This is a genomic window from Leptolyngbya sp. FACHB-541 (genome assembly GCF_014695875.1).
Taxonomy (GTDB): Bacteria; Cyanobacteriota; Cyanobacteriia; order Elainellales; family Elainellaceae; genus JAAUTN01.
This window is the reverse complement of sequence record NZ_JACJPC010000082.1, coordinates 1-57,671: the sequence shown is the minus strand read 5'-3', so window position 1 is coordinate 57,671 and position 57,671 is coordinate 1. Positions and strand designations below refer to the sequence as shown.

At 49.7% G+C, this 57,671-nt stretch carries 52 protein-coding genes, 2 tRNA genes and 1 riboswitch; of the genes, 25 read left to right on the top strand and 29 right to left on the bottom strand.

Annotated features, from left to right (window positions below):
• The first annotated feature begins 64 nt into the window (after positions 1-64).
• Both murI and sds read left to right on the top strand, forming a co-directional pair.
• Positions 65-898 (top strand): glutamate racemase, encoded by an 834-nt coding sequence (gene murI / locus H6G00_RS17775; RefSeq protein WP_190797775.1) that lies wholly within the window; start codon positions 65-67, stop codon positions 896-898.
• A gap of 1,149 nt (positions 899-2,047) precedes the next feature.
• On the top strand, positions 2,048-3,019 hold the full coding sequence (gene sds / locus H6G00_RS17770) for a solanesyl diphosphate synthase (RefSeq protein WP_190797766.1): 972 nt from the start codon (positions 2,048-2,050) through the stop codon (positions 3,017-3,019).
• Between the two features lie 41 nt (positions 3,020-3,060).
• Here the strand turns inward: sds and H6G00_RS17765 are convergent, their stop codons facing one another.
• A complete protein-coding gene (locus tag H6G00_RS17765) occupies positions 3,061-3,609 on the bottom strand; it encodes a GAF domain-containing protein (RefSeq protein WP_190797765.1) in 549 nt (182 codons plus the stop codon).
• Positions 3,610-3,736: 127 nt separating this feature from the next.
• Between H6G00_RS17765 and H6G00_RS17760 the strand changes: the two genes are divergently transcribed.
• The 3 genes from H6G00_RS17760 (at position 3,737) to H6G00_RS17750 (ending at position 7,305) form a co-directional block, all read left to right on the top strand.
• Complete coding sequence (locus H6G00_RS17760; protein WP_190641380.1) at positions 3,737-3,928, top strand: hypothetical protein; 192 nt, start codon at positions 3,737-3,739, stop codon at positions 3,926-3,928.
• Positions 3,928-6,015: a M23 family metallopeptidase gene (locus H6G00_RS35495; protein WP_242042326.1), complete on the top strand. Its 2,088-nt coding sequence runs from the start codon at positions 3,928-3,930 to the stop codon at positions 6,013-6,015. Before H6G00_RS17760 ends, H6G00_RS35495 begins: the two co-directional genes overlap by 1 nt.
• A 108-nt stretch (positions 6,016-6,123) precedes the next feature.
• On the top strand, positions 6,124-7,305 hold the full coding sequence (locus H6G00_RS17750; RefSeq protein WP_190797764.1) for a GNAT family N-acetyltransferase: 1,182 nt from the start codon (positions 6,124-6,126) through the stop codon (positions 7,303-7,305).
• 53 nt (positions 7,306-7,358) lie between these two features.
• On the opposite strand, the gene H6G00_RS17745 is transcribed toward H6G00_RS17750, so the two are convergent.
• The 3 genes from H6G00_RS17745 to H6G00_RS17735 form a co-directional block, all read right to left on the bottom strand.
• Positions 7,359-7,432: transfer RNA gene (locus H6G00_RS17745), tRNA-Pro, on the bottom strand.
• Positions 7,433-7,489: 57 nt separating this feature from the next.
• The gene (locus tag H6G00_RS17740; protein WP_190687689.1) at positions 7,490-7,855 is read right to left on the bottom strand and encodes a DUF1818 family protein; all 366 of its coding nucleotides are present in this window, start codon (positions 7,853-7,855) and stop codon (positions 7,490-7,492) included.
• Between the two features lie 40 nt (positions 7,856-7,895).
• On the bottom strand, positions 7,896-8,561 hold the full coding sequence (locus H6G00_RS17735) for a hypothetical protein (protein ID WP_199318557.1): 666 nt from the start codon (positions 8,559-8,561) through the stop codon (positions 7,896-7,898).
• 412 nt (positions 8,562-8,973) lie between these two features.
• Between H6G00_RS17735 and H6G00_RS17730 the strand changes: the two genes are divergently transcribed.
• Complete coding sequence (locus H6G00_RS17730) at positions 8,974-9,369, top strand: response regulator (RefSeq protein ID WP_190641377.1); 396 nt, start codon at positions 8,974-8,976, stop codon at positions 9,367-9,369.
• 17 nt (positions 9,370-9,386) lie between these two features.
• Here the strand turns inward: H6G00_RS17730 and H6G00_RS17725 are convergent, their stop codons facing one another.
• From H6G00_RS17725 to hetZ, 3 genes are all read right to left on the bottom strand, one after another.
• On the bottom strand, positions 9,387-11,693 hold the full coding sequence (locus tag H6G00_RS17725; protein ID WP_190797763.1) for a DUF3488 and DUF4129 domain-containing transglutaminase family protein: 2,307 nt from the start codon (positions 11,691-11,693) through the stop codon (positions 9,387-9,389).
• Between the two features lie 87 nt (positions 11,694-11,780).
• Complete coding sequence (locus tag H6G00_RS17720) at positions 11,781-12,563, bottom strand: hypothetical protein (protein WP_199318556.1); 783 nt, start codon at positions 12,561-12,563, stop codon at positions 11,781-11,783.
• Between the two features lie 268 nt (positions 12,564-12,831).
• The gene (gene hetZ / locus H6G00_RS17715) at positions 12,832-13,974 is read right to left on the bottom strand and encodes a heterocyst differentiation protein HetZ (RefSeq protein WP_190797761.1); all 1,143 of its coding nucleotides are present in this window, start codon (positions 13,972-13,974) and stop codon (positions 12,832-12,834) included.
• Positions 13,975-14,291: 317 nt separating this feature from the next.
• Here hetZ and H6G00_RS17710 point away from each other — a divergent pair, with 317 nt between their 5' ends.
• Both H6G00_RS17710 and H6G00_RS17705 read left to right on the top strand, forming a co-directional pair.
• Complete coding sequence (locus H6G00_RS17710) at positions 14,292-14,765, top strand: hypothetical protein (protein WP_190641373.1); 474 nt, start codon at positions 14,292-14,294, stop codon at positions 14,763-14,765.
• A 24-nt stretch (positions 14,766-14,789) separates the two neighbouring features.
• A complete protein-coding gene (locus H6G00_RS17705; RefSeq protein ID WP_190687702.1) occupies positions 14,790-15,209 on the top strand; it encodes a VOC family protein in 420 nt (139 codons plus the stop codon).
• Between the two features lie 201 nt (positions 15,210-15,410).
• Here H6G00_RS17705 and recG read toward each other — a convergent pair whose 3' ends face one another.
• The 4 genes from recG to rpsB all read right to left on the bottom strand — a co-directional run bounded on the left by recG (position 15,411) and on the right by rpsB (position 20,746).
• Entirely contained in the window at positions 15,411-17,927 is a 2,517-nt protein-coding gene (gene recG, locus H6G00_RS17700) for an ATP-dependent DNA helicase RecG (RefSeq protein WP_190797760.1), read from the bottom strand.
• A gap of 25 nt (positions 17,928-17,952) precedes the next feature.
• Positions 17,953-19,059 (bottom strand): primosomal protein, encoded by a 1,107-nt coding sequence (locus H6G00_RS17695; protein WP_190797759.1) that lies wholly within the window; start codon positions 19,057-19,059, stop codon positions 17,953-17,955.
• 131 nt (positions 19,060-19,190) lie between these two features.
• The gene (tsf, locus tag H6G00_RS17690; protein ID WP_190641369.1) at positions 19,191-19,850 is read right to left on the bottom strand and encodes a translation elongation factor Ts; all 660 of its coding nucleotides are present in this window, start codon (positions 19,848-19,850) and stop codon (positions 19,191-19,193) included.
• Between the two features lie 104 nt (positions 19,851-19,954).
• Positions 19,955-20,746, bottom strand: a complete 792-nt coding sequence (gene rpsB, locus H6G00_RS17685; protein WP_190641368.1) for a 30S ribosomal protein S2 — start codon at positions 20,744-20,746, stop codon at positions 19,955-19,957.
• Positions 20,747-20,920: 174 nt separating this feature from the next.
• Between rpsB and H6G00_RS17680 the strand changes: the two genes are divergently transcribed.
• On the top strand, positions 20,921-22,744 hold the full coding sequence (locus tag H6G00_RS17680) for an ABC transporter ATP-binding protein (protein ID WP_190797758.1): 1,824 nt from the start codon (positions 20,921-20,923) through the stop codon (positions 22,742-22,744).
• A gap of 68 nt (positions 22,745-22,812) precedes the next feature.
• Here the strand turns inward: H6G00_RS17680 and H6G00_RS17675 are convergent, their stop codons facing one another.
• Entirely contained in the window at positions 22,813-23,745 is a 933-nt protein-coding gene (locus H6G00_RS17675; protein ID WP_190797757.1) for a vitamin K epoxide reductase family protein, read from the bottom strand.
• A 125-nt stretch (positions 23,746-23,870) separates the two neighbouring features.
• Complete coding sequence (gene btpA / locus H6G00_RS17670; RefSeq protein ID WP_190797756.1) at positions 23,871-24,728, bottom strand: photosystem I biogenesis protein BtpA; 858 nt, start codon at positions 24,726-24,728, stop codon at positions 23,871-23,873.
• A gap of 472 nt (positions 24,729-25,200) precedes the next feature.
• Here btpA and rimO point away from each other — a divergent pair, with 472 nt between their 5' ends.
• From rimO to H6G00_RS17655, 3 genes are all read left to right on the top strand, one after another.
• On the top strand, positions 25,201-26,568 hold the full coding sequence (gene rimO, locus H6G00_RS17665) for a 30S ribosomal protein S12 methylthiotransferase RimO (protein WP_190797755.1): 1,368 nt from the start codon (positions 25,201-25,203) through the stop codon (positions 26,566-26,568).
• A 9-nt stretch (positions 26,569-26,577) separates the two neighbouring features.
• Positions 26,578-28,038, top strand: a complete 1,461-nt coding sequence (locus H6G00_RS17660) for a DEAD/DEAH box helicase (RefSeq protein WP_190687724.1) — start codon at positions 26,578-26,580, stop codon at positions 28,036-28,038.
• Positions 28,039-28,177: 139 nt separating this feature from the next.
• Positions 28,178-28,966, top strand: a complete 789-nt coding sequence (locus H6G00_RS17655) for an exonuclease domain-containing protein (protein WP_190797754.1) — start codon at positions 28,178-28,180, stop codon at positions 28,964-28,966.
• A gap of 6 nt (positions 28,967-28,972) precedes the next feature.
• Here the strand turns inward: H6G00_RS17655 and H6G00_RS35490 are convergent, their stop codons facing one another.
• Complete coding sequence (locus tag H6G00_RS35490; protein WP_242042325.1) at positions 28,973-29,152, bottom strand: hypothetical protein; 180 nt, start codon at positions 29,150-29,152, stop codon at positions 28,973-28,975.
• 27 nt (positions 29,153-29,179) lie between these two features.
• Positions 29,180-29,602 carry an FAD-binding domain-containing protein gene (locus tag H6G00_RS17650; RefSeq protein WP_242042324.1) on the bottom strand — a complete coding sequence of 141 codons (423 nt, stop codon included), beginning with the start codon at positions 29,600-29,602 and terminating at the stop codon, positions 29,180-29,182.
• A gap of 58 nt (positions 29,603-29,660) precedes the next feature.
• Here H6G00_RS17650 and H6G00_RS17645 point away from each other — a divergent pair, with 58 nt between their 5' ends.
• The 3 genes from H6G00_RS17645 to smpB are packed head-to-tail and all read left to right on the top strand — an operon-like array spanning position 29,661 to position 31,058.
• The gene (locus H6G00_RS17645; protein ID WP_190797753.1) at positions 29,661-30,254 is read left to right on the top strand and encodes an HD domain-containing protein; all 594 of its coding nucleotides are present in this window, start codon (positions 29,661-29,663) and stop codon (positions 30,252-30,254) included.
• Between the two features lie 45 nt (positions 30,255-30,299).
• The gene (locus tag H6G00_RS17640; RefSeq protein WP_190687735.1) at positions 30,300-30,566 is read left to right on the top strand and encodes a YciI family protein; all 267 of its coding nucleotides are present in this window, start codon (positions 30,300-30,302) and stop codon (positions 30,564-30,566) included.
• 24 nt (positions 30,567-30,590) lie between these two features.
• The gene (smpB, locus tag H6G00_RS17635; protein ID WP_190641358.1) at positions 30,591-31,058 is read left to right on the top strand and encodes an SsrA-binding protein SmpB; all 468 of its coding nucleotides are present in this window, start codon (positions 30,591-30,593) and stop codon (positions 31,056-31,058) included.
• Positions 31,059-31,061: 3 nt separating this feature from the next.
• On the opposite strand, the gene H6G00_RS17630 is transcribed toward smpB, so the two are convergent.
• Together H6G00_RS17630 and murF are read right to left on the bottom strand one after the other, a co-directional pair.
• Positions 31,062-32,462 carry an IctB family putative bicarbonate transporter gene (locus H6G00_RS17630; RefSeq protein WP_190797752.1) on the bottom strand — a complete coding sequence of 467 codons (1,401 nt, stop codon included), beginning with the start codon at positions 32,460-32,462 and terminating at the stop codon, positions 31,062-31,064.
• 323 nt (positions 32,463-32,785) lie between these two features.
• Complete coding sequence (gene murF / locus H6G00_RS17625; RefSeq protein ID WP_190797751.1) at positions 32,786-34,168, bottom strand: UDP-N-acetylmuramoyl-tripeptide--D-alanyl-D-alanine ligase; 1,383 nt, start codon at positions 34,166-34,168, stop codon at positions 32,786-32,788.
• Positions 34,169-34,406: 238 nt separating this feature from the next.
• Between murF and gmk the strand changes: the two genes are divergently transcribed.
• Positions 34,407-34,970: a guanylate kinase gene (gene gmk, locus H6G00_RS17620; protein ID WP_190641355.1), complete on the top strand. Its 564-nt coding sequence runs from the start codon at positions 34,407-34,409 to the stop codon at positions 34,968-34,970.
• A 64-nt stretch (positions 34,971-35,034) separates the two neighbouring features.
• On the opposite strand, the gene H6G00_RS17615 is transcribed toward gmk, so the two are convergent.
• Both H6G00_RS17615 and H6G00_RS17610 read right to left on the bottom strand, forming a co-directional pair.
• Positions 35,035-35,553 carry an NYN domain-containing protein gene (locus H6G00_RS17615; RefSeq protein ID WP_190641354.1) on the bottom strand — a complete coding sequence of 173 codons (519 nt, stop codon included), beginning with the start codon at positions 35,551-35,553 and terminating at the stop codon, positions 35,035-35,037.
• Between the two features lie 657 nt (positions 35,554-36,210).
• Entirely contained in the window at positions 36,211-37,089 is an 879-nt protein-coding gene (locus H6G00_RS17610) for a sulfurtransferase (protein WP_190797750.1), read from the bottom strand.
• 68 nt (positions 37,090-37,157) lie between these two features.
• Between H6G00_RS17610 and H6G00_RS17605 the strand changes: the two genes are divergently transcribed.
• The 3 genes from H6G00_RS17605 to H6G00_RS17595 all read left to right on the top strand — a co-directional run bounded on the left by H6G00_RS17605 (position 37,158) and on the right by H6G00_RS17595 (position 39,275).
• Complete coding sequence (locus H6G00_RS17605) at positions 37,158-38,021, top strand: MnmC family methyltransferase (RefSeq protein ID WP_190797749.1); 864 nt, start codon at positions 37,158-37,160, stop codon at positions 38,019-38,021.
• A 39-nt stretch (positions 38,022-38,060) separates the two neighbouring features.
• Entirely contained in the window at positions 38,061-38,615 is a 555-nt protein-coding gene (locus H6G00_RS17600; protein WP_190797748.1) for a 2'-5' RNA ligase family protein, read from the top strand.
• 69 nt (positions 38,616-38,684) lie between these two features.
• Positions 38,685-38,764, top strand: a riboswitch (Glutamine riboswitch).
• Between the two features lie 31 nt (positions 38,765-38,795).
• Positions 38,796-39,275, top strand: coding sequence for a DUF4278 domain-containing protein (locus H6G00_RS17595; RefSeq protein WP_190797747.1), 480 nt, complete (start codon positions 38,796-38,798; stop codon positions 39,273-39,275).
• Between the two features lie 60 nt (positions 39,276-39,335).
• Here the strand turns inward: H6G00_RS17595 and lnt are convergent, their stop codons facing one another.
• Together lnt and gyrA are read right to left on the bottom strand one after the other, a co-directional pair.
• A complete protein-coding gene (gene lnt, locus H6G00_RS17590) occupies positions 39,336-40,973 on the bottom strand; it encodes an apolipoprotein N-acyltransferase (protein ID WP_347278195.1) in 1,638 nt (545 codons plus the stop codon).
• Between the two features lie 38 nt (positions 40,974-41,011).
• Positions 41,012-43,603 (bottom strand): DNA gyrase subunit A, encoded by a 2,592-nt coding sequence (gyrA, locus tag H6G00_RS17585; protein ID WP_190641349.1) that lies wholly within the window; start codon positions 43,601-43,603, stop codon positions 41,012-41,014.
• A 356-nt stretch (positions 43,604-43,959) separates the two neighbouring features.
• Between gyrA and H6G00_RS17580 the strand changes: the two genes are divergently transcribed.
• Complete coding sequence (locus H6G00_RS17580; protein ID WP_190641348.1) at positions 43,960-44,724, top strand: YdcF family protein; 765 nt, start codon at positions 43,960-43,962, stop codon at positions 44,722-44,724.
• A 15-nt stretch (positions 44,725-44,739) separates the two neighbouring features.
• Here H6G00_RS17580 and H6G00_RS17575 read toward each other — a convergent pair whose 3' ends face one another.
• Genes H6G00_RS17575 through H6G00_RS17565 form a run of 3 tightly spaced genes read right to left on the bottom strand, consistent with a single transcriptional unit; the run spans position 44,740 to position 45,994 of the window.
• The gene (locus H6G00_RS17575; RefSeq protein ID WP_190641347.1) at positions 44,740-45,129 is read right to left on the bottom strand and encodes a RidA family protein; all 390 of its coding nucleotides are present in this window, start codon (positions 45,127-45,129) and stop codon (positions 44,740-44,742) included.
• A 41-nt stretch (positions 45,130-45,170) separates the two neighbouring features.
• Positions 45,171-45,611, bottom strand: a complete 441-nt coding sequence (locus H6G00_RS17570) for an NUDIX domain-containing protein (RefSeq protein ID WP_190641346.1) — start codon at positions 45,609-45,611, stop codon at positions 45,171-45,173.
• A gap of 11 nt (positions 45,612-45,622) precedes the next feature.
• Positions 45,623-45,994, bottom strand: coding sequence for a response regulator (locus tag H6G00_RS17565; protein WP_190641345.1), 372 nt, complete (start codon positions 45,992-45,994; stop codon positions 45,623-45,625).
• 81 nt (positions 45,995-46,075) lie between these two features.
• Here H6G00_RS17565 and H6G00_RS17560 point away from each other — a divergent pair, with 81 nt between their 5' ends.
• Complete coding sequence (locus H6G00_RS17560) at positions 46,076-46,273, top strand: hypothetical protein (RefSeq protein WP_190797746.1); 198 nt, start codon at positions 46,076-46,078, stop codon at positions 46,271-46,273.
• 65 nt (positions 46,274-46,338) lie between these two features.
• Here the strand turns inward: H6G00_RS17560 and H6G00_RS17555 are convergent.
• The 3 genes from H6G00_RS17555 to H6G00_RS17545 form a co-directional block, all read right to left on the bottom strand.
• A tRNA-Glu gene (locus tag H6G00_RS17555) sits at positions 46,339-46,411 on the bottom strand.
• 128 nt (positions 46,412-46,539) lie between these two features.
• On the bottom strand, positions 46,540-47,049 hold the full coding sequence (locus H6G00_RS17550) for a DUF3291 domain-containing protein (protein WP_190797745.1): 510 nt from the start codon (positions 47,047-47,049) through the stop codon (positions 46,540-46,542).
• Between the two features lie 35 nt (positions 47,050-47,084).
• Positions 47,085-47,951 carry an AraC family transcriptional regulator gene (locus tag H6G00_RS17545; RefSeq protein WP_190797744.1) on the bottom strand — a complete coding sequence of 289 codons (867 nt, stop codon included), beginning with the start codon at positions 47,949-47,951 and terminating at the stop codon, positions 47,085-47,087.
• A 229-nt stretch (positions 47,952-48,180) separates the two neighbouring features.
• Between H6G00_RS17545 and H6G00_RS17540 the strand changes: the two genes are divergently transcribed.
• From H6G00_RS17540 to H6G00_RS17525, 4 genes are all read left to right on the top strand, one after another.
• Positions 48,181-48,801 carry a hypothetical protein gene (locus H6G00_RS17540; RefSeq protein WP_190797743.1) on the top strand — a complete coding sequence of 207 codons (621 nt, stop codon included), beginning with the start codon at positions 48,181-48,183 and terminating at the stop codon, positions 48,799-48,801.
• Positions 48,802-49,173: 372 nt separating this feature from the next.
• Positions 49,174-51,657: a serine/threonine-protein kinase gene (locus H6G00_RS17535; protein WP_190797742.1), complete on the top strand. Its 2,484-nt coding sequence runs from the start codon at positions 49,174-49,176 to the stop codon at positions 51,655-51,657.
• A 370-nt stretch (positions 51,658-52,027) separates the two neighbouring features.
• Positions 52,028-53,722 carry a FecR domain-containing protein gene (locus H6G00_RS17530; RefSeq protein WP_190797741.1) on the top strand — a complete coding sequence of 565 codons (1,695 nt, stop codon included), beginning with the start codon at positions 52,028-52,030 and terminating at the stop codon, positions 53,720-53,722.
• Between the two features lie 153 nt (positions 53,723-53,875).
• Positions 53,876-55,225 carry an outer membrane beta-barrel protein gene (locus H6G00_RS17525; RefSeq protein ID WP_190797740.1) on the top strand — a complete coding sequence of 450 codons (1,350 nt, stop codon included), beginning with the start codon at positions 53,876-53,878 and terminating at the stop codon, positions 55,223-55,225.
• Between the two features lie 73 nt (positions 55,226-55,298).
• On the opposite strand, the gene H6G00_RS17520 is transcribed toward H6G00_RS17525, so the two are convergent.
• Together H6G00_RS17520 and H6G00_RS17515 are read right to left on the bottom strand one after the other, a co-directional pair.
• A complete protein-coding gene (locus H6G00_RS17520) occupies positions 55,299-56,444 on the bottom strand; it encodes a PAS domain S-box protein (protein WP_190797739.1) in 1,146 nt (381 codons plus the stop codon).
• A complete protein-coding gene (locus H6G00_RS17515) occupies positions 56,395-57,450 on the bottom strand; it encodes a glycerate kinase (protein ID WP_199318555.1) in 1,056 nt (351 codons plus the stop codon). Before H6G00_RS17515 ends, H6G00_RS17520 begins: the two co-directional genes overlap by 50 nt.
• Positions 57,451-57,671: the final 221 nt, after the last annotated feature.

The following is a 57,671-nucleotide window of genomic DNA, read 5'->3' as shown; positions in this document are numbered from 1 at the left end:
TTGCTCTGAAGCAACAGACTCCCAACTCGGCATTCACTCTCTGGCTGGTTCCAAGCGCTCTCCAATCGACCCTCTAGCAAATCTGGGAACCAATTCTCAACGCGCCAGAATTGGTGTATTTGACAGTGGGGTAGGGGGGCTGACTGTCCTGAGAGAAATGTATCGCCAGTTGCCCAACGAGTCGATTTTGTATGTGGGCGACACTGCAAGAGTGCCCTACGGCAATCGCTCTGCGGCAGAAATTCTCCAGTTTGCCCGAGAAATTCTGACCTGGCTGTGTCAGCAAGGTGTGAAAATGATCGTCGTCGCTTGCAACACCAGCGATGCGATCGCGATTGATCAGCTCTGTGGTGAAATCGAAGTGCCAATTCTGCGCCTAATTTTGTCAGGGGCACGGGCTGCCGTTCAGCAAGGCAAGCGCGTTGGCGTAATTGCGACACCTGCAACCACAGCCAGTAATGCCTACCGTCTGGCAATTTTAGAAGCAGACAGCACGGTTCAAGTCTGGCAAGTAGGTTGTCCAGAGTTTGTGCCGCTGATTGAGCAAAACCAGATTCACACTCCCTACACTAGAGCGATCGCACTGGAATATCTCACGCCCCTACTAGAGCAAAACATCGACACGCTCGTGTACGGCTGTACCCACTATCCTCATCTCTCGCCAATCTTAAGAACTCTTCTGCCGCCCTCCGTTCAGCTCGTTGATCCGGCTGTGCATGTGGTGGCTGCTGCCGCTCAAGAGCTAGACCTGCTAGGGCTAAAGAGCACTCGTCCACCTTTGCCAACTCGCTTTTGTGTCAGTGGCAACCCCGATCATTTCAGGCAGGTTTCAGTTCAGTGGTTAGGCTGTACGCCTCTTGTTGAGCAAGTGAACCTGACTGAGACAGTCGGGGTCTAACGCAGGTCAGCATGATGCCGAAGCAACGCTATCGTACATCTGTACGAAGAGAATGAATTGGTGTATAATCTGTCTCCAGATAGTTGCGATAAATGTCCAGTCTTAAGAGAAGTGACGGCGATTGCTCCGCCTCCTGAACACACGGCACAACCCTTACTCAGCGCAGTGCTGAGATGAGCAGAGTACTCAAGCCTGTAAGCGTTGTACAAGCATCAGCAGCAGATAAACCGCTAGAAGGTAGCCTGCTGCCAAGACTGGGATGATGAATGGAATACCGTTGTACGTCATAATTAGCAGCCTAGTAAAGTCAGAGTTCAAACTAAACAAAATTAAGCCAAAGCCTAAGCTCTGCGCTTTCAATTAGATATTTTGTCTCCGTCCTCCCAAAGCCATGCCATGCAGGATGCAACCTAAAGGACACATCCAACAGGAGACTCGTTCCGAGAGAACAGCCATTTCAGACTGCCAGCGGCAATCCAAATCTGGATAATTGATGAACTAACCTGGCTAGCTTTAATTTGAAAGTAGATAGGCACAGCAAGAGGAGCGCAAAATTAGAACTCCTTATACCCTTGCCGCTACTTCAGAATTGCCGTAGCCCTATTCGCGTTAAGTTCGAAAACTTTTAAATCTCTATAAAAATCCTAGCACAGGATTTTGGTTTTCAATAGGGCATTCTTTCATAGACTTAATAAATCTACATGAGGCTGGAATAGGCTTTTTCACAAGGTTAGACAATCAAAACTGGACTGAGACAGCCGGGTTCCTAAGAACATTTTTGCTAGGTACTTCTGCTTATTAAAATACTGCTTTGGGGAGTTGTAAAACATCTGTCGAACATCAACTCCAATCCGAAATAAAAGACGCAATCGAACTAGGACAAAACAAACTGCCTATAACGAGCACTTATATAAAGCTCACTGCTAACTCAGATGTGATTAAATCCGAGCAAGGGAACTAGTAACACTCTAATTAGCCTGATTAGCCGTTTGCGGGTAGACTCTTACTGCTATCAATATTCTGAAATCCCCTCCAGGAGATAGAAAACTCTAGAACCCAGACTTTGTTCTTTCAGATGCAGAAGGCTTGCCTTAGAATAGATCTAAGATATGTAAAATTTTGTAATCTAACGCCTGAAGCGGCTCATTCATGACCTCAGCGACCTCTCTCTTTTCACCAGTTGAAGCGGATCTGCGCCTGCTCACAGAAAATTTGAAAAACTTGGTTGGTGAACGTCATCCTATTTTGTATGCTGCCGCAGAACACCTGTTTGGGGCAGGAGGAAAGCGCCTCAGACCCGCCATCGTTCTGCTGATTTCTCGCGCTACGATGCCCGAACAAGATATTTCTCCTAAGCATCGTCGGTTGGCTGAAATTACCGAGATGATTCACACTGCCAGTCTAGTACATGATGATGTGGTAGATGAGTCTGATGTAAGGCGCGGTGTGCCGACGGTTCACAGTAGTTTTGGCAACCGAGTTGCGGTACTTGCAGGAGATTTTCTGTTTGCTCAGTCTTCCTGGTATCTGGCAAATTTGGATAATTTGGCAGTTGTGAAACTGCTGTCTGAAGTAATCATGGACTTGGCAGAGGGTGAGATTCTCCAAGGCTTGAGTTGCTTTGAAGCAAACCTATCGATTGAGGCGTATTTAGAGAAAAGCTATTACAAAACGGCTTCTCTGATTGCTAATAGCGCGAAAGCAGCGGGGCTGTTGAGCGGTGTGTCTGCTGAGCTAGCGATGCATCTATATAGTTATGGTCGTCATATTGGTCTGGCGTTTCAAGTTGTCGATGATATTTTAGATTTCACGGGTTCGATGGAATCCCTGGGTAAGCCCGCTGGGTCTGATTTGAAGAGTGGCAATTTAACCGCACCTGCTCTCTATGCCTTGGAGGAAAAGCCCTACCTGGAGTCCTTAATTGAGCGAGAGTTTGCTCAGGATGGAGATTTGGAGCAGGCGATCGCCCTAATCAAAGACAGCCAGGGAATTGAGCGTTCTCGCGAATTAGCTGCGCAGCACGCTCATGCGGCAGTTCAACACTTGAGTGATTTGCCTCATTCAGAATCTCGCCAAACGCTGATTAATCTAGCGGACTACGTTCTTAGCCGCTTGTATTAGGTCAATCCTGTATTAGGTCAATACAGGATGTTACGTCTATATCAAATCTCTGCTTCGGACTCAGTTGCAGCAGTTTGGATGTAGGCGATCGCCAGAGGCGTGATTTTCTGTACAACCTGATCGATCACCGTGTGATCTAAATCTGTCCACACCCTCGGCTGCCCAAACACGCAAGGCTGCAAAATGCCCCATAGCTGACCATCCTGGCAAAGGTGGGCGTGAATCAGGGCGCGATGACCAAATTCTCGCTGCTCAAATGCCAGATTAACCACTTTGGGGTCAGCAGTTTCTACGTCTTCGACGAAAACGGAAGCTTCAGTGCGGAGGGCTGCGGCAAAGAGTGGGTCTTCTTCAGGTAAAGACTCTGGCTCAGCTTTCCAATCCGAATCCAGGACAGTGGGAATTTCGTCGCTGCGAATCCAGCAGTAAGGCACCATGCCCATCTTGCTTTCTGGGTTGCGGAGATAGAGAAAGCAGCGATCGCACTCTAGGACCTTTCCGAGTGCGGGTAGCAAAGCCGAAAAAACGGCATCTGGCTCATCTGGGAGCCACACGTCTTGTAAGTCAGTTTGAATGGTTGGGCTAGACATAGGTGATGAGGAGACAGGGTAAAAAGCGAAATGGCGAGCTGTTTGAACAGCTGTTCGAACGATGCGATCGCTTTACACCGTAGCGTCTTTACTCAAACTTCAAACTCTATCGTGTGGCGGAAGAGTTATGGTAGCGTTGCGGTTCAAATTCTTTGCTCAACGGTTTTCAGAATTGAATGCTGACATTAACCGGATTCAGGTCATTCAGCCCCGAAATGACATTCTGAGGACTTGTGAAACTTTGAGCAATGGCTTTGAGTCAGCAAGTGCAACCCTCACCCCCCTTGTATTGCTGTGCGGCGTTACTTTTTGTTCTTAATGAAGCAAGTTTTTAGACCCATCGGGCAGTGCCTTACAACGGCTGTTGTAACCTCTGCGATGCTCGAAAGCTATGCGTTACCCCTTCTGGCTAACCCAAATGCCAACTTTTCTCCCCCTCAACCTGCAGAAAGTAGCGACTCAACAGTTCAGACTAATGCTGCACCGCTGATTCAGCCTGAAGTGGTTGCACCGCCAGAGACAGTAGTCGTACCGCCTGCTTTGACAGAAATCAGAGTTGAACCGACTTCAGCAAGTGCAGCAGATGTAGCTCCTGTAGCTGAACCGTCTGCTGACCAGAACAGTACTGTTGGAGAAACTTCACCAGCAGAATCGGGCAGCAGTCAGAGCAATACCAACTCTGGCACTGACACAGAGACGAATGCTGGTTCTGTACCTGAAGAAGCTGGGCCAACTCAAATTGCTGAGCCAGCAGAAGCAGAGGCGATCGCCAACGCTGTAGCTCTGGAGTCTGCAAGACAAGAACTGGCAGGGAAACTAGAAGCAATCGTTGAGCAAGATAAACCCGAACGTGAGGCAGAATTTCGCCAAAACTTAGTTATCTCAGCACTTCACTATGCTGAAGTAGGGGAGTTTGACCAGGCGCGTCAGGTAGCCCAGCATCCTGCTCTACCCACAGAGATCCAAACTGAGGTCCTGACCAAAATTGCAGAAATCGAAGCAGTAGCGGCTCAGCAGCCACAGATCGCAACAGCGGAAGGAGCTGCGATCGCTCAGGCACCCACTGCCCTTGCCCCCTTAAGCTATCCAGTTGCGGGCTATTCCAATATTGGCGCTCGGACCCTGCCTCCTGGGTTGGCTGGGTATCAGGGCGATCGCTGTCTGGTTCCTGCCGTGACTCCAGCAGCAAACAGCTCAAAGGAAATTGTCGTCAACCTGAGCGGAATCAAGCTTGCTGCTACTCCCTCCACCCTTACACCTGACCAGCAGCTTGCTTCGCTGCTCACCGTCTCAAATGCGGCGAACGAAACCATCAACTTGATTCAAAGTTCTAAGGTGGAGAAGCTGCAACTGGGTCAAGTTTCTCAAGAACCCATTGCTCTCTCGACAGAGAACAGTTTCTCTCAAGAAATTGAGTCTGAAGAAACGGCATCTGCAGATGTAGGTCTCCACAAGCCGAGTGCTGAGCGCTGGGGTGAGGTTAAGCTAGACCGTGTCGTAGGTTCGACCTTAGACAGCTTGTTGAATAAAGTCGGCATTACCACCATTCCCGCTGTTTTTGACTCCATGTTTCTAGGACAGTCTTATCTGTCTGCCAGCGAATTTGAGCAAGCCCAGCAGACCATACCAATGCCTTCAACTGAGGTTTCGTCTGAAAGGATGGAATCACTGAATGGTGAACCCAATCTAGAAGCTAACTCAGCAGCCCTGCCAGACATCACTGTTCCTAGCATGTCTATCGCCGACCCGACACGGGCGATCGCTCTGGGACAGTCCTCACCCTTAGAAGGAGTAGATAAAGGGTTTGGCAAGGTCAATGCGATCGCCCCTCTGCAGTATGCAAACTGGCAAAAACCTGAAGCTGAAAACCCCTTTGCGGTGCTGGCAGCGTCTACAGGCAGCATCAACTGTGCTGTTGCACCAGGACGCTTCACAGGCTATTCCGTCACCACTGCCGTGAGTCAGCAATTTAGTAGAATCGGGCTGGCGTTTCCACTCCCCATTCCAGCAGCACTAACTTCTGCCTTTGGCTGGCGCATCCACCCCATTTCGGGCGATCGCCGCTTCCATGCAGGGGTTGACCTAGGCGCACCGCAAGGTACTCCTGTAGTTGCTGCTGTGTCCGGTCGGGTTGCCGTTGCCGACTACATGGGCGGCTACGGTCTAACCGTTGTGCTAGAAAATCAGGACGTAGCACTCCGCAACCTCTATGCTCACCTGTCTGGCATTGCCGTACAGCCTGGAGCCTGGATTGAACAAGGCAGCGTCATTGGTTGGGTGGGCAGCACAGGTAACTCCACCGGCCCACACTTACACTTTGAGGCGCAACAACTCACTGCCAATGGTTGGGTTGCAGTTGACCCTCTAGCTAGTGGAGCGCTCACCGTCGCTAGAGCACAGCAATAAGAACTTAAAGAAAAGAGGGAGCAGGACAAAGCTCTACTCCCTCTTTTCTTGGTAGCTTTGGTAGCTACAGCTATAGTTGGATGGCTGTAGAACTCAAGAGGCGTTCTAATGCGATCGCAGTTTGAATACGGAACTCTGACTGACTCCAAAGATGCTCAGCAGCTAGGAGCAATTTTAGAACAGTGCTTTAGTAGTCCACCGGGTAGCAGTGAGACTTACTTCAAGCGAGTTGGGCTGGAAAACTTTCGCGCTTTGCGAGCTTCAGGGCAGCTAGCAGGTGGACTGGCAACGCTGCCAATGGGACAGTGGTTTGGCAACCAGCGAGTCCCAATGGTGGGCATTGCGGCGGTTGGCATTGCCCCGGAGTATCGCGGCTCAGGTGCAGCGATCGCCCTGATGCAGCACACTTTGCAAGACCTACATGTTAACGGAGCGGCTCTTTCGGCACTGTATCCAGCAGCTCAGCAGCTTTACCGCAAAGCTGGCTATGAGCAAGGTGGCAGCTTTTGCACCTGGGAAATTCCGGCTAAAGCCATTCAGGTGAAGGAGCGATCGCTGCTACCCATTCAACCGATTCATTCTCCGACTGCTGAGGTGTTTCAAGCGCTGAGTCAGCAGCAGTCCCAGACAAACAACGGTAATCTAGATCGGCATCCTGCGATTTGGGAAGAAATTCTCAAACCCGATGCACCAGAAGCAGTTTATGCCTACCTGTTTGGAGAAACTGCTCAGCCCGAAGGCTACATCATCTTCAGCCAAAAGCAAATCAACAACAGTGCTGCCCTGGTGGTGCTAGATTGGGCAGTTCTCACACCATCGGCTGGATATAGCTTCTGGAAGTTTTTATCCAATCACCGTTCCCAGATTGAAAAGGTGCGGTGGCGCAGCTCTATCATTGACCCGCTTACCCTATTGCTGCCAGAGCAATCCGCCAAACTGCACGAGTCTGACCGCTGGCTGCTGCGGATTGTGAGTATAACCAGTGCCTTAGAGAAGCGGGGTTATCCCCCTACGGCTGAAGCTGAACTGCATCTGGACGTTCAAGATGAATTGCTGCCGGACAACAGCGGCAAATTTATTCTCTCAGTCGCCAATGGACAAGGGACTGTCACCCGAGGGGGCAAAGGGGAGTTGCGGTTAGACATTCGCAGCTTAGCGCCCCTCTACACAGGCTTGTTTTCGCCGCACGAGCTACAGTTTTTAGGGCAGTTAGAAGCAACAGAGGGAGCGATCGCCACCGCAACCCAGCTATTTACAGGTTCCCATCCCTGGCTGCGCGATTTCTTTTAGAGGGAAAAATTTCGCAAAAAAGAATCCACCCCAGAGGATGGATTCTTTTGCGATCGGAGCGGCGGGATTTGAACCCACGACCCCTACTACCCCAAAGTAGTGCGCTACCAAGCTGCGCTACGCCCCGATGTCGCTTAACAAGCATAGCATAATGATGGGCATTGAGCAGCGCTTAGGGAAAGCTTCAAAAGACTTTTAAGACCTGAGTTGCCTGAAGTAGTGCAGGTACAGCCTGCTCTGACCAGTATCCTTCTGCACGACGACCCGAAAGCAACATTAAACGCAAACTAAAAGCTTGAGGGTACCCCTCTGCCTCCAGCCACAGCAAATCGCTTTCAACCTCACAGCTAACCTTTTCCTCGTCCATCAGTTCTTCCGCAATGCGGCTCACTGCTTCTGCTAACTTTGCAGCCAGACGACAGAAATCATTTAGCTCTGCCTCAGTCAACTCAATTGCCCAATCATCTCCTCCAACTAAACCCCGAAACTCAGAGGCATCAGCATCCCAGCCTAGCCGCCAGCCAGAGCCACTTTTTACTTGACGGACCATCTTATAGCACTGTACGTATCTGTATTGAGCAACTCGTTGGTTAGGGCAGCAACAGCTGGGCATCTCCCGGACGAGGTTGAAGGATCGTTGGGTTATTGCTGGGGTTAGGCGTCGGAGTCACTTCTTCTGAACCGGCAGGAAGCTCAGGAGCCGTCGTCGTACTCGCTTCACTGCTAAAGATAGTTACCAATGCATTAACCAAAGCGTCTCTCTGAGCGCGATTGAGGCTGCGAATTACAGCCACATCACCCTCCATTGGATTAACGGTTAGAGTATCTCCACCAGGGTACAGTTCTGCTCGTACCCAGTCATTTTCACCCAGGTAGTCTGCCATTGTCAGTTTCCAATCAAGCCGATAGTTGGGCGGACGGCTCTTGGTATAGAGGTGATAGCGAATCAATCGACTGACTAGCGTATTGTTAGGGCTAGGGTCTCCCGTGCGGGCATTGACGTAATGATTTTCTAGTGGCAACTCTGGGATGAGTTGGTAAACCTGCTGCCAGGGTTCAGTTGCACCAGGTAACCCACCAGGAATTTGCTGGGCGATCGCAGGTTGTCCACCCCATTGCGCTGACCACTGCCGCTGCTGAGCAGCAAACTCTGGCGCAGGCATCAGGGCAAATAGACTAACCAAACTTGCGGTTGTCAGCAGGGCGATCGCAAACCTAACTACTCGCCTAGAAACTACTTTAGATTGAGTCATCATGACCGATATGGAAGTTGCTAACTTCTATTATGTCGAACTACAAGAACTGTCTGGACTTTTAAAGTTGATGAGGATGTTTGAGAAGTCTAGTTTGCAACCTATAAGTGTGTAAGGTGAATAGCAGTCAGACAAGAACTCTCAGTCTATCTATTTCAAGTTCGATCTACTAAATGCTATGCCCTCCCAGTGGATATTTGCACTTTTCGGACCTTCTTTAGCTAAACTTTTAAGGTTAATAAAGGGTTAAATAAGTGGAGTGTTCTACTTAAATTAAGCATTTAGAGGTGATTCTGTTTTCAAGTTAAGAGCTATCTTTTAAGATAACTGCAATGCTGTTCTCTAAATATTTTGAGAATGTAAGTTGCCCCTTACAAACCCCTTAAGGAAAAAGCTATCACCTATTTCAAATAAGATGACAAATCCTCAAATGCCAAAAGCTGAGGGCAAACGGATTCTATTGGTTGAGGACGACGACGCAAATCGACAACTAATGGAGGACTATCTTGATCACCATGATTATGTAGTGAGTAGTATTGCCACAGGTCTTGATTTCTTACAAATCGTGATAGATTTTCAGCCTGACCTGATTCTGCTGGATCTAAAACTTCCTGATATCAGCGGCTATCTGTTGCTGGAGCAACTTCAGGCAAGCTCTATGTTTTCGCGCATTCCAGTCATTGTCATATCAGCTTTTGCCTTTCGGGCAGAGCAAAAACGTGCCCTAGAACTAGGCGCACGACAGTACTTTATTAAGCCCCTCAATTTGATGAATCTCAGACAGTCAATAGAACAGGAAATTGACCCTTAATCTCGTTATTTAAGCAATTACTTCCGTTTTGGTGCCCGTCTTCTCAGATTTTTGAGTTGCTGACGCAATCGCGTTAGGTTAGGCGATCGCCCTCCATAGCGCCAGCTCACGTAAGCATCCGAAATTTCCTCAATCACTGTGGCATGGTTAGGCGAATGGTGAGGTTGAATTTGACGGGCATACTCAAGTGGAGTTTGAGTTGATGGTTTGCGAAAACCTTGAATCGCCAACCAATGCAGCATTTGTTGATAGATTGCCTCCATTGGCGGAAGCCGAGTCAGCCAATAACGGTAGCGCAACATCCGCCAGCCATTCGAACCAAGCCAGCCTAAGAAGCTGAGTCCTGTGACTACTGCCAATCCCAGTAGCAGCCCTACCCATCCTCTAGAAAAGAGCGAAACGATCCAACGAATTAGTCCGCCAAGGCTGCTGGCAATCCAGCCAAACAGTTGATTGAGCAGTCCTGAAACTGGAGAGGGTAGCCATCCGGCAACCCAATTCCAAAACTGCTTCAAAACACTAAACACTTGATAGTCTTCGATCGAAGGAGGCACCACTTCATGCCCGGGGATTGGGTCAAAGGCAAACCAGCCATAACCTGGAAATAAAACTTCTGTAACTGTGTAGGCATCGGTGTTGCGAATAACGTAAAACCCAGTGAAGGGGTTGTACTCTCCTGGTCCAAATCCTGCTGCCAGTCTTGCTGGAATGCCAATCGATCGAAGCATCATCGTTAAAGTAGTCGAAAAGTGATCCGGGTAGCCACCCTGGTAACGAAACAAGAAGGCTTCTACCAAATCCTCATCTTCTTCCAGAAACGGCAACTCTGGTTGAACGGTGTAGTTCTGCTTAAGGTATTGAGCCAGATAAAGAGCTTGCTCAGATGGAGCAGTAACTGGATTAGGGGCTGCTGTCAAAATTTCTTGGGTGCGTTGGCGAACTCGGTCGGCGATCGCCTCTGGCACTTCTAGATAATAGTCACGAATGGTTTTGGGATAATCGGTGGATGCCTTTTGCAATAAAGTGCGATCGCGATAAGGCACCTCTGAGATTACGGTGTAGGTAACCCCTTCTACCAGTTGAACGGGCGATCGCAATCCTCCTTCTGCATCAATCGCCAACTCTTCGGTAGGAAAGTAAATCTGTCTAGGTTCATGCAGCACCGGAACCAGATTCGTCAGGTCAGAAATGATTGTGTAAGTTTGGATCACTTCGCGAGTGCGACTGTTGACTGACAACCAGGGTGCAACAGACCAGGGAATGTAGAACTGCAACGACCAATCGGGTCGTCTGAGCGTCTCGATCTCCTCTTCGCTGTTACGAGAAATTTCCCAGCCTTGCCCGGTGTAGCGATCAAACGCTAGTACTCGCCAAAATCCTTCTGCTTGAGAGCGAACCCGCATTACAACTTGAGGCTCTAGCTCCCCACGCAGGTTCTGATTAATTTGACTGTTAAAGCCGTAGTAAAGGTTGTCATCAATTTCTCCAGGACCTTGTCCAGTACCTTCTCCTGTGCCGCCACCCGTACCTTCTCCGTTGCCGTCTCGGACGTAGCCAGGGTTAATGATGTTGCTCGTGTCAAATTCGCCGTCGAATTCAATGAGGGAACTAACGGGAAACGTCCGCAGCTGATAGCCTGGAAGACGCGGTAAAAAGGCAAAAATTGTTAACCCCAGCGCAACGGTCACCAGCAAAAATAGACTGAGACGCTTGAGTGAAAGGTCAATTCCAATTCGGCGAAAGCTGCGAGAGGGCTGCAATCCCAAACGGGAGCGATAGTCGAGGATGAGTGTTGGAAGAGCGATCGCCAAAAACAGCAGCAGCAGTGGGGCAAAGGCAAGAGTTTGGCTGAGCGTACCGCCAACCCCAATCAAGATCAGCCCAATCATCATTGAATAGCCCAGATCTTTGCGTCTGGGCAAGTCAAAGCTGTGGAATACCTGAAGCTGAATCAGTAGCTCAGCCAACGCCAACCGGGTATCGTTTGGCTCATTGAGCAACTGCACAAAGAAGGCCGCCAGGGCAACCAACATGGCGATCGCAATGCAAAACTTTACCGGGACGTTGCGACTGCGACGACGATAGTAGCTCCAGGTTGCGCCAACAATACTCAACGGCACAGCCCAAAGACTCAACCCCGCCCAGTTTGCGACATCCAGCGAGGCAACATCTGTGGCGATGATGCCAACCGTCACTAAAAGCTGCACCAATACACGCAGCGGGATTGAGTCTTCTGGCTCTGGCAGAGGTAGATCTCGCAGCCGTTGCCACTGAGCGCGAATTAACTTTTGAGGCGATCGCTTAGGAGGAGCGGTAGCAGGCATGGAGGGAATTAGGGATTGGGTGTGAGGGGTTGGGAGTAGAAAACTCTTTTATACCCTACACCCTATATCCTGTAACCCTCACTTGCATTACTCCGCTTCGGTGACAAACCGAATGGCAAAGACCAGTGGAGACAGGTTTGCCCCATCCAGGCGAACTTCCAGGCGATTAGTTTGTCCTGGTTCTGGGTCAGGGATTTCAACGCTGAGGCTGCCAGAGTTAGACCGCTGGGCGATCGCCTCGGCATCAGCACCTTGAAACTGGAGACTACCAGGGCAAGGTAACACACCTTGTACCCGCAGTCTTCCTGTGCTGATTTGGTACTCAGCCGTGAGCGTCAATGCTCCTGCTGCGGTCTGCCACTGGCGCTCTATTTGAGGTTGGCTGGGCGACACGGTCAGCGTTAGAGATTCGATAATTTCACGAGCAGCAATCAGCGACAACGCCATGCGTTGAGCCGGAGTTGCAACATCATAGTCGCTCGGAAAACCTTCCTGGAGGCGAGACGGTTGGGAAGCCACAGCCGCAGAACGGCTGGGCGAAGCAAGTACCAATCCGGCTAACTGGTTGAGCGCGTTAGACTGCCCTGGAAACAGGGATTCTACCGCCTGGACTAACTTTGCACCTTCCCGCAGTGAAGTTTGCACCACTTCCTGGCACTGCTCTAGCAAATTTGCCAGAATGGTTTCAGGCATGGGAATGGGAAGGCTGAGATTTTGAAGCTGAGTCGTCCAAAAATAAGCCGGAACTACGTCAGGTGTCGCTGAGTCGAAGTACTCGCAAACCTCTGTCTCCCAGGGGAATAGAGGAGGCTTGTGTTCGATTTCAGCCCGTAAACGGCGCTGAATCAAAGCATGAAAACGATCTTGCACGGCAGGTCTATCTCCCGATTCAAATAATTGACTCTCTCCAGGGGAAAATGAGTACCCTGAAAAGAAAAAACGATTCGATCCGTTGAATTGGCTTGGCGGGATGCTAACCTCTTCCGAATCGAGTGGATCTGAGTCATTTAATTGCTGCTCGGCTGCCCCAAACTTATCTAAACCAGTCTCTTGACTAGAATCCCCTGATGGCCTTGAAAAGTTTGGATTAGGTTCCTGTAGCAGCCAAGCCAGCAAGTTTTTTATGGCTTCTGTATCCCTATTCATCGGTTGATGCACCTGCTCCGGATACTAAATTATTTCGTATTTCCCAAGCTTGCTCTAATAGTTTCGACCATTGTTTCTGAACCTGTGTGGCAGTGCAGCCCAAGGCTTGGGCGATCGCCCCATCAGCTAACCTCTTTTGCTTTAAGCGCAAAAGCTCAAGCTGTTGTGGTGTAATTCTATCCTGGAGTAATTGCCACTGCTGTGGCGTTAAACCAAAGTTACGTTCTAGGTCGGCTTCTAGCCATTGATGCACCAATTCCCAGTGATGCGAGAGCGCAAACCGGATCAGATGATACTTAAACCGCTGCTGAAGATAATCTCGCTGGCGGGGCGTGAGCTTGAGAACTGCCTCAATTTCATTCGCAGGCAAATCTTGTAGTCTCAACGCAAAGTAGTCTGCACAGTCGGTCTGCTGCCGCTCTTCCAGGTAGTTCATCAATTCTGCAATGACTGCATGACGCAGCACATCCTCCGCAGGTTCAGGTTCTTGAGCCACCATTTGCTCTCGCACCTGTTGTACCGAAGCAGTTCCCCAACCCCGCTCATTTTCACCGGACATGCCTTCGGCGGCTTGCTCCATATCCACGGAGGTTTCGGGCGGCTGCTGCTGGGAGAAGGTCTGTGCCCGCAGAATGATGAGCTGCTGACTGCGACGACCCGGCAATGGAATTCGCCGTTTGCCATAGCGCTCGGTGAAAGCCATGTATTCAGACAGTTCTAGGAGCGATCGCGGCCGATAGGTCGCGGGCATCTGGTTTTCTCGTCGAAACGCATTCAGCGCTTCAATATAGAAGCCCTGGAGGAAGTCTTCAATCAGCGTTAGCCGAGCCTGATAGCTGGACTGCACCTGGGGTGGGGTAATGTAGCGGTAAATCACTGCACTCAGGGTACTGTGCAGTTCTACCCGTCCCCGCTGGGAGCCTAGCTGATAGTACTTCAAACATTGCTTTGAGCGATGTCGAGCTAATGTGACTGACCAGGTTTCTACTTCTCCAGAGGCTTGAATACGCCTACTTTCTGAACAAATACGGGTGACTTCCCCCGTGAGCCGGGTGGCAACATCTCGACAGTTCTGCTCAGACGCTTGAGTGGACTGTTTTAATTCATCAAACAGTAGGTTAAAAATCGCCTCCACGCTCTAGACGTTCTCCCCCTGACGGTAAATTGCTACAAAGAAGCTAACACAATCAAACGCGATCGCCACTATATCTGATCCCCCTCATTCACCAGAATCCGGACTAAACGGCACATTTTTTGGCACTTAATTCTGCCTTGCAAGCAATTGGCAAGGATTAATCAGCCGTTGCAAGTATAGACTACTCCAACTTTTTTTGATGGGAATAGTCTATGGAAGGATGGGCTTGAATGACAAAAGTGTAGTTGTGGGAAGGCGATCGCTTCTGGCTGAATCAGTCTAGACTGGGAAGGCAGGAGCCTTTTGCCACCGTCATCATGGACTTAGACCAGCAACTTCAGGAACTGATTGACCATGCGCCCCCTGACGGCACAACTCCGGGAATTGTTCAAACCATTGCACCTGCACTCAAGCTGATTGCAGCCCAGCTTAAGCACCTCGAATATTACGTTCTGCAAACTCTTGATCAGGGTTGGGTAATGACAACGTTGAGCAACCGCAATCAGCCCGATGTTGAGAAAAATGTCATTTACGCTTTTCCTACTCTTAAAGATGCGGCTTCTGGTCCGAACTCACCCAAGAATCCAGAGGTGATTGTAATTCCCGTGCCCGTCACGCATATTTTGTTTCAGATGATGGCGATGAAGTCAGCAGATAGCATCATCTTTTTTGACACACCTGGCAATCTTGCTAGCGGCGTTGAGGTGAAGCGGACAGACTTACAGAATGTGATTCAATTGCAATGGCAGCAGTCCCAACCAGCCCCTCAAGTGCCTCCTGACATTGCTTAACCAGTTATCTAGGTAGCTTAAAGAATGACCATTCGACCTTTCCATCTTGCATTTCCCGTCAAAGATTTAGAAGCAACTAGAACTTTTTATGAGCAGGTTTTGGGCTGCACTATTGGTAGGACTTCTGATAAATGGATTGACTTCAACCTGTTTGGACATCAGGTCACCGCCCATCTTAGCCCTGGTGAAGTGAGGGATGCTCAGGCAAATCAGGTTGACAACAAGAACGTGCCTGTGCGTCACTGGGGCGTGATTCTTGAGATGGAGCAGTGGAAGGAACTGGCTGAGCGCCTGAAGCAGCAAAACATTCAGTTCGTCATCGAACCCTACGTTCGTTTTAAGGGAGAAGTAGGAGAGCAAGCTACTCTGTTTTTCCTTGACCCTAGTGGCAATGCGTTAGAATTCAAAGCCTTCCAGCACGACGAATCAATTTTTGCCTCCTAAAATCGTAGGTTGGGTGAAGCAAAGCGGAACCCAACACCAAAATGCTTGCAATAGTGAGTTTTGCTGTATTTCATTCCTATTAGCTGTTTGCAGCTCATTCCCCCTGAGGGCGTAGCATTCGGGCAACAATTTTTGGTTTGCTTCAAGGTTTATCTGCCGAATGCTGCGCCCCTACAATAGGCGGTTGCTATTTAACCTTCTTCAAGTCAGAATTGCCCCACCCATAAGGCGACGATAGCGGTAGGTGAGTTCGACTTTCATTAGTGACCAGCGATCCAAAGTGGGGTCTTTTTCAATCACTTTCTCTGCGGCTTCTCTAGCAAGTTCCAGCACTTCCTGATCTTCGACCAGGCTAGCCAGGGCAAAATCGGGTAGACCTGATTGGCGGGTACCGAACACTTCACCGGGTCCGCGAAAGCGCATATCCATTTCAGAGATAAAGAAGCCATCCTGGGATTGCTCCAGCACTTTTAGCCGCTGACGAGCCGTTTCATTTTTAGAACTGCTCATTAGCAGGCAAAAGGACTGCGCTGCTCCTCGCCCGACCCGCCCCCGCAGTTGGTGAAGTTGGGAAAGGCCGAACCGCTCGGCGTGTTCAATCAGCATTACGGTGGCATTAGGAACGTCTACGCCAACTTCTACAACGGTGGTAGAAACCAAAATCTGGCTCTGGTTGTCGCGAAATCGGTTGATCGCTTCGTCCTTTTCAGCAGAAGTCATGCGTCCGTGCAGCAGACCGACCTGAAATTCAGGGAAGATAGTTTCCTGGAGTCGTTGGTGTTCGTCGATCGCAGAGCGCAGGTCTAGCTTTTCAGATTCTTCAACCAGCGGCAGCACGACGTAGACCTGCCTGCCCTGGGCAATTTCGCGGCGGATCAGGTCGTAGGCATGGGAGCGATCGCTTCCTCCTAAAACAGTTGTCTGAATTGCCTTACGTCCAGGCGGCAGTTCATCAATCTGGCTTACATCCAGGTCACCGTGCATTGTCAGTGCTAACGTTCGGGGAATCGGAGTCGCTGTCATCGTCAACACGTGAGGATGATCACCCTTTTGCTGAAGTCTAGCCCGCTGCTGCACGCCAAATCGATGCTGTTCATCAATTACGACCAGCCCAAGCTGCTGAAACTGAACCGGATCTTCAATTAGCGCATGAGTGCCGACCAATAGCGGTAGCGCTCCAGTTTCCAGATCTGCGTGAATTTGCCTGCGTTTGGCAGTTTTAGTAGAGCCAGTGAGCAATTCTACGGGCAGGTGCAGCAGGTTAAACCAACTGACCAACTTGCGGTAGTGCTGCTCTGCCAAAACTTCCGTAGGAGCCATCAGCGCTGCCTGGAAGCCCGACTGAATTGCTGCCAAAATTGCCACCACTGCCACTACCGTTTTGCCGGAGCCGACATCTCCCTGCACCAGACGATTCATCGGAGCAGGCTTTTGCAGATCGTTGAGGATGTCGTTGACAACGCGCTGTTGAGCATCGGTGAAAGTGAAGGGCAAGACCTGGTAGAAATTGTTAATTAGCTCACCCGTTGGCGCGAGAATGGCGGTAGTTTGCTCCTGGCGCTGATTCATTCGGCGTTTGAGCAAACCCAGTTGCAGATAGAAGAATTCGTCGAACACAAGTCGGCGACGGGCAGCATCCAAAGCTTCACCGCTAGGGGGAAAGTGAATGTGGGCGATCGCCTCCTGCACTCCAATCAGCCCATACTTATCGCGCAATGCTTCTGGCAACGGGTCTTGCAGGTTTGCCGCTGCTGGAATCGCTGCAACCACCGCTCGTCTCACTAGATCTGCTGCAACTCCCTCCGTCAACGAGTAAATGGGGACAACCCGCCCCACCTTCATCGATTCGATGGAACTGCCTGCATGGTCAATCACCTCAATTTGCGGGTCATCCAGCGTTACGCCGTACTTACTTTTTTTCACTAGCCCGGATGCCGCAACTACCGCACCAGGAGGATACATCCGCTTTTGCTGCTCTTGCCAACCGCGATTACGGTAACGAGTTCCGGCAAAAAATTTGCTGAGCTTAATTTGTCCTGTATGGTCGCGCACGATTAGCTCGAAAATGGTCAACTTGGCGTTGCGCGGACTGTTGAAACAGGTGCAGCGCTTCACCGTGCCAACCAGCGTTACCGTTTCGCCCTCTGCCGCATCTCGAATGTTGACTTGGCGGGCGTAGTCAATATGGTCACGCGGGTAATAGTAGAGCAAATCCCGCACAGTAAAAATTTCTAGCTTTGCCAGTCGCTCGCTGTTCTTCGCACCGATTCCCGGCAAGTAAGTAACTGCCTGATCAAGCTCAATTTTGGTTCTTGGCTCAACTAGCGGAGCCGTACGAGGTAGCTTAGTTTTAGTCTTGGTTGCCTGAGAAGTTCTTGCAGAAGATTTTGAGCTGTGAAGATTCTCTGCCGAAGCTTCTTCCCCTTCCCCTAATCCCTGATCCCCCTTCCCCGACTCCAATTCCCGCCGCACCTGATATAGCGTTCGCCTTGTGTCTGCAACGAGATGTTGGCGTTGAGCAAAGGATAGGTCTGAATAGTTGGCAAAGCGGGTGGCGATCGCCTGCAAGCGCTGCTGTTCGGCAGGGGGCAACTCTACGGGCGGTCGATTCAGACTGAGGTTGAGAAATTCACTGAAGCGGTACTGGTTGCCCACCAGGTCATTGAAGCCTCGTTCAGCTTCAACGGACAAAGCTTTTTGCAATCGCAGCCAATCCATTTGTGCAATGCTTCCTCAAATGCAATTATTCCTCAAACCAGCTTGATCTCCAGGCATCTTCTGCTTCGGCGATCGCCCGTTCTCGCTGCTTTTTCTGATATTGTCGCCCCAACTGAACCAGGCGAGCCAAAAGGCTACGAATTTTGCTGCGCCAAGTCGAAAGGGTTGCATCGCTAAATTCAATCTCTGATAACCTTAGTTGAATCGCAATAATGTGAGTGACGGCAGATTCTTCCTCGTCATCGTCGTCTGTCTCTACCAGCAGATTCAGTAAGTTTGGCGGTCCGGAGACGGCTTCTGTCGCCAGTCCTGACTTGGCAGTCACTTCCAGAACAGGCTCAGGCAATTTGTCAGGCAGAATGGAGGCTTTTTGAAGCAGGCGATTTGCGGCGTGAGAAAGGGTTTGTAGCATTTCCACGATACCCTCTTCGATCCGCTCTTCCCAGTAGGCAACTGCCTCCGGGCTATCCAAAACATCAATCGTTGCAATCGGTTTCTGCTCTTCAGCAATCGGTGATTCCTCTTCAGAAGCAGACGTTACCTCAGGCGGTACATGAGCTTGAAATTCGGACTGTTCCGCTGAAGCCTGCTCAAAAGGCAGTTCTAACGACTCAAACCCTGAAGGTTGAGGTTCTAAAGGCTGAGATTCTGAAGTTTGGAATTCTAAAATTTGAAATTCTGGAGTTTGGAATTCTGAAACCGAAGCTTGAGCACTGTCAGGTGTGTCCGTTGCTTCCGTTTCATCGGGTTCCGTAGCATCATTCACTTCACCAGAATCCACTTCATCAGACTCGACCTCATCTTCATCTATCTCATCTTCATCCTCATCCGCAGAAGCGACTTCCAGATAGGCAGCTTCAATTAGCTCAATTAGTTGAACTTGGGCTTGCTGAACTAGCTTTTGCAGCGACTGCTGGAGATTTTGCCGCTGGCTAAAGGACAGTTTCAAAAAGCGCTCAGGATAGCCCTTAGTGCAAATGTGGTAGCTAGCCAGAATTAGCTGCTGGCGCACAGACTGCCCTAATTTGGTGAGATATTGATGGTAGGTGTCGTGAAATTCTTGGGCGATCGCCCTCACCCTCTCATCCAAAGCAGCAATATCTTGCTCAATTCGTTCAACTGCTCCCGCCATAGCCCTAAGCTCTCAAACCATTTCTAGAAAAACTACAAAAAAGACAGGTCATCAGCATCGCTAGACCTGCCTTTTTTACAACTCACGATTGGGATGCAAACTCAAATCCCTTGACCTAACGTAGCTAGCTGTTAAGCAGTACCCGTTTGGGCAGCAACTTCAGCCGCAAAATCGCTTTCTTCCTTCTCAATCCCTTCACCCAACACAAAACGAGAAAACCGGCGTACCTGAATGTTTTCACCCAGTTGAGCTACGTTTTGCTTAACTAGCTCTTCTACCGTGATGCTCTGATCTTTAATGTAGGGCTGGTCCAGCAGAGATAGCTCTTTCAGGCGCTTCTCAATCCGCCCCTGAACAATCTTTTCGCGAATGTTAGCTGGCTTATTAGATAGGTCATCTCTGCCCATCTCAATCGCCTTTTCTTTTTCCGCAATTTCAGCCGGGATATCGCTCACCTTGACGTATTCAACGTTAGGAGTTGCGGCAATCTGCATTGCGATGTTTTGTACTAGCTCTTTGAAAGCCTGGTTCCGAGCTACAAAGTCGGTCTGGCAGTTTACTTCTACCAAAACGCCGACTCGTCCGCCCGTGTGGATATAGCTGCCAACCAGTCCTTCTGCAGCAACCTTTCCAGCTTTCTTCTCAGCGGAGGTAATGCCCTTTTGTCGGAGCCATTCCGCTGCTTTGGTCATATCACCCTCGGTCTCTTGGAGGGCTTTTTTGCAGTCCATCATGCCTGCGCCCGTCTTTTCGCGCAGTTCCTTGACGAGTTTTGCAGATATCTCCGCCATTGTGCTTAGATCCCTCTACTTTAAAAATTTTGAGTTTTGAATTTTGAGTTCCGAGTAGTGCATGAAATCAAAACCCGAAACTCATCACTCAAAACTTACATGAACTAATCTTGCGATTCCTCTTCTTCCTCTTCGTCGGGGAAGTCACTTTCGTCGTATTCGTAGTCTCCCTCGGCACCTTCGTAATCCTCAAAGTCTTCTTCGGCTTCTAGTTGACCGTGACGACCTTCATAGATTGCGTCGGCTAATCGACCCACTATTAGCTTAATCGACCGGATCGCATCATCGTTAGCAGGAATCGGAATATCTACAACATCAGGATCGCAGTTAGTGTCTAACAGCGAAACAATGGGAATTCCCAGTTTTTCACATTCCTGGACAGCGTTGTATTCCCGCTTTTGGTCAACAATCAGTACGATATCAGGGACTTTCCGCATCGCCTTGATGCCGCCAAGATACTTTTGCAGCTTCTCAAGCTCTCGGCGCAGAACAGATGCTTCTTTTTTAGGTAGAAGATCAAGCGCCCCGGTCTCCTGCCGACGCTCCAGTTCCTTAAGCCGATCAACGCGAGTTTTAATCGTCGCCCAGTTGGTTAGCATTCCGCCCAACCAACGCTGATTGACATAGTAGGAACCACAACGGGCTGCTTCTTGAGCAACGATCCCGGCTGCTTGGCGCTTGGTTCCAACAAATAAGACTTTTTTGCCTTGCTCAGAGGCAGTGCGCATATAGGTGTAAGCCGATTCCATCAACTGGGCAGTTTGCACCAAGTCAATGATGTGAACCCCATTTCGAGCCGTGTAGATGAAGGGCGACATCTTGGGATTCCAACGGCGAGTCTGGTGCCCAAAGTGAACTCCAGACTCCAAAAGTTGAGCCAAAGAAACGACTGGCATAAATTTTCCGAACTCCTTTCGGGTTATTCCTCCATCCGGGAGCATTTCTGAAAGTCAGAAACACCCGAAAACCCAGATGTGCGAATTTAGACAACTTCTCTAGGGTAGCACACAAAGTCCAACGGGCTGAAAGTCTATGCTGGAAAAGATGAGTGCGATCGCCCCCTTTCCTAAATGCCTGATTCTAGACGTGATCCCCAGACTCGTTTCTGGGAAATGGTAGCCAACACGCCCCGCCTGGTTCGCCTGGTTTGGGATGCTGCTCCTCGCTGGCTGTTGCTCAATTTAGCCATTACTATACTGGGTGCCCTGATTCCAGTCGCACAACTCTACGTCAGCAAGCTAATTGTCGATCGGGTAATCAGTAGCCTGGGAAAACCTGACATCGACTGGATGCCGCTTATTACCTTGGTGGGTCTGGGCTTAGGGTTAGCCTGCCTGCAAGGGGGTTTGAGCAAATCAAAAGAGTATGTGTCTCGCATCTTAAATGACGAGTTTACGCTTCACGCTAATCATGTGTTGCTCCAGCAAGCGGTGCGGCTTGACCTGGCACACTATGAACTGCCCGATTTTTATGACACGCTCAGTCGTGCCCAGCAGAGCGGCAGCACTTACCCCGTCCGCGTTTTAGGAACGCTGAACTCCTTGATTGGGCAGGTCGTTAGCTTTGCCGGACTGCTAACCTTGCTGCTGAGTTTTAGCCCAGTAATTATGCTGCTGCTGTTGCTCACTTCGGTGCCTGCCTTTTGGGTGGGGATCAGTTTTTCGGGACGGCGATTTTGGATGTTGCGTCACCAAACCCAGAGCGGGCGGTTAGCAGACTACCTGCAAACGGTGCTGCTCAACCAGAAATATGTGAAGGAAGTACGACTGTTTAACCTGAGCCAACATTTGCTTGACCAGTGGCAAACGATTCGGGCTGGCTTTAATGAAGAGTCGAGGGCACTGGCAGCTAAGCAAAACTCGGTGCGCTTTGGAATTGGAGCGATCGCCAGTCTGGGCTTTTACGCAGCCTACGCCTGGGTGATTGTTCAAACGGTGCGAGGAGTGATTACAGTCGGCGATCTGACCATGTACTCTGGGGCGTTTCAGCAAGCGCAAACTCTGCTTCAGGGCATTTTAGAAAATGTGGCGCTGACCTACGAATACAACCTCTACGTGTCGCAGTTCTTTGAATTTCTCAACCTCAAGCCCGAAGTTGTTAGCCCGCCAAATTCTCTCGCTTTTCCTAACCCAATGCGGAAGGGGCTGCAATTACGAAACGTTACCTTCACCTATCCAGGGGCAACAGAACCAACATTACGCAACCTGAATTTAACCGTCAGTCCTGGAGAAAGCATTGCCCTGGTCGGGATCAATGGCGCAGGTAAAACCACGCTGCTTAAGCTTTTAACCCGATTCTATGATCTGGATTCTGGCGAAATCACTGTGGATGGCATTCCACTTCCCAGATTTGACTTGACTGACCTGCGGCGCAACATCGGCGTGATCTTTCAAGACTTTGCCCGCTACGACCTGAGTGTGCAGGACAACATCGGTTTTGGCGATTTGCGCGAACACACCAACCAACCGCGCATTCAGCAAGCCGCTAAAGATGCTGGAGCCGCCGAGATTATTGACAAGCTGGATTATGGCTACCAGACCATGCTGGGCAAAATCTTTCCGAATGGCACCGATCTCTCAGGTGGTCAGTGGCAAAAGGTGGGATTGGCGCGGGCATTTATGACCCCGGCACAGATTTTGATCTTGGATGAACCGACAGCGGCTTTGGATGCGATCGCCGAATACGACTTATTCCAGCGATTTCGCCAACTCACCCAGGGCAAAATGACCTTTCTAGTCAGCCACCGTTTCTCTACCGTTCGCATGGCCGATCGCATCGTTGTCCTGGAACATGGTCGAATTGTCGAAATGGGCAGTCACGATGAGCTGATGGAACAGGGCGGACTCTATGAGCAAATGTTTAGCCTACAGGCATCGAGTTATCAAGAAGGATAATGGGCAGAAAGCACAGAGGGGCAAACGACTGTTTGCCCCTCTACGCAAAATTTCCAACTGCTTAACGACTAGTTTCTGAAATCTCGTGAACCTTGGTAGCCAGATGCATCAGCTAACTGTTCCAGGGTTTGGGTACCACCGTAGTACTCCCCATTGATTTCCCAGGTAGGATAGCCTGCCACATTATCAGAATTAGCTTGACAAAGAGCAGTCTGCGGATTTTGACCGCCCGGATCGCATTCTATATAAGTAATCTCTGCGGCGGCCTCTTTCCCAAACAGTTGCTTTTGGTCGTTGCAGTGAGGGCACCACCAGGCTCCATACATCTTGGCTCCAATATTGGTAAGATGTTGAGCTAGAGCAATTTCAGATTGACCAGAAGTAGTAGTAATTGGGTCTCCGGGTTCGCCAGGAACTGACGAGGTTTCTGCGGTCACCGGGTTGTTAATACCGGAGTAAATTCCCAGCGTTCCAACCAGAGTCACCATACTGACCAGAACTCCAGTGAACATAACTTGTCCCACATCATCCCAGGAACGTCCCAACAGCGTCAGTGCCAGCAAGCTAACACTAAGGACAGCAGAGGTAATGCAGTATGGACAAACTGCCTGAATTTCGGCTGCTAACAGATACATCAGGTAAGCACTGAATACCGTCATGGCAGCCGCTCCCACAAACAGCAATTGCCACGTCCAGTTCTCTAGGTTTTGGCGAAGTTCACGATTTCTATCGGGACTAATGGCGAGCGGAGCCAGCGCCATTATGCCCATGCTGGTGTATGCCAGGCAGCCAAACAAGGTTAGGGGTAGTCCAAAAACAGTTGCGTAAGGGCTGGACAGCACCTGACCACATCCAGCAGCACAGGAAGCAGGATCGCCTAACAGCTTGAGGGCAGTAAGGTAAGCTGTTCCCAACGCACCCACTGAGGCGATCGCCGCAATCAGGTACCGAGCATTGCGCTGAATCCAGGGGGCTTCACGTCGGCGGCTTGTACGACTCATAAGGTTTCACTCTAAAACTTGCGTCAAGGTTGTCTTAAAGACCACATTTGAACCAGTCTGACTGATCTATTCTGGCTCAAACTGCCTCAGTACGTAATACCAATTCTCTCCAAGGCTGCATAACCCTATTCCAAATAAGACGGAACTGCAACCGACGAAATTGGCTGAGACTGAGCCTTCTCTGAAACGCTGCGCCGCATCGCTTCAACAAACTGGCTGACGCGAATCGGGTCAATCGGCTGCTCGATCTTGCCACGACGTTTGAGCGAACTGGAGACAATTACACCATTAGCCGCCTGAATTAGTCGTGGAATATTTTCCCAAGTTGCCCCACTGCCTACGAATACAGGAGTTCCATTGGCGGCAGCGCTGGCTAGCTCCAGATCTTCCAGGCTAGGTGGGCTACCTGTTGCCCAGCCCGATAGAATCACGCCATCTGCCAACCCCCGCTCGATCGTCTCCTGCACAGCCGTCGTCAGGTTGGGGGAACCTAGCGGACGGGCATGTTTGACCAGCACGTCTGCCAAAATTTTTACATCACTGCCCAACTCACGTCGATAGCGTAACAGTTGGTGAGCTTGCCCCTCGATCAATCCCTGGTCGGTTGCCATAACACCGGTCAGGACGTTGACGCGGATAAATTGAGCATTGACGCAAGTGGCGATCGCCAGTGCGCTTCGAGCATCATTTCGCAGTACATTAATCCCGATTGGCAGCGTTACCATGTGCATCAGCCGTTGCACCACCAAGCTCATGGCGCTCACAACTGCGGGATCAACACAATCCTTGGCAAATGGCGCATCAAAAAAGTTTTCTACGATGATGCCATCTACCCCACCCGAAGCAAGTGCAGTCGCTTCTTGCTCAGCTCGGTCGATAACGGCTTTGAGACTCCCGCCCCACCGAGGAGAAGTGGGTAGGGGCAAAAGGTGAACAACACCAATAACAGGATTTGCGGTCTTGAAAATCTGATTTAAGTCCACGTTTCTAGAATTCGGACTCAGTGCTATTGAACAGTTGGTAAAAAAGATGCACGAACGATCTTTGGTCGTTTGCGCTTACAACCTACTCTAACAGCGAATGCACCCGTGCAAATAGTCCATCCTCAATCGGCAAGCTGCTAAATTTGCGACTCTTTCAGAATGTCATGTCCAAACGACAATAGACTTAAAGCACTGCACCCACCCAGAGTTAGACAATAAGGTTGAGTAATTTGAGATTTGTGTAGTTATGTTGTGCAATCTGCGTTAAGATGGCAACAGCAGCCTCGATAGATGCGATTGCGATTTAGTGATATCTGTTTAGCACTGAGTGTTTCAAAGAGCGTTTAAGCTTGAACGTTTAACACTGAGAAATGTAGATATCCCGATGTAGGGGCTGGTTTATAGATTGAGCGATCGCCACATACTCGCACCTGAAACTCTTATTTACCCCTAATCACTGAACGTTAACTGCATGGGCAACAAGCCAGTCGTCGCCGTCTCCCACTTGGGCTGCGAAAAAAACAGAATAGACACCGAACATATGCTGGGACTGCTAGTCGGTGCAGGCTATGAGGTAGACAGCAATGAGGAACTGGCGGATTTCGTCATCGTCAACACCTGTAGCTTCATCCAGGCAGCACGAGAAGAGTCTGTCCGCACCCTGGTAGAATTAGCAGAAGCAGACAAAAAGATTGTGATCACAGGCTGCATGGCACAGCACTTTCAGCAAGAGCTGTTAGATGAATTGCCTGAGGCTGTTGCAGTTGTTGGGACTGGAGACTATCACAAAATTGTTGAGGTGCTCCAACGGGCTGAAGCCGGAGAGCGCGTCAAAGAGGTTTCTGCAGAGCCAGTTTACATTGCTGATGAAACAACTCCTCGCTATCGCACAACGACCGAAGGAGTTGCTTATCTGCGTGTAGCGGAAGGGTGTGACTATCGATGTGCGTTTTGCATCATTCCCCACTTGAGGGGGAAGCAGCGATCGCGCTCCATTGAGTCCATCGTCGCAGAAGCCAAACAGCTTGCCGCAGAAGGGGTGCAGGAGATTATTCTGATTTCTCAAATTACCACCAACTACGGTTTAGACCTCTATGGCGAACCCAAGCTTGCTGAGTTATTGCGAGCTTTGGGCGAGGTCGATGTTCCCTGGATTCGGATGCACTATGCCTATCCGACCGGATTAACCCCCAAAGTCATTGAAGCAATCCAGGAAACGCCCAACGTTCTTCCGTATCTAGACTTGCCGCTTCAGCACTCTCACCCAGAAGTGCTGCGGGCAATGAACCGCCCCTGGCAAGGACAGGTAAATGATGTCATCATTGAACGGATCAAAGCAGCATTGCCCCAAGCTGTTTTACGAACGACCTTCATTGTGGGCTTCCCTGGCGAAACTGAACTGCATTTTGAACATTTGATGCAGTTCGTTAAACGGCATCAGTTTGACCATGTTGGCGTGTTTACCTTCTCTCCCGAAGAAGGTACGCCTGCACACTCTCTGCCTAACCAACTGCCCCAAACCGTAATGGAGGCAAGGCGAGATGCGCTGATGCAAATTCAGCAGCCGATTTCTCTTCAACGGAATCAGGCTGAGGTTGACAAAGTTGTTGATGTCTTGATTGAACAAGAAAATCCGCAAACCGGAGAACTCATTGGCCGGTCTGCCCGATTTGCCCCAGAGGTAGATGGATTGGTTTACGTTCAGGGAGAAGCGCGGTTGGGATCAATCGTGCCAGTAGCGGTTACCGCTGCTGATATCTACGACCTTTACGGTTACGTCGCTGACACCAAAACGCAATTGAGAGGCGCGCTCAGCCGTGTCTCTACAAGTACATTCTAAGGAGACTCGATGACCCTTTCCTTCAATAGCTTAGGTCTGTCTGAGGCGCGTGTGCGTCTTCTCGAAAAGCTGGGTTTCACAGCCCCAACTACTATTCAGGCACAAGCGATCCCCCACCTTCTTTCAGGTCGAGATGTAGTAGGTCAGGCACAGACAGGCACAGGCAAAACTGCCGCCTTCTCCCTACCACTACTAGAGCAGATTGACGTTAGCAATTCTGCAACTCAGGCTCTGATTCTGACCCCGACTCGTGAATTGGCAGTTCAAGTTTGCCAATCCATTCGCAGTTTCTCGGAAGACCGTAGACTTCACATCATGGCTGTCTATGGTGGACAAGCGATCGATCGCCAGATTCAACGGCTTCATCGCGGTGTTCAAATCATCGTCGGTACACCTGGACGAGTACTTGACCTGCTCAGCCGAGGCGACCTGAAGCTCAACCAGTTGAATTGGCTCGTTCTAGACGAAGCCGATGAAATGCTCAATATGGGCTTTATTCAGGACGTTGAGAAGATCCTCAGTCAGGCTCCTGGAGAGCGGCAGACTGCGTTTTTCTCAGCCACCATGGAGCCTTCGATTCGGGAATTAGCGACCAAGTTTTTGCGATCGCCCGTTACGGTTACCGTTGAGCAACCCAAAGCTGCCCCCACTCGCATCAACCAGATCGCTTACATGGTGCCACGCGGCTGGACAAAAGCTAGAGCTTTGCAGCCCATTTTGGAATTGGAAGATCCCGAATCAGCGCTGATTTTCGTTCGCACCCGTCGCGCGGCGGCTGAATTGACCCGTCAGCTACAGGCTGCTGGTCATAGTGTTGATGAATATCACGGCGACCTCAGCCAATCTCAGCGAGAGCGTCTATTGCTGCGCTTCCGTCAGCGTCAGGTGCGCTGGGTAGTCGCAACGGACATTGCTGCCCGGGGCTTGCACGTCGAGGACCTGACTCACGTTGTCAACTATGACCTGCCTGATAGCGTCGAGAACTATGTTCACCGCATCGGTCGGACTGGACGTGCTGGTAAAGAGGGAACTGCGATCTCGATCGTTCAACCCCTTGATAAGCGCAAGCTAAAAGACATCGAGCGGCACATTCGCCAGCGCCTTGAGCTTGGTACGATCCCCACTCGCGCTCAGATTGAAGCACAACACCTGGAGAAATTGCAGACTCAAGTCCGCGAAGCACTTTCGGGTGAACGGATGGCATCCTTCTTGCCAATCGTGGCAAAGCTGAGTGAGGAGTATGATCCCCACACAATCGCTGCTGCTGCTTTGCAGATGGCCTATGATCAGACTCGCCCTGCTTGGATGCGTGTTGATCAAGGCTTCTCTGAAGATGCAATGAGCGACGAGCCAAGACGCGGTTCTAGAGACAGGGACAGAGATAGAGATAGAGATAGGGACAGAGAGCAGCCCGTTAAATCGAAACCGATTAAGCGATCGCAGCACACCTCTGCTTCTCCTCAGAAGTAAGATTGAATAATGGCTAACTAGTAATGGGTAATGGGTTGTTGTGATCCATTACCCATTATTTGTAAGAAGTGACAAACGTTGAGTCTAGGCATTGCTCACTGGACTGAGTAACTTCCAACAATAAGGAGATGGGGATCAGGTGCTTTCAAAGGAACTGCTTAGCTACTATCGTCAGGTCAGCCAGCAAACGCTGACAGTAGTTGATGTAGAAACGACAGGAAGCATTGCCACCGCAAATCGAATTACTGAAATATCGGTTCTGCAAGCAACTCTGGTAGAAGGAGTTTTGCACCAACAAACTGATTTAATCAATCCTGAAACTCCGATCCCTGAAAAAATCGTTCAGTTCACGGGGATCACCCAAGAAATGGTCAATCAGGCTCCTGTAGCAGCCGATGTGTTGCCATCCTACCTTCCTCTTTTGAGTGAAGGAGTCCTGACGGCGCATAACCTGGAATTTGACTATCCGTTTTTGCGGGCAGAGTTTGCCCGAATGGGAAAAGCTTTTATCCGTCCTGAAGACCAGCAGCTTTGTACCGTGCAGCTTTCGCGCCTGATGCTGCCCGATTTGCCGTCGCGCAGCTTGCCTAATCTGGTGAGATATTTTCAGTTTAAGGTCGGCAAATCTCATCGGGCTGAGGCAGATACCCTTGCCTGCTGGCTGCTGGCAGAACGGTTGCTCACCGAAATTGTAAATGAGCCAGATGAGTTGCTGTTAGCTCGTTTTGCTAAGCAGAGAATTCCTCTGAAGTACGTCGCTAAACTGTTGGGCTGCTCCTCAAAAACGGCTCAATCTCGACTTGAAGCAGCTGGGATTCATTCTCGTAAAGTAGGGCGCGGCAGAGACGTGACAACGATGTATCAGCGAGGCGAGGTGGAGCAGTTTTTTTACGATCAGCAGGGAGATAGTCAGTTGTCAATGCTGTAAGCCACTTCAAGGCAACAGACTGAGCTGAGTTACACCATCTGATGTTTTTGATTTCTTCGATCGCCTCTTAGATTGGTGGGGCTTGATCTCCACGTGCGCCACAAACCAGGTACGAAGAGCGATCGCCCCTTCCATATCCAACGCATCCAAGTTGAGCGGCAACGGAAACATATCAATATCCGACAACTTTGCCCAGCCGATCTCACTGTTAAATCACTCAGCCCCAAACGGGATCACTGATTTAGGCAGTCGAGCCAGATGGGGGATCACGTTTTCCTGGTTCATAAAAATCTGGCGCTGCTGCTGAAGCTGCTGTACTCGTCGCTGACGAGCCGCTTTGTACTTCAGGATAGGAGCAGGATAACCCTTGATCCCCGCAGGGGAACCTAGCGCGGCAGCGGGTAACTTTGCCAGTTCTGGCACCCATTGTTTGATAAATGCACCCTCGGGATCACAGCGATCAACGACACCTTGCTCTGGGTTATAAATTCTTGTCCAGGTTTTATCGACGCAGTGCGTTACACCCGCTTGCATTGCCCATTGATAGGGGTCAATCGGACAATCGCCGTCAATCAGATGACACATAAAGTGCAGTGCGCCAAACCGCCAGTCCATTCCCAGCAAGCGATCGCCCATTCCCAACTCCCTCCACCGACTCTGATATTCTAATGGCGTTGAATTCCAAAGGCTTAACGTGCAAACCGATCGACTTGCTCAACAGATCCAGTTCATCATCGAAATTGACAAACTTAAGGGAATCTTGCGCCAAACTTTGTTGGTTGATGAATCGCGCCGAGAAAATAGTGCAGAACATTCCTGGCATCTGGCACTGATGGCAGTTTTGCTAATTGAGTATGCACCTGCTGGGGTTGACCTGCTCTCTGCAATCAAGATGCTGCTGATCCACGATCTGGTCGAAATCGATGCAGGAGATACGTTTTGCTACGACTTACAGGGAAACGAAACTAAGGCAGAACGAGAAATACGGGCGGCAACTCGGCTGTTTGGGCTATTACCACCAGAACAAGGCGTTGAGTTGAAGAAAATTTGGCAAGAATTTGAGGCGCAAGAAACCGCTACAGCGAAATTTGCAGCCGCTCTAGATCGCTTGCAGCCTGTATTGCATAATCAGCAAACGAGAGGGGGCACCTGGCAAATCCACAACATTCATCGCGATCAGGTTGAGCAGCGGGTCAGCCCCATTGAAACAGGTGCACCTGAGCTATGGCCATTTGTGCAGAAGTTGTTGGACGACTGCGTTGCAGCAGGCTATCTCTCCCCCGCCTGAGTCCCGTTCAGGTTATCCTGGATTTCGGTAGAAAAAAGCCATCTTATGCCTTGGTTTGTCAAAATTGAAAAGGGTATCGTAGACAAATCCACTTTTGATTGCTCTGTTCCCGCTCACAAATCTTACGTCAAAGACCTGATTGCCAAAGGACATGAAGCACGGACAGGTTATTGGGCGGAGTTTGGCGGTGGAATGCTTTTATTTAAGGCAGATTCACTAGAACAGGCGAAGGCGATCGTTGCTCAAGATCCCTTAGTCCAAAATGGTTGCGTCGCTTATGAATTACACGAGTGGCGCATTGTAGTTGAGTAAATTTATCTCTCCACAGCGTGCGTAATGAGTGATAGTAGTGACGGTTACAAAATTGTTAGCGATAATCGCCAGGCCCGTTTTCTCTATGAGATTTTAGAGACTTACGAAGCAGGGATTGAGCTAAGGGGAACTGAAGTTAAGTCGATTCGGCAGGGCAAAATTAACCTGCGAGATGGCTATGCGTTGATTCGTAATGGTGAAGCATGGCTATACAACGTGCATATTTCACCGCACGAAAGTGCCAGTCAGATATTCAATCATGATCCACGGCGCACTCGGAAGCTGCTGCTGCACGGGCAGGAGATTCGTAAGCTGATTGGGCAGGTTGAGCAAAAGGGCTTGACTCTAGTGCCGCTGAAGGTTTACCTCAAACGGGGCTGGCTGAAGGTAACGATCGCCTTGGGCAGAGGTAAGAAGCTGCACGACAAGCGCGAAGACCTGAAACGCAAGCAGGAGAAGCGCGAAATCGATCGGGCAGTGAAGAATTATTAGGCGTTAGGCTGCTTCGGCGTCTTCAAAAGTTTGGTCTTCAACAATCGCCCTTGACGGCATGTAGTAGCTAGCAATCAGCGCCACCATCAACCACCACAGGGTGCTGACTTGGGGACGATACCAAACTGTATCGACTAAGCCGTGGGCCAACATTCCGCAGAGAGTGGCGATCGCTGCCATTAACCAGAATCCTTCACGGCTGTTGAATTTACGGAGTCGCCGAAGTTGAAGCCAGCCCTGATTGAGCGTGACTAACAGCAGCCAGATGAAGCAGCTCAGTCCAATAAAACCAGTTTCGACTGCAATTTCTAGGAAGACGGAGTAAGCACTCAAAGCGGTATACCCTGCTCGCTGATAGCGTGGATACACTCGGTTAAAGGCTTCGTTGCCAGGACCAATTCCTAAGATGGGGCGATCGCGAATCATATTTTGAACCGCAGCCCAAACGTTGAGGCGGAAGTTATTGCTGCTGTCTTCCCGTCCAGCAAAGATGCTGAGGAAGCGATCGCGCAGTTGAGGAACCGAAAACACGGACACAATCACAAATGCAGTCGAAACGCCTAACACAATCGGGATTGCCCAGGGTCGCCAAACTCGCGGTAAATAGACGCTGTACCAGTAAACCAACAAGATCATCAGCACGAAGCCTGCGATCACAAAGCCAATCCATCCACCCCGACTAAAGGTCAAAACCAAACAGGCAGAATTAACCAGCGCCATCACGACTGCCAGCGTTTTAGGCAACCACCCCCTCCAGGCAAAAATTGCTGCTGCACTCAGCATGGAAGCGGGCAACAGGTAAGCTGCTAGCAGGTTAGGGTTCCCTAGATAGCTGTAGACCCGAGTTGTACCCGCTAGTGTAGATTCGGCATCGACCCAGGTTGCCAGGGCTGCGGCTCCAAAGAACCATTGGCGGATACCACCAACACTTACGACTAGGGCTGTCAGCAAGTAGCCCGTAATTAACAAAGAACGCAGACGGGGCGATCGCAGCACCTTTGCCAGCAACACAAACAGCAGCAGATACAGGGTTAGTTTAATTAGCCCTGAAAGAGCATCTGTTCTAACGGGTGAAATGGCTGTGGCAATGACTGCAATTCCCCAGTAGAGCAACACCAGCAGGTGAATAGGAGTTAACCCCGTTCCTGATTCATCGGAAAGGGTTAACAACACCCAAAATCCGGCGCAGGCGATCAGCAAAACTCCAATGAGTGTAGTTGAGACGAAAGGTGCGAAAGCAAAAACGGCGATCGCCAACAGCGTCCCAATCAAGTCTGCCTGCTGCATCAGCCAGCTACTTCGCCGCCATTCTCTTAGTAGCCCAACTAGCCGATGTGCATAGCTCGCATCGCCCCAACGGGCAGGCGATAAATTTGTCAAAGTAATCTGTTGCCAGACATTCATAAAAGATGTTGTGAGGTGTTGCGTGATGCGGCGTTGAACTCAAAAGACTTGCTGTTGCAGCTTCTTCACCATGTGTTTTAGAGAATATATCACCGTTTGAGACCCGAGGTGGATTTGAAACCTCGTGTTCAAACAGACAATTGAGGCACAGTGTATGACTAGCTAACCTGCAACTGGCGACCGTTGAAACAAGACGATCAGGACTGTGGTGATGGTGCAGTTTGTCCACCTTGTAATTAATCTGCAATAGCGCGACTTCCAACCGAACTATTTTGGAGGTAGAACTTCTCCTATTGCAGAATAGCCCTGGGTAAAAGCACAAGTTAGATTTGCTGAGTCAGAGTGACTGATTTGAGTTGATCCACAACTTGATCCAACCCTACAGCACGAGATGCCTTAAACAGCAGGCGATCGCCCGGTTTCACAAAGCTCTTGAGTCTCTCCAAAAGTGCCGCATGACTGAGAAATTTTTCCACTGGCACTGTTTTTGCACCTGCTGCCATTGCTTCAGACTCTGCCTCTTCCGCCAAAATTAGCAGATGATCCAGGTGAAGCTGATGGACAACGGTGCCAACTTGATGGTGCAGATCCACAGAGCGGTCGCCCAGTTCTTTCATCGTGCCTAAAACCGCAATATGACGCTGTCCTGGTGTTTGAGCCAGCAGGTGCAATGCTGCTGTCATTGATTCCACGCCTGCGTTGTATGTTTCGTCCAAAATGACAACGTCATTGGGCAGGTTATATCGTTGTGCCCGTCCTTTTGGTAATTCTAGGGTTAAGCCTTGGATCAGTGGCGACCAACTGACTTGAAGCACCTGAGCGACAGCCAGTGCCGCTAGATAATTCAACGCATTATGACGACCAGGCAGAGGCAAGGGAAAGGTCACATCACCAATCTGGAGAGCCTGCGAGTCGAGTAATTGCCCCTGTACGTCTCCTCCCTCCAGCCCAAAAGTGACCGTTTTTCCTTGCCACACTTGTGCCGCTGTTTCGAGCAAACGGATATTGTCGTGGTTGAGAATGGCGATTCCTGTTGAGGGCATTTCTGCCAGCAGTTCACATTTTGCATTCGCGATCGCCTGCTCAGAACCGAGTCGCTCAATGTGGGCAGTGCCGACGTTAGTAATCACAGCAATATCAGGTCGGGCAATCTGGGTGAGTAAAGCAATTTCGCCGCTGCCTCTCATTCCCATCTCGATGACGGCATAATCATGGTCTTGCCCAAGCTGAAGCAGCGTTTTAGGTACCCCAATCTCATTGTTGTAGTTTGCCTGAGTTTTCAGCACGCGCCCTTGAGTCGCTAAGACAGCCGCAATTAATTCTTTGGTCGTAGTTTTGCCTACAGAGCCAGTTACCGCAATCACTGAGATCGTGAACTGCTCGCGCCACCAGCGGGCGATCGCCTGATAAGCTGCCAGCGTATCCTCAGCGACTAGCAGCGGTATTTCTGTATCTGTACCTAATCCCGATGTCACCGACTGTCGGTCGACAACTGCGGCGATCGCGCCTTGCTGAAGGGCTGCCTCAACGAATGTGTGTCCGTCAAACTGTTCGCCCCGTAGCGCCAAAAACAGTTCTCCTGCTCCGACATGGCGGCTGTCGGTTGTAATTCCCATCGCAATTTTTGCTAGTTCAGGCTCTGCTAGATTGAGCGGCTCTGCATCCAAAACTTCAACCAGTTGAGCAAGACTTGCACCAAAAGACATGCACTAGATCCTAAAACGGCTAGCTGTGATCATACCGCTCCCCCAGCCACACTAAGACCTGGGTTTGAAGCTGTTTTATTTGGGAAGAAGCGTAGTCCTTCCTCGATAAAAGCAGGCTTCTAGGAGAAGCCCTAAAAATAAATTTGGGCAAAGATCGCGTTGTAGAGTTGTCAGACTATCCAAAGTTACATGAACATGGATAAATACTAAAACGGCGATCGAGTGGATAGGTTAAAACATGAGAGCAGGTAAACTGGTTGTTTTCACTGGACCAAGTGGCGTAGGCAAAGGCACGCTGCTGCGATCGCTTTTGCGTCGTCATCCCGACCTTTACTTTTCCATCTCCGTCACGACTCGTGCTCCGCGTCCCGGTGAGGTAGATGGACAACACTATTACTTTGTCAGCCGCCCTCAGTTTGACCAGATGGTTGCAGAGGGTGAATTGCTGGAGTGGGCTGAGTTTGCAGGTAATTGTTACGGCACTCCTCGTCGTCCAGTTGAGCAACAGATTCAGCAAGGGCGCTGGGTCGTGCTAGAAATCGAGCTAGAAGGGGCCAGGCAAATTCGCCAAACCTTTCCTGATGCACTGCGAATTTTTATCTTGCCGCCTTCATTGCAGGAATTAGAAAATCGCCTGCGCGATCGCGCCCAAGATTCAGAGCAGGCAATTTTGCGGCGGCTGAAACGAGCAGAAGCAGAACTCGAAGCAGTAGACGAATTTGACTTTCAGGTCGTTAACGACAACCTCGAAAAAGCGTTGGATCGGCTGGAAGCTGCTCTATTTTCTGCAGCAGCAATTTAGTTTTGGTTGTGAGTCATAGGGCATTGCCATTAGCGCAGTGCTCCATGACTCAGTGAAAAATTCTTCAGCTATCGACCTTTTCAATATGCTTGCGAATATCATTTAAATCAATATAGCGATCCGTAGCATTGCGGAGTTCTCTAGCAATCATTCCTTCTGTGGATACTACAGTGATATGTGTATTCTTGGAACGCAGTAACTCGATCGCTCGCTCAAAATCGCCATCGCCGCTAAACAAAATGACGCGATCATATTGATCGACGGTATTAAACATGTCTACAACAATTTCAATATCTAAATTTGCTTTTTGCGAATAGCGGCCGGAATTATCGTCGTAATATTCTTTGAGAATTTTGTAACGGACAGTATATCCCAGACTAATTAAAGCATCCCGAAAACCCCGTTGATCCTGCGGATCTTTGAGCCCGGTATACCAGAAGGCATTAACTAGCATTACATCAGGATCGTTCGTAAAATGCGATAACACCCTCCTGGGATCAAAAAACCAACCATTTTTTTGTTGAGCGTAGAACATATTGTTCCCGTCCACAAAGATCGAAAGACGGTTCATAGAAATAGACATAGAAACTTAGACCTAAAATTTTATAGCGGAGAGTTCGGCTAGAATGTTCAGTCCTAGCAGTTCGCTTTTAGAAACCTGCTAAATCTAATACTTTTGGCTCTATGAGTTAAATAACCAGGCTATGACCAAAGTATTCTAGCCCATCGATACTCAAGGCTATTGAGCCTTTTGATGCATCTGACTAAAAGCTGATTTTGCCCTGCGCTCGCAGCCTATTTGAGCTAACTGTAGCCATTGATGCTAACTGCAGCTATCGATCAATCTATTGAGTCTTGATTTAAAAATAAGTCTGCCTAAATTCGGACAGCAGAGCCGATTTATGTCATGTACAAAAATTGCTCCTGCCGTTTGCGATCGCCCATACGAACACAAGTTTGCTGATATTTTCCATATCCATCTGTAGTATCTGTAAGAGATAGGTTAGTAGATTGGTCTAGAAATTCTGCTACTAGAAAAGTAGCTATAGCGCACCTTTATTATAGGTATTTTATCCTGCTTCCTTCAAAGTCAGGAATTTTTTGGGATTGGAGTCAGCTGATGATGAAACTAGATTATTTTTAGATGTGAAAATTTAGCTTTCAGTTCCCAAAAGGGGTCAATCAAAGACTTTTCTGAGCAAAATGCAAACGCTCCTTACAGATCATCGGGAGAATTTCCTTAAAGATAAGAGCACCAATCGCTCCAGCTACCCGGGTAAAGCTTTGCGTCTCTAATACCCGCCATCTCCAAGGAAAACAAATTGACACAAGCGGTGACCCCCGACCCGCAGTAGACAATGATCTCTTCTACATGCGCTAGCTCTGCCCAGTGCTGCTGTTGCTCAGCCAGAGAACGAACTTGCCCCTCACTCGTTGTCACCATTTGCCAGGGATAGTTGACGGCTCCTGGAATATGTCCTGCGATTGGGTCAATCGGTTCGCGTTCTCCTCGATAGCGATCGCCCTCCCGAGAGTCAACCAAAACAACTCCGGGACGATCTTTGCGCGATTTTACAGCTTCAATGTCGAGGATGCGATCGCCCTGTACATGGGGCACAAAACTTCCCACTTTAGGTTCTGGGATGGCATTGCTAACCGGATAATTTGCCTGCCAATTGCTAAAGCCACCCTCTAAAATTACGACATGCTCATGTCCTAAGTAGCGTAATAGCCACCAAAAACGGGCAGAAAAGGCCAAGCGGGAATCATCGTAAGCAACCACCAGGGTTGGTTCGCCTGAATTTTCTGAATCAGGACCTTCCGAACTGCCATTGCTTGAATGGACTCCAATCGCTCTCAGCTTTTCTGTCAGAGTGCCCACATCGGGTAGGGGATGCCGCCCACCATGCTGACCAACGGGACCAGACAGATCCCGATTCAGGTCAAAATAGTATGCACCCGGAATGTGGCTTTCCTGGTACTGGCGTTGTCCTAACTCTGGATCAGCTAGCGAGAATCGGCAGTCAGCGATCGCCACCTGAGGATCATCCAAATGCTCATACAGCCATTCCGCAGAAACAACCCCACTCACTAACTGATCTCGGTGATCAATATCCATATTTCATAACCGTTTAATCCAAGCTGATATTCTAAACCGCATGGCTGCGGTTACAACAGCGATGCAAGATGGTAAATTTCCAGCCTCAACTAACGGCAGACGGTTCGTTCACCTTCTTTTCAGCCGAATTTGACGAAGCCTTTCACAGTCGTCAGGGGGCAAGACTAGAAGCTGAGCAAAAGTTCATTCAACCGACCCAATTAGCGCTAAAGTCACAGCAGCCAACGGTCAGCATTCTCGATGTTTGTTATGGATTAGGCTACAACACAGCGGCTGCGTTAGAAACCATTTGGGCAGTCAATCCGGCTTGCCAGGTAGAGTGGGTCGGGCTGGAACTCAACCCAGAGGTTCCCAAAGCAGCGGTCGCCCACAACTTGCTAGCGGGTTGGGCTGATCCGATTCCGCAACTGTTGAATGCGATCGCCGCTGATCTGAAGTGGAAAAGCGATCGTCTGCACGCTCAACTGCTGCTGGGTGATGCACGCCAAACGATTCAACGAATTCGTCAGGCTGGTTTCCGCGCTGATGCAATTTTCCTTGATCCCTTCTCTCCACCCCACTGTCCCCAGCTTTGGACAGTAGAATTTTTGGCGCATGTCGCGGGCTGTCTCAAGCCTGATGGAAAATTAGCAACTTACTCCTGTGCAGCAGCCGTGCGAACTGCGTTAGTCGAGGCAGGTCTGCAAATTAGCTCAACTCCAGGAGTGGGAAGGCGATCGCCCGGTACCCTCGCCAGTTTTGCCCCCCTGCCAACCCTATCTGTTCAAGACCGGGAACATCTGCTAACGCGGGCTGCTATTCCCTATCGAGATCCAACCCTTACCGCCACCGCGTCAGAGATCCTGCAACAGCGGCAAATCGAACAACAAACCTGCTCATTAGAATCAACCTCTCAGTGGAAGAAAAGGTGGTGGGGAAAGGATGAGCAATGAAAGAAGGATATTGGAAATAATACACTTCGCCAATTCTCTATGAAATTTGATGCGTCTTATCCCCGGTTTTTTGTTGCGCTGTTGCCACCGTTGGAAGTTCAAGAGTATGCCAGTCAGGTAATTCAGGAGTTGGGCGATCGCTACCAGACGCGCACTTCCAAATCTCCGCCCCATGTCACTTTGCAACCGCCTTTTCAATGGCAACTCCAGCACATTGCTCGGCTAGAACAGGCTTTAAGCGAATTTGCTAACCAGCAGTCACAGGTGCCAGTTGCCCTGTCTGGATTTGGAGCGTTTGCACCGCGGGTTCTCTATATCAACGTGCTAAAGACGGTCGAACTGCTGGCGCTACAAACAGCTTTGGCAACCCATTTAGAGGAAACACTGGAAATTGTTGATCCCAAATCCAAGCGCGCCTTTTCGCCCCATCTCACCGTTGCCTCTCGAAATCTCACCCGGCAAACGTTTAAGCAAGCTTGGACAGAGTTGCAAATGCGCCAGGTGAAGTTTGAGTTTGTGGGCGATCGCCTTACTCTTTTGATCCACGACGGTCAACGCTGGCAAATTCGGTCAGAATTTTCGTTTCGTCCGTAATTTCTGAGGTTTTTTGTCCACAGAGGTTGACATTCCGATTGAAAACCGTAACAATAGATACAGAAATAAATCGTTCATCTCTCTCGAAGCTTGTCGAAAACGCTGAGTTAGGGAGACGGAAGTAGGGACTTATCCCGAAGGAACGCGCCTCATCACCACAATTACCTGGAGGCGACTTATATGAAACTTACCTATCGCGGTGTCAGCTACGACTACAACCCACCCACAGTGGAGTTTAGCCACAGTGACACAGTTGGCAAGTATCGCGGTTTAGACGTTCGATTCCGCAATCCCAAAAAAGTTCCTGTTCTGCAAGCCACGCTGGATCTGCTTTATCGCGGCGTCGCATACCGGACCAATCCATCTACTCCTGTAGTCAACCACCCTGAAGAGCGGGTAGTTGCTTCTGTTGGAGCTGCTGTTGCTGCTGACTCCCAGCTGGTTCCTGCTAGGGTTGCTTCGGCTGACGATCGGGCTCGTTCTTTGATGATGGGTCATCACCGTTTGATCAAGCAACGTCAGCAAGTAATGCTGAGCCGTCTTGCTACTGAAGTTGGGCTGACTGCGGCTGATGCATCCCACTACTGGAATCACATTCAGGGCAAAGTACACCCTGGCTTCTCCGCCACTTACGATCGTAGCCATGCTGCACTCAGCTAAGTGCCGATAGATTCTCTCAAACAACAAGCTGATGAGGCACCCCTAACCGGGGTGCTTTTTTTAGTTGATTCGTATTCCTAACCCAACAGTTAGGGCTGAGATCAATAAGAGTGGGGTTAGCCAGTCTCCCCATTGCACATAGAGCGATCGCGTTTGGCGACGATAAATTGTGTCGGCATGAATTTCATAGATGTTGTTGTCCGAGAGCCAGCGAGTTTTACCATGCGGATCGACGATGCCAGAATAGCCCGTGTTAGTCACTCTTGCTGCCCAGCGATCGGTTTCGATCGCCCGCATTACATCCTGTGCATGATGCTGAAACATCATCGTCGAGCTGTAGGGATCGTTGTTGGACGCCGTTAAGATAAATTCTCCGCCGTTTGCCGCCTGCACTCGAAACAGCTTGGAAAATGCGGACTCATAACAAATACCTGCGATCGCTCTACCGACAGGTGTGTCAAACTGCTGCTCTAGCTCCCCTGGAATCATGCTGGCTTCTACAGGCGAAAGGCGATTAATCAGGCTACCCAAAAATTGCCCGAAGGGAATGTACTCACCCAATGGCACAAGTTTGACTTTGTTGTAACGCCCGACCATTTCGCCATTACCTGCGATCGCAAATAAGCTTTGAGTAATCTGCTCGTCCTGCCTGCCAAAACTGCCCAAAATCAACGGCACTCCCCGGTTTAGCAACGACTGGTAAACGGGATTGCTTTGATAAATTGACGGCATCCAGTAAATCGGCAGAGCGCCCTCCGGGGTGAAGACAATATCGACGTTCTGGTCGGCGAGGATGTCATATCCCGTCATGTAAGCGTTGAAAGCTCGGCGCACTCCTTCTTCGTAGAGCTTGATGCGCGTAGGAACGTTGCCCTGAATCAGCCCAACTCTCACCGCAGTTTCCGGGGGTTGGGTTAAGGGACGGCTATACAGGCCGAATCCAAGCAGGTGCAGACCGAGAAGGAGGGTAGCAGCGATCGCCAGATAGAGCTTTGCAGAAGTATCAGAGGATGAAGTATGAGCGTGGGAGGGTAGCGGCTCAGGAGGGTGAGAACGGGCTAGCCATGCTTCAGCAAGCAAACCATTAACCGCAACAATGGCAGCCGTTGCTGCCGATGGTCCTGTAAGTTGTCCCAGATGCAGAATCAGCAGATTGTGTGGGCTTTGAGTGTAAGAAAGGGATGTCCACCACAGTGCTCCTGAACTCCAGATGCCTTCTAAAACACACCAAACAGCGACACTCATTAAAACGCGGACAAGTGGCAAGAACCTAGCGTTGGCTGCCCGCGGGTTGCTCCGCTCAAGCAACTTAAAGCTTCCTGCCCATATCAAAACCAGTAATGCCCCCCAAGCTGTAATGAAAAGCCAGCAGAATAGGGCGATCGCCAAACTTGCCAGCCAGGGAACACCCATCCAGGTTAGTGGATGTAACCCCGTAATCCATGACAAAGCCAGCCCATGAAACCCAAGCCCCCAGACAAAGCCAAGAGCAAGTTTTGATTTAAGGCTGGAAGACTTGGCAACTAGAACCCATAAAGGAACCAGAGCAACCCAAGCTAAGAACCAAGCGTTGACTGGGGCAGGAGTCAGCCCCATCAGAACGCCACCGATCAATGCAAAGGCAATTGGGCCGTATCTGGGAAATTTGGGGATCAGGAATCGAAATGGCTTCAATCGTAGCTTCCCAACTCTAAACACAGGTCACTCCCTAGCTCCTAACCCCCAATCCTCAATCCCTATTCTCCTTCCTCTAACTCGGCTTCATTCAGAGGTGGCACCAATGCCACAGCGGCGATCGCATCCTCTTCATCCAAACGCTGCACCCTCACTCCAGTTGCCATACGCGACTGACGTGGGATTGCACTCACCGCCTGACGAATAATGATGCCGCGACTCGTCACCATCATCAGCTCATCATCTTCACCTACGACTTGCAGCGCAGCCAGGCGATCGTCTGCCTTGCGGAACTTGATTGCCCGCAAACCCATTCCAGCACGGTTTTGTAAGCGGAATTGCGAAACAGGAACCCGTTTGCCTAACCCACCCATCGTAATTACCAGTGCCCAAGGTCCTTGGTTGCGAGGTAGCTCTACATCCAGTTCTTCCGTTTCCAACTCTGCCTCAACCTCGATCGCTTCAGCAGATTCAGCAACGGTTTCAACCAAGCTGTCTACCACCTGACTGGGCAGAATGTCCATGCTGATCAGCTCATCGCCCTTACGCAGCGACATCGCCCTTACACCTCGCGTGGGTCTACCCAAGGGGCGCAACTGTTCATGGTCTGAGCGAAAGTGAATCGCCATCCCCTGACGTGATCCGATAATGATGCTGTCAGCAGCACCAGCACGACGCACCCAGCGCAACTGGTCGCCTTCCTCCAGTGAAATAGCAATCAAGCCATTGGCTCGAATGTTGCTAAATGCTGATAGCTGCGTCTTTTTGATGTAGCCATTCTGGGTCAGCATCACCAGATAATTGTCATCGCTGAACTCGGTGACCGGGACGATAGAAGTAATCTTTTCATTCCGTGGGATCGGCAGCATTTGAACCACGGGAACACCTCGTGCAGTCCGAGATGCGGTAGGAATTTGGTAAGCCTTGAGGCAGTAAGCAACACCGCGATCGCTAAAGAACAAAACGCTGTCGTGGTCGCAGCAGGTGAGGAAATGCTCAACCCCATCGTCTTCCTTCATCCGGGTGCCTGACTTACCGCGAGTCGCCCGACTTTGCGCCTCAAACGTATTCACAGGCATCCGCTTGATGTAGCCCTGCTCGGTGAGCAAAATGATCGCTTGCTCATTAGCAATTAAGTCAATGTCACCAATTTCACCATCTGCCCGTTCAATCACCGTGCGACGGGGGGAAGAGTGGGTTGCTTTTAGCTCATTAACTTCAGTTTCAACGATTTGCAGAATGCGTTCGCGTCGCGCCAAGATGTCTTGCAGGTCAGCAATGCGGGATTGCAGGTCGTCGTGTTCCTGCTGGATCTTTTCGGCTTCCAAAGCAGTCAATCGGCGCAACTGCATCTGCAAAATTGCGTCTGCCTGTGCTTCTGAGAGTCCGTAAGAGTCGATCAACTCCTGTTTTGCCATTGGAGCATCGGCTGCATGACGAATCAGGTTGATGATTGCATCCAGGTTTTCCAGCGCAATCAGCAAACCTTGCAGCAAGTGATCCCGTTCTTCTGCCTTACGGAGTTCGTACTGAGTGCGGCGGGTAATCGTCTCAATCCGAAAGTCCAGGAATACTTGAAGGAATTGCTTGAGACTGAGAAGCTGCGGTTCGCCGTTCACCAGCGCCAGCATGTTCACTCCAAAGTTTGCCTGGAGCGGAGTTTGCTTGTAGAGGTTGTTGAGAACGACGCGAGGATAAGCGTCACGCTTTAGCTCAATGACGATTCTCATGCCGTCGCGATCGCTCTCATCCCGAATATCAGAAATGCCTTCTAGCCTGCGCTCGTTCACCATTTCAGCAATTCTTTCGATCATTGCTGCTTTATTGGTTTGAAAAGGCAGTTCGGTGATGATAATTGCTTCGCGATCAGGACGACCTCGATGCTCAATCGTCTCGATCGAGGCTACGCCACGCATCGTGACAGAGCCGCGCCCAGTCGTGTAGGCTTCTCGAATGCCAGTCGTACCCAAAATTTGACCACCCGTTGGGAAATCAGGCCCAGGAATGTATTGCATCAGCCCCACATCAGTGATGTCAGGATCATGCACTAGCGCAATCACGCCGTCGATCAGTTCGCTCAGGTTGTGGGGTGGAATATTGGTCGCCATGCCCACTGCGATCCCAGAGGAGCCATTGAGCAAAAGCTGAGGAATCCGGGCAGGTAGCACAATTGGCTCCTGCTGAGAGCCATCAAAGTTGTCGATGAAATCAACCGTTTCAGACTCGATGTCTCGCAGCAGCGCGTTGGTGGTGAGCGTCTGCAAGCGACACTCGGTATATCGCATCGCCGCCGGCGGATCGTTGTCGATAGAGCCAAAGTTGCCGTGCCCGTTGATCAAGGGCGATCGCATCGAAAAGTTTTGCGCCATTCGCACTAGCGCATCATAAACCGCCGTATCGCCATGCGGGTGATATTTACCTAAAACTTCCCCAACCACACGGGCGCACTTCCGAAACGGTCGGTCGGGTGTTAAACCCAACTCATGCATGGCATAGAGAATTCGACGATGGACAGGCTTAAGACCATCCCTGGCATCTGGCAGCGCCCGTCCTACGATTACGCTCATGGCGTATTCCAAATAAGACCGGGACATCTCAATCCGCAGATCCGTGGGAATAATCCGCTCCTGAGTCGGCTCCTGGGAGAAGGTCATACGGTAAAAAACTCCAAAAACGTAAGCTTTCGGCAGCTAATAGCTGAAAAAGTGAAGATAAGGCTGCCTTTGTGCTGAATAAATGCCAATTTTTGTTGCTTAGCTATACAATTTTAGCACATTTTTGATATCCTTCTGGGTCCAACAGCAACACCGAAAAGCCTTGCAAATTGGGAAGTCTAGCGAACCTGGCTACATTGCTATCTGTCTTGCTAGACTCGACTCGGACAGGACTTAAAATTCTCTAGGCTCCAATAGCTTGATGGACTGCCTGTAGGGTTTGTTGCAGGTTCATGAATCCTGCTGCTAACTGCTTGCTGATCTAAAACTTTTTCCTGAAAGGAGCCGCTCTGCCCATGCTAGATTTAGCCGTTTGCTCTGCGCTTCCCGTCAGTTCGTGGATAGCCTTCACTAAATTAATCTCGCAGTGGTTGATGCATCCTGTGCGGATCACCCTGGGGTTGGTGATTCTGTTGGGATTCGCTCAACTTCTGTTGCGTCGCCGTCAACGGCGCATCTTGAATCTGACGATCGCCTCCCTCCTGCTAATCTACGGTCTGGCGATCGCCCCACCTAGCGTCAATCTGGCAGAGAAGGTGCTGGTAAGCTTACTGCCTCAAGACACTGGAGCTAACGCTGATGCGATTGTGATTTTGGGTAGGGGTTCAGTACTCAGTCCAAGTCGAGTTGAGCTGGCTGCCGAACTCTGGCAGGCTGACAGAGCGCCGTTGATTTTTACTAGCGGCATGGGTGATTCCCCCGCAATGCTGAAAATGCTGGAGGAACAAGGAATTCCAGATGCTGCCTTGGATGGAGAGGGCTGCTCTCAAACCACGCGAGAAAACGCCCTATTTACGGTAGAAGCACTCCGACCCAAGGGAATTACACGCATTTTGCTGATTACAGACTCCCCTCACATGCTGCGATCGCTTCTCACCTTTCAAAGCGTAGGATTTGAAGTGACCCCAATTCCTAGCCCTGTACCGAGAGAAGTTGGGCGACGCGGCAAAGCAACGCTAGTCTTACGAGAATATGCAGGGCTTGTCACCTACGGGTTGAGGGGACGGTTCTTTCCACCGGAAACGAGAGCCAGTCTAGAAAGACTCATTCCCATCATCTGAGCCAGGTTTCGCTGATTACGGCACAACGGCGATGCACTCAATTTCTACCCGCACGTCTTTAGGCAAGCGGGACACTTCAACGCAGGCACGAGCGGGAGCTGTTGCTTCATCAAAGTGTTGAGCGTAGACCGCATTCATTGCAGCAAAGTCGTTCATATCTGCCAGAAATACGGTGGTTTTAACCACATCCTCAAGGGTCGATCCGGCAGCTTCAAGAATTGCTTTCAGGTTGGTGATCGCCCGCTCGGTCTGCTCGGCAACTGCTTCCCCGACAATTTGACCTGTTACTGGATCAAGCGGAATTTGCCCAGCTACAAAGACTAGCTGTCCCGTTGCAGCGATCGCCTGATTGTAAGGGCCAACTGGAGCGGGAGCCTGATCCGTTTGAATAATTTTTCGCGCCATAGATTCAAAAATAGTTTGAGATTTGATGAGATCGAGGTTGATCAACCTGGAATTTGGAGCCGAGGACGTATCTGATAAAGACGGTAATTCCAGTAGTCTTTGAGGATGCGATCGTGGTCAAAGCACAAATTCTGAGGAACTTCCCAGGGTAAAAAAAGCTTGAGGCTCTTAGCATCGTCCTGGGCAGTTGGCTCCCCACTGGCAGTCGCAATAAACACGATACTTAGCGTATGCTGACGAGGATCGCGCCCTGGATCAGAATACACCTGAAACTGCTCAATTAGCTCTACTGCTAAACCCGTTTCTTCTAAGGCTTCGCGCTGAGCTGCCGTCTCGACTGACTCTCCATAATCTACGAACCCACCTGGGATTGCCCAACCATGCGGGGGATTGAGCCGCTCGATTAAAACGATGGGGCGAAAGGGGCGATCGCGCATCTCAATGATGATGTCAACGGTGGGGGTTGGATTTCTGTAAGCCACAGTTCTTGCCTTTAACGTTCAGCGCGCAACAACCGCTTTACCGTTTGAACCATTTCTGGCGGATGAAATGGTTTGGTGATGTAGGCATCTGCGCCCTGCTTCATCCCCCAATAGCGGTCAAATTCCTCGCTTTTGGTGGAACAAATTAACACTGGAATGCTTTGTGTTTTGGGTCCATTCTTAATCCAGCGGCAAAGCTCATAGCCGTTCATCTCCGGCATAATCAAATCTGTGATGACCAAGTCTGGAAACTTTGCCTGAATTTGCTGCTTTGCCTCTAAGCCATTAGTCGCTTCAAGTACGCTCATACCGCTGTCGATGAGGAGTTCTGAGAGCATATGGCGCACCGTTTGGCTATCGTCCACAACCAGGACTGTAGTCATAAATCCTTACTTGGCTTTAGGATACGTGAATCAAGAGGGTAATCCCCAGCAAAGTCTTCTCAGCAAAAGCTGCGTACCGGGATGCCCCCCGATAGTATTCCCGCAAATCTCCTAAAGTTGCTGCTTAAAGAGCTATTTCTTGATCAGGATACTCCCTTACTCTACCACCAGTGGCGATCGCCTCACATCAGCACCACTACGGCTCAGCAACTAACCCTTCTTTCGGTAGCTATTCCACCAAAGCCTCAATCCCCTTTGCCCCTAGCACATTATCATTGATAGAAAATCAGCCCTGCAAGCGGTTCTCAAGCTTGCAGGGCTGATTTTCAAGCTCACTTAGAAGATACCCCCAGGGGAATTCGAATCCCCGTCGCCTCCGTGAAAGGGAGGTGTCCTAGGCCTCTAGACGATGGGGGCTTGCTTTAAGTGAACCTTAATTAAGATAACGAAGGTTACTGATTCTGTCAACTCCCCAGTTAAAACTAATTGAATTAAGCTTCTGGAGCCTTCCTGCCTGGGTTGCGAGTCGCTGTGGCTGGATGCCGCTAATCAATTTGTACAGGCTGTACAGGATTGGGTCTTTCTGTGGGGCAAGGGAAAGGTTTTGCAAATGTGAAAGCTGTGGCTGAATCTCCGTGCTGCGAGAGGTACTCCAACCTGGCTTTACCTTCTTCTACAGTTGGCAGGTGACCTGCCGGAACCCACCACATGGCGAAGTGTTCTCCCTGGTATTTCTCAAACCACTGGCGGCGACGCACAAAAAACTCACTATGCAGACTTTGATAAACGTAAGTTTTTAGCTGGTTTACACTTTGCCAGACTGAGAGATTGATCAACATTTTCGGGTCAGGATAGGCTCGAATCTGAGTTGCGTTGCCGGATGAGGATTGTAGCCGCCAAACAAAACCTGGGCTTTGATCGGCGATCGCATTCACCTGATCTAGTGCAGTCGCAAACTCAGCCATGATTGGGTGATCAAGAGGCGCTTTCATCAAAGCAATGTTGATCTGAGCGAGATGATGCTGTTGGGATGCGTTAGATTCTGCTGTGGTCATGGTTTGTCGCCTCGAAAACACCTGACCACAAGTATTTAAGAATTGGCGCTAGTTTGTCTTGAATGATATTGACATCCAGCAGTGGCTATCTGGCGGTATTGACCAGGAGTAACTCCTACAATGCGCTTAAAGTGACGATTGAGATGACTTTGATCAGACATACCAACGGCGATCGCCACTTCTGCAAGGGTCATTTTCTGGCTTAAAAGCTGTTTTGCCTTCTCTACTCGCACCTGATTCAAATAGGTATAGGGTGGCATTCCGATAGCCTGACAAAAGATGCGAATTAAGTAAGAACGGTTTAAGCCCGTGAGGTTTGCCAATTGTTCTAGTGAAATATTGGCACTGAGATTGTCATGCAAATATTCTTTTACTAATTGAATAGCTCGATGCTCTTGCGAATTGCGAAAGGACGGAACTTTAACAGCCGCATAGTGAGCCAGAATTTCTGATAAAACTTTTACGAATAGAGACTGTTGTTCTAATCGATCTGGCGATCGCTCCAATGCTATATGCAGCGCAAGAATCTGTTTAGCTAAAGTTTCATCTTTAATGACTGCATCTCTAAAGTGAGGAAATTCTTTTATCTGAAGCTCACTCGCAATTTGCTGCACACTATCGATGTTGGCATACAGCATTCGATAAGAAAGCGGTTGTTCTTCAGCAGAATAGCCAGTATGAACCTCCTCTGGATTCATCAAAACAATGCTTTTAGGAGGGGCAAGGTAGCTGGAACCACGATAATAGTTTCCACCCACTCCAGCCTCAATCAAACCAATCGAATAACTTGAATGAGAGTGACGAGCATAGCTGTAGTGAATCGCCGTCGCTCGAAATAACTCCAAGTTACCTAACTCTGGAGCTATCCAAAATTTTGTCTTCCGATGGGTTAAGTCAGTCATACCTAGAAGAACAAGTTGGCTGTTTCAGAGTTTCACATCGTCAAGGAAATAGTACAGATACCCTAACCCCGCTTGCGTGTTCCTATTTACTTCTTGGGATAGTTCCAGTGGTCGTTTTAGTTTCCTACTATAGGTGCATCAAAAATTTCTCTTATTGATTAAGCGCTACTCGTGAGATGGTTACAGGTTAGCAAGGCTAATAATATTTATTGTTCTGGAGGAGATTTCAATGCAGTGCGATCGCCAACGTGTTAATTTCCGGTTGCTTGGTGCTGCAAGTGCCATGTTAGCGGGAATCGGGGCAGTTTCTTCGGCTCTAGCATCTGAGTTGATTGCCCAAGTCAATAGCTGCCCTGGTGTATTTTACGAAGAGCCCTTCAACAATACCGTTGCTCCACCTCAAGGATGCCCTCCCAATGCTGCCAGCAGCCAAGTGCCAGCAACTCCTGAAACTCCCGTAACTCCTAACCAAGCAGTTCCAGTACCCAGTGTCCCCACGAGTTTTCCTCCTACGCCAGAGCAAATTGAAGAACCTGTGACAGCAGTCATTCCTGTAAATGGAGCAGTCAGCGTCAGGCTGATCAATTCAACGGCTGCTGTAATCCGCTATCAGGTGATTGAAGACACAGAGTTGCGATCGCTTGCAGGCGACTCAGAGGTGACATTGCAAGAGTTAGCGACTCCGATCACAATCACGTTTTACCGAGAAGATAGAGGGCTGTTGACCGTGACTCCTGTAGCGATCGCCGAGCCTGGCGTGTTGGAAGTCACTTTAGATGAAACCACAGATTTAGGTGAAGATGAAACTGCCCTGGTGATTCAAGAAACAGGTTCAGTGTTCTTGAATTAAGTTACGTTTGCCCTGAATGTTGGGTTTCGCTTTGCTCCACCCAACCTACATCAGAAGAGGTGAAAACCTTTAGGATTAGGATTTCTGCGGTACGAACTTTCTTCAAGATTACTCAGTTTTGTGAGGGATGGAAGGGATGCACAGCGCTCTTTTTGTCTCTCACATTTTTACAGTAACAGGAAACACCGGGCAGCAATCTAGAGTCTGCTCTAAAAGTTGATTCTTGATGAAACGCACAAAAAATCCAACCCCTTCCACCAGCTTTGAGGCGCACTTCAGCAGGTAGATTTTGCAGAAGATTGTCCGGTAGAGTGTCTATGGGTGCGTATCAATAGAAACAGCAGCATGAAGCAATTGTGAAGTGGTAGGGTAATGGGCAGAAAAAAAGCACCTGTTTCGGACGCTGCAACCGCACCCCGCGATCGCACTCAACCAGGAAAGACAACAAAAAGCTTCCAGAAATTTCGGTTGAGTACCTGGGGACATGGCTTAACCGGAGCATGGGTACTGATGGCGGCAGCGACGACTGCCCTGAACTTAGGAATTGTTGATCTCTTAGAGCGGCAGGTACAAGCTCTTTTCTTTGAAGTGAGAGGGGCGATCGCAGCTCCTCCAGAAGTTGTGATTTTGGCGATCGACGAAACGTCTTTGGCACAGCAGGAATTTTATCAAACCGATCCGGATAAATATTCCTACCTAGAGCCAATTCAAAGCTGGCCCTGGCAGCGCTCAGCCTATGCCCAGGTGATTGATAAGCTGATGGCGGCAGGTGCTCGGTCGGTTTCACTCGATATCATCTTCTCAGCACCGAGTAGCTACGGTGAAGTGGATGACCAGCAGTTTGCTCAATCGCTTCAGCAACACGCAGAACGGGTAGTGCTAGCCGCCCAATATAACGATGTAGAAACACCACAGGGTTTTACGACACAATTGACCTCGCCCCTGGCGTTGTTTCAACATCACCCTAATCAGGCTGGCTCGATTAATTTCTTTATGGAACCTGACGGCAAAATCCATCGATTTGGCAATCAGTTTCTTGTTGAGTTAATCCAGAATTCTCCAGCGAATGAGGTAGAGGCTTATCGAGAATTGGCTGCGACCACTCCCACATTTGTGGATGCAACCCTTCGGGCGGCTCAGGTTGAGTATCCTACACCTAGAGGGAAACACATCTTTTTCTATGGACCGAGCCAAACGTTTGAGCACATTCCTTTTTGGTATGTGTTAGACCCAACAACTTGGGAGACTACCCTGCAATCGGGTGAGTATTTCAAAGACAAGATTGTTCTGATTGGGGCAACCGCAGCGGTACATCAAGATTTTCATGCTGCTCCTTTTTCTAAAAGCTGGCTCTACTCTGAACCAATGGCTGGAGTTGAGATTCACGCTAATGCGATCGCCTCTCTATTGCAAGGGCGATCGCTAGCAGAAGCATTACCCCAAGCTCCGCTGCGAGGACTGGTTTTGCTAATTGGTTTGGCTGGGGCTGGATTGCTGCTGAGCCGCCCCCGTCAGCCTGCAATGCGCTGGGTCTGGGCAATGGGAATGACGATCGCTTGGGGAGGTATTAGCTATATTGCATTTACTTATGGTCAGCTGATTTTACCAACGGCTATTCCGGTAGGGGCGATCACCCTGAGCGGCTTTTCTCAACTCATGGCAGGCTCCGTCAAAGAACAACAGCGAAAACAACACCTGCGAGACACGCTAAAACAATACGCCACTTCCCCCATTGTCCAGGAAATTATTAGCCAGCAAGATGACTTGCAAGATCTGATCCAAGAGCGAGAACAAGCGCTTTCGGGCAAAGTATTACACGATCGCTACAAAATTGTTAAAGTTCTCGGTTCTGGTGGCTTTAGCGAAACTTATATTGCTGAAGATATGAAGCGATCGGGCAGTGCACCCTGTGTGGTGAAACAGTTGAGAATTGCCAGCGATAATCTGGATACTCTGAAGCTAGCCCGAAGGCTGTTTGCGACCGAAGCCGAAACCCTAGAACGGTTGGGGCAACACGATCAAATTCCCTCGTTCCTGAATTCATTTGAGGAAGATCAGGAGTTTTATCTGGTTCAAGAATTTGTAGCAGGACAGCCACTCTCTAATGAGTTCAACTCTCGTGTTCCCTTACCTGAATCAAAGGTAGTTGTAATCCTACAAGATCTCCTGCGTGTGCTGGAGTTTGTTCACAGTCAGGGCGTGATCCACCGTGACTTGAAACCCTCAAACATTATCCGGCGCAAGTCAGACAATCGACTCGTTCTCATTGACTTTGGTATTGCTAAAAGAATTACAACTCAGCTAGCTGACGTTGAGCGCAACACTAAGTTTACTGTGGCGGTGGGTACTCCAGGCTATATGCCTAATGAACAGTCTGCTGGGCGACCTCACTTTAACAGTGACATTTATGCTTTAGGCATGATTGCGATCGAAGCTTTAACGGGGCAACCTCCTCACATGCTCAATCATGATGGCATGACAGGCGAAGTGATTTGGCGCAAGCAGGCACCTCAGGTTAGTTCTGAGTGTGCTGATGTATTAACCAAGATGGTGCGCTACGACTTTACTCAACGCTATACGTCAGTCCGCCAAGTGCATGAAGCATTGAAACAACTACCCATTGTCTTAAACTCAGTTGTGGCGACTGCTCAACTAGAAGAGGGTTCCACTGCCATCTTTGAACAGGCAGACACTGCTATGTTGACGCAGGAAGACACTGCCGTCTTTGAGCAAGCAGATACCGCTATCTTTGAGCAAGCAGACATTACTGTGTCACCTGAAGATTCTAAGCAAGGTTCTTTAGAAGACTTGACTAAAGTAAAAGCAGAAGACACTGCGCCGCTGCCTGAGAACTAGATATAGCAGTGCTTAAGATACATTCACTTCATGTTCTTTTGGTGAAGAAGAAGGGGAGCGATCGCCTCTAACGTAAAACTTCCGCATGATTACTGAGAAACATCCATAATGCGGTACAAGGTTTTGTTATTCTAAGAAAACGACACGGGTGCTTACGCCGTAAATTCTCTGAGTTACATCTTTAATTAGTTCTAAAAAATAAAAATTTACAGAAAAATTCTGTGCTTCTACTGAAAAAAGAAAAGAAAAGTGGGTGCTTCTGTCCGGAGACACGCTTTGTGCTGTGGAAAGAGGTTTTCAGAGCCAACTTGAAGAGTTTGTGTTTTGCAAAGCGTGAAGTGCTTTGTACTTCAGCGAATGGAGACTGCCAATGTTCAGTCGTATTACTCCCGTAATTGCTGCACTCGTATGCAGCTTGATGTTTTTACCGACGGAAGTCCACGCTCAGACGGTTCTAAGGCGGGCAGTCATTGAGGCAGTTCGAAATCGGGTTCAACTGCTGCCTCAGAGCCAGTCTTCCCGTAATGCTCGCATTTCTGACGTACTCACTCCTGGAGACGGGCTTTCAACTGCCCGCTCATCTTCGGCAGAGCTCCGGTTTAATGATGGTTCTTTAGGAAGGTTGGGACAACAGGTCGTGTTCCGGTTTTCATCTGGAACACGCAATTTTGAGCTTTCTAACGGAACGGTTTTGCTGCTGATTCCACCGGGACAAGGCAGAACCAACATTCGCACACCCAACGCAGCAGCTGGAATTCAAGGTTCTGCTCTATTTGTTCGCTACATTCCTGAGACAGACACCACGATTGTAGGTGCTCTAACCGATAGCGGGATTGAAGTATCTAACCAGGATGGCTCTCAAACGCAAGAGCTTCGGGGTGGTCAACTCGCAGTGGCAGTGGGCGATCGCCTAGAAGGGGTTTATGACTTTGACCTCACTACCTTTTATGAATCGAGTGAGCTAGTTCGTGGGCTAACTCCAACTGAAGTTTTAGCAACTCCCGATGAAGCGATCGCCCCCGTTCAAGAGGAAATGCGGGCCGCAGTTAGCGCTCAGCCTCCTCTCTCAGACGCAGAGGTAATTGAGAACCCTGAGTTTGTACGATCGCCACAGCAGGGTGGACAGCCCACCGCAACAACTCCTGATACACCTGCTAATTCCTCATCTGATCCTACTAACCCACCTACTAATTCAGGAACAAATAATACACCTCCAGGCAGAGACTCTATTAACCAGGAGCCAAACGTTACTCCTGATCGGAATGCTGGAGGGATTATCACCACTCCAGTTACTGACAGGCTTCCAGTACAAGACCCAACCGTTCGAGATGTAGTCCCCCAACAGGGTCGAAGCGACGATCGTCCTAATCCTGGTAACAACCCACCTGGACAAGGGCAAACACCTCCTGGCAACGGCAACGGTGGCAACAGCGGTAATGGCGGCAACGGTGGCAACGGCAATGGCAATGGTGGCAACGGTGGCAACAGCGGTAATGGCGGCAACGGCAACGGTGGCAACGGCAATGGCGGTAATGGTGGCAATGGACGCCCTGTTATAAATATTCCCAATGATAGAGATGGTCGGGATGATGACGATGATGAGCGTCCTGGCAATGATGATGACGAGCGTCCTGGCAATGGCAACGGTAATGGCAACGGCAACGGCAATGGCAACGGCAATGGCAACGACCGTCCTGGAAATGGTAATGGCAACGGCAACGGCAATGCCAACGGTAACGGCAACGGCAACGGCAACGACCGTCCTGGAAATGGTAATGGCAACGGCAACAGCAATGACCGTCCTGGAAATGGTAATGGCAACGGCAACGGCAATGGCAACGACCGTCCTGGAAATGGTAATGGCAACGGTAACGGCAACGGCAACGACCGTCCTGGAAATGGCAACGGCAACGGCAACAGCAATGACCGTCCTGGAAATGGTAATGGCAACGGCAATGGCAACGACCGTCCTGTTATCAACATCCCCAACAACAGAGATGGTCGAGATGAAGACCGTCCTGGCAACGGTAATGGCAACGGCAACGGCAATGGCAACCGCGACTGATGAGCGGATATTAGCTTTGAGTTGAGTAACGTTGGGGACAGAATTATTCCTGATACAAAAGCTGGCAATGTCCAACTTTTGTATCAGGAAACAGTCGCCTGATCGGATTAACCATCCCCCAGATATGATTTTTGAAATGGAAGAATTTAACCGGTGTTTTTAAGACTCAGCCGAATTTGGAGAGAGTTTAACGCTCCTCAAACATCTATCTCGGCAAACAGGAAAGCTCCTACCTACCAGCACAAGCAATCCGCACCTCTAGACTTTAATCTCCTAAAGTTACCAATTTTCTGGATTGCTTTTGTCTCCAACAGTGCTGCTTATGCTGCTCCCAAAACTGCTTCACCTGACTCACTCATTACACCTCACGCTGAGGGGCAGTTACCTTCCAGACAAATTGCTGTAGACAAGGCGATCGCCAATCCTAAGGTTGAGTCACTTCAGATGCCATTCATGGGTCAAGTGGCACCTCCCGAAATGCTTACTCCGTCCAGGGTTGAACGACTCGAAACAGAAGCTTTCGTCTCAGAAGAAAATTCTGAAGTCAATACCACTGGAGCTAGCGATCCAGAATTAGGAATCTTGCGGCTGCGGGAACAAGAATTGCAGCAGACAGTACCGGCTGAACCAGACTCAGCCCCAACTGATGAACAAGAACTGCAGCAGACAGTACCGACTGAACCAAACTCAGTCCCAACTGATGAGCAAGTTGACGAGTCAGAAGGTGATGAAGAACTGGGAATTCTGAGATTACGAGAACAAGAGTTAGAGCAGATCGAGACTCAGTCAGATTCTCCTTCTGCTGAAACTATTTTCTTTATCGGTCGGTTGAGCTACTTCAAGAGCGACAACATTCTATTAGACCGACTTGACCCTATCGAGGATGAGCTAATTAGCCTCAGTGCTACGCTTTTGGCGGCTCCCAGTCTTGGACCAGACACACTATTGCTTGCTTCCGTAGAAGGTGGGCTAGTTCACTACAACGAACTCTCAGAACTAGACTATCGAGAGTTGGAGTTTAGAGCGAGCCTTCGCCAGTTTTTGTCAGCTCGTACCTATGGTGAGATTGGTTGGAGCAATCAGCAGCTTTTTGATGATGGCGATCGCTTTTTCAATGATCACTCTCTGCGGCTAACCCTGGCCCGGCGTGACCCGTTAGCCTCTGATTTAAGACTGGATAGTTTCTATCAACTGCGGCTAGGGTTTGCAGACCCAAGCGATCGCAGTCGTATCACTAACACTGTAGGTGTTGGCCTCAATTACAACCTTCAGCCTGACCTCCAGGTTGGGTTAGACTACCAGCTCACTCTAACTAACTTTACCCAACAAGATCGAGAAGATCTTTACAACCAAGTCGTGGCGCAGTTGAGTTACGACCTTTCTCGCAACAGCCGTATCATTCTCTTTGGCGGAGTGAGCTTTGGTGATTCATCTGACTCAGATGTTGATTTCAACAGCGCAATTTTTGGTGCTTCAATTGATGTGAATGTGCCATTGTTTTAGGGGCTCAAAACTTCTAGGGGTTCAAAACGAGGATGATACTGTTCTCACTTTAGGGGAACAAGCTGTACCTCCCTCATTCCTCATCCTTTCCCGGTGATTGCTGAAGAATCCCGTGAATCAAACCCTCCATTCGATCGACTCGTTCTCGCAAGAGATTCATTTGGGGTTGAGTTTCCTCCACCACCCAGTTGCTCAGGTCTGATTCAATCCATTTTGAGAGGTGAGAAATTGCCTGGAGCGGTGACTTCAAATCATAGCAAGCTACATAAACGGACTGTAGTTCTGCTTTTGTTTTGGTTAAAGCAGTATCGAGGCGATTCAGTTCATTAGATTGCCGCTGTAGCTCTGCCTCTGCCTGCTCTTTTGCAGTGATATCGTGAATCACGACAATATGGCGATCGTTAACCGGGATGTCGCTCACCGAAACTTTTATAGGGAAGGGAGTTCCAGCCTTATGTTTACCCATTCCTCTTTGCTGACGGACAGGCTGAAAGAGCTTGCCCGTAATCGTTTTTGGAGCAATCCGGTTTTGGTCGTTTTTGGCGATTGCCCCTCCATTCTCATCTGACAAAGGCAACAACACACTGATCTCTTTACCCTTCACTTCAGCTGGCTCATAGCCAAACATTTGCACGGCTGCTTGGTTAAAGGTTTCGATCTGTCCCTGCTGGTTAAGCGTAATAATGCCATCAACGACATTAGCAGCGATCGCCTGCGTCAAACTCTCACTTTCCTGAAGCTGTTTGGTTCGCTCTTGCAATTCTTGAGAGAGGCGATTTAAAAAATACCAGGCTGCGGCAGAACTCAAGATGCCAATACTAGCCGCTATAGCTAAAACGATCATGAGCGATCGCTGTTGTTCTAGCTGCTGGTTTTGCTCATCTAAAAGTTGGGGTGTGTCAGTTTCAGCAGTTGTCTGATCGGTTGGGCGATCTGACACCGATTGCTGTCTGATCCAGAGCGACCAGATCAACGGCACCGTCAAGCAGATCACTGGAATTGCCAGAAACATTGCGCCCCATTGCCGGGTAGAAAGGCTACCAACATCTCGTTTTCTGGAAAAGTGAGTTTGCATGTTAAGTCCTACACAGCCCTGAACGTCTTGACCCTGTATAACAGAATTTTGCTCCGAGGGCTGCTGAACATCTGTGGTAATTATGACGTTCTGATTAGCCAGGACGGCAAACGGCACCCGGTAAGTGATCGGGGTTAATTTCAATTACCAGGTCTACCAGGTGTGGATTGTGTTGCAGCGGAGTGATGAATAGGTCAGGGTGGAGCGATCGCCAGAAATAGCTGACAAATTGCTCAATTTCTAAATCTGTCATGCCCGATCGCCCCGTTGCTTTCATTTGTTGCTCTGCTTGCTGTCGCCACTGCTGGCTAAGACGGTAGTCTTTTGGATAAAGCAAGATCAGAGCGTCAAGCAATTCCCAAAGTGGTAGATACTCATGCAATCGCTGATTGATCTCACGAGCAAAGGCGCGATCGTCAGGGCTGACAATGGGTAGCGGTGCAGTTTCAAACAAAGCTGGGTCAATGGGTCGCACACCGACAAACCAACCCTCGAACAAAACAATGTCTACTCCGGCTACGGTTTCTGGATCGGTGCGATCGCCTGCTCCATTCCAGGCAGATTTGTCAAACCGGGGAATCTGCACAGGCTGGGATGGCTCAGCTAAACGCAACTGTTGCAGAGTAGTCAAGCCTAGCTGAATGTCATGTGTTCCCGGTGGTCCACGCCAGCGCAAACGCGGGTCTGCTTGTTGAAGCTGGAGGCGATCGCTATAGGTTTTGTACAGATCATCGAGTGACAAACTACATACTCGATAGCCCAGGTGCTTTAGAATCAGGGTCAAAATGGCTGCTAGTGTCGTTTTTCCAGTTCCCTGTCCGCCCAAGATGCCTTGAATCAGGGGACGTTCTAACTGACGGCGTTTTTCGGCAAGCTCAATTGCTAGAGGTAGCCATAGATTCCACAGGGTTTCTAGCGAATAGGTCTGCCAACCTAAGTGGGTTCGGCAAAAGGAGTCGAATTCGGGATAAATCTGCTGAAGTAGGTGCGATCGCTGCTGCACAACAGATTTCACGTTAGCCGCAGTTACTCCAAAAGCGTTGGACTGTAGCTCATCTGCTAGAAGCAAAGTTTCTAACTGTGTTTCTAATTCTGTTTCTGGCTGTGGAGTTAGAGACGTGGAATGCCCCACAGCTAAGAGTTCCAACATGTAAGTGAGCTTAGTATGCTCCAACTCCCGTGCTCCTTTACCTACATCGGCTTAGCAATGCCAAGTTCCCTTTCAAGTCGCCTGAACATAAACCTAGTCAAACCAATATCCAATCATAAAGCTGGAGCTTGTACGCAATGTAAGCATTTCATAACCTTATACCAATTCCAAAAATTAGGACTACAGATGGAAGGGCACCCCGCTGAGCGGGGTGCCCTTCC

Excerpts from the sequence above, each read along its gene's own strand:
- H6G00_RS17760 (WP_190641380.1), top strand. The coding sequence starts at position 3,737 with ATGGTAGCGTTGCGGTTCAAATTCTTTGCTCAACGGTTTTCAGAATTG.
- H6G00_RS17695 (WP_190797759.1), bottom strand. The coding sequence starts at position 19,059 with ATGGCGGGAGCAGTTGAACGAATTGAGCAAGATATTGCTGCTTTGGAT.
- H6G00_RS17660 (WP_190687724.1), top strand. The coding sequence starts at position 26,578 with ATGACCCTTTCCTTCAATAGCTTAGGTCTGTCTGAGGCGCGTGTGCGT.
- H6G00_RS17530 (WP_190797741.1), top strand. The coding sequence starts at position 52,028 with ATGTTCAGTCGTATTACTCCCGTAATTGCTGCACTCGTATGCAGCTTG.
- H6G00_RS17600 (WP_190797748.1), top strand. The coding sequence starts at position 38,061 with ATGAAATTTGATGCGTCTTATCCCCGGTTTTTTGTTGCGCTGTTGCCA.
- H6G00_RS17650 (WP_242042324.1), bottom strand. The coding sequence starts at position 29,602 with ATGGGCGATCGCTTGCTGGGAATGGACTGGCGGTTTGGCGCACTGCAC.
- H6G00_RS17610 (WP_190797750.1), bottom strand. The coding sequence starts at position 37,089 with ATGGATATTGATCACCGAGATCAGTTAGTGAGTGGGGTTGTTTCTGCG.
- gmk (WP_190641355.1), top strand. The coding sequence starts at position 34,407 with ATGAGAGCAGGTAAACTGGTTGTTTTCACTGGACCAAGTGGCGTAGGC.
- H6G00_RS17750 (WP_190797764.1), top strand. The coding sequence starts at position 6,124 with ATGCGATCGCAGTTTGAATACGGAACTCTGACTGACTCCAAAGATGCT.
- H6G00_RS17540 (WP_190797743.1), top strand. The coding sequence starts at position 48,181 with ATGCAGTGCGATCGCCAACGTGTTAATTTCCGGTTGCTTGGTGCTGCA.
- H6G00_RS17710 (WP_190641373.1), top strand. The coding sequence starts at position 14,292 with ATGGACTTAGACCAGCAACTTCAGGAACTGATTGACCATGCGCCCCCT.
- H6G00_RS17560 (WP_190797746.1), top strand. The coding sequence starts at position 46,076 with ATGCCCCCCGATAGTATTCCCGCAAATCTCCTAAAGTTGCTGCTTAAA.
- rimO (WP_190797755.1), top strand. The coding sequence starts at position 25,201 with ATGGGCAACAAGCCAGTCGTCGCCGTCTCCCACTTGGGCTGCGAAAAA.
- H6G00_RS17680 (WP_190797758.1), top strand. The coding sequence starts at position 20,921 with ATGCCTGATTCTAGACGTGATCCCCAGACTCGTTTCTGGGAAATGGTA.
- H6G00_RS17575 (WP_190641347.1), bottom strand. The coding sequence starts at position 45,129 with ATGGCGCGAAAAATTATTCAAACGGATCAGGCTCCCGCTCCAGTTGGC.
- H6G00_RS17765 (WP_190797765.1), bottom strand. The coding sequence starts at position 3,609 with ATGTCTAGCCCAACCATTCAAACTGACTTACAAGACGTGTGGCTCCCA.
- recG (WP_190797760.1), bottom strand. The coding sequence starts at position 17,927 with ATGGATTGGCTGCGATTGCAAAAAGCTTTGTCCGTTGAAGCTGAACGA.
- H6G00_RS35495 (WP_242042326.1), top strand. The coding sequence starts at position 3,928 with ATGAAGCAAGTTTTTAGACCCATCGGGCAGTGCCTTACAACGGCTGTT.
- H6G00_RS17630 (WP_190797752.1), bottom strand. The coding sequence starts at position 32,462 with ATGAATGTCTGGCAACAGATTACTTTGACAAATTTATCGCCTGCCCGT.
- H6G00_RS17580 (WP_190641348.1), top strand. The coding sequence starts at position 43,960 with ATGCTAGATTTAGCCGTTTGCTCTGCGCTTCCCGTCAGTTCGTGGATA.
- H6G00_RS17615 (WP_190641354.1), bottom strand. The coding sequence starts at position 35,553 with ATGTCTATTTCTATGAACCGTCTTTCGATCTTTGTGGACGGGAACAAT.
- tsf (WP_190641369.1), bottom strand. The coding sequence starts at position 19,850 with ATGGCGGAGATATCTGCAAAACTCGTCAAGGAACTGCGCGAAAAGACG.
- H6G00_RS17725 (WP_190797763.1), bottom strand. The coding sequence starts at position 11,693 with ATGCCTGCTACCGCTCCTCCTAAGCGATCGCCTCAAAAGTTAATTCGC.
- H6G00_RS17550 (WP_190797745.1), bottom strand. The coding sequence starts at position 47,049 with ATGACCACAGCAGAATCTAACGCATCCCAACAGCATCATCTCGCTCAG.
- H6G00_RS17640 (WP_190687735.1), top strand. The coding sequence starts at position 30,300 with ATGCCTTGGTTTGTCAAAATTGAAAAGGGTATCGTAGACAAATCCACT.
- smpB (WP_190641358.1), top strand. The coding sequence starts at position 30,591 with ATGAGTGATAGTAGTGACGGTTACAAAATTGTTAGCGATAATCGCCAG.
- H6G00_RS17740 (WP_190687689.1), bottom strand. The coding sequence starts at position 7,855 with ATGGTCCGTCAAGTAAAAAGTGGCTCTGGCTGGCGGCTAGGCTGGGAT.
- H6G00_RS17515 (WP_199318555.1), bottom strand. The coding sequence starts at position 57,450 with ATGTTGGAACTCTTAGCTGTGGGGCATTCCACGTCTCTAACTCCACAG.
- H6G00_RS17545 (WP_190797744.1), bottom strand. The coding sequence starts at position 47,951 with ATGACTGACTTAACCCATCGGAAGACAAAATTTTGGATAGCTCCAGAG.
- H6G00_RS17705 (WP_190687702.1), top strand. The coding sequence starts at position 14,790 with ATGACCATTCGACCTTTCCATCTTGCATTTCCCGTCAAAGATTTAGAA.
- H6G00_RS17730 (WP_190641377.1), top strand. The coding sequence starts at position 8,974 with ATGACAAATCCTCAAATGCCAAAAGCTGAGGGCAAACGGATTCTATTG.
- murF (WP_190797751.1), bottom strand. The coding sequence starts at position 34,168 with ATGTCTTTTGGTGCAAGTCTTGCTCAACTGGTTGAAGTTTTGGATGCA.
- sds (WP_190797766.1), top strand. The coding sequence starts at position 2,048 with ATGACCTCAGCGACCTCTCTCTTTTCACCAGTTGAAGCGGATCTGCGC.
- H6G00_RS17675 (WP_190797757.1), bottom strand. The coding sequence starts at position 23,745 with ATGAGTCGTACAAGCCGCCGACGTGAAGCCCCCTGGATTCAGCGCAAT.
- rpsB (WP_190641368.1), bottom strand. The coding sequence starts at position 20,746 with ATGCCAGTCGTTTCTTTGGCTCAACTTTTGGAGTCTGGAGTTCACTTT.
- H6G00_RS17565 (WP_190641345.1), bottom strand. The coding sequence starts at position 45,994 with ATGACTACAGTCCTGGTTGTGGACGATAGCCAAACGGTGCGCCATATG.
- H6G00_RS17595 (WP_190797747.1), top strand. The coding sequence starts at position 38,796 with ATGAAACTTACCTATCGCGGTGTCAGCTACGACTACAACCCACCCACA.
- gyrA (WP_190641349.1), bottom strand. The coding sequence starts at position 43,603 with ATGACCTTCTCCCAGGAGCCGACTCAGGAGCGGATTATTCCCACGGAT.
- H6G00_RS17535 (WP_190797742.1), top strand. The coding sequence starts at position 49,174 with ATGGGCAGAAAAAAAGCACCTGTTTCGGACGCTGCAACCGCACCCCGC.
- H6G00_RS17605 (WP_190797749.1), top strand. The coding sequence starts at position 37,158 with ATGGTAAATTTCCAGCCTCAACTAACGGCAGACGGTTCGTTCACCTTC.
- H6G00_RS17735 (WP_199318557.1), bottom strand. The coding sequence starts at position 8,561 with ATGATGACTCAATCTAAAGTAGTTTCTAGGCGAGTAGTTAGGTTTGCG.